The sequence below is a fragment of the Ammoniphilus soli genome, from assembly GCF_040813775.1.
In genome coordinates this window covers 1-57,671 of sequence record NZ_JBEGDL010000028.1, presented here as the reverse complement: position 1 = coordinate 57,671, position 57,671 = coordinate 1, and the positions used below count along the sequence as shown (strand labels likewise).

Here is a 57,671-nt window from a genome sequence, read left to right as displayed (position 1 = left end):
AGCTTGACCAAAACCAACCATCGTCATATTTATGGAAGGGGGGTTATTCATGAACATGTTTTGGTTCCTCTCCTTTGTTTTTATTTTGTTCGATCCGTTTCTTGATTTCAGCAGTGACTTCTTTACCTCGGATAGTTAAGTTGATGACCTTAGAAGGGGGAATAGATCGAAAATAACAAACGCTCATTCCTAGCAATTTATCCACGATGCGTTCAACATGCTTACGATCAATATTTGTATGAACCAATTTGAATGTACCGTCCTTATTTTGGACTTTCCGATCAATCTTAATAAGATCAGCGATTTGTTTGATTGTAATACCAAAACTGTCGGTATTCAGTGTTTGCTTTCCAATCGTTAAGAAAGTTTTTCTTGTTGCTTCATCAGACGTAATTATATCTGCAAATAGAGACCGCATTTCGGTCGAAAGAGAGACCTCTTCATATTTCTTATAGAGCTCATAATCCATAAAAGATCACCCCCCTTAACTTCTCTAATATTATGTAGTTACTACTTATGTGTCCAAATTATTCCTATAAATAGTTTCTTTGTTAATACTAAATGTAAAGTTAAATTTATGCAATAGGAAAAATCGTTATTCTGTATGTGTTTTTTATAGTTACTACACCACGATCTAAATTTGTATCGATAACATTTACTACCTATCAAAAAAAGGAGTAATTTTGTCTTCAAGAAAGTTTAAATTAGAAAGAAATACAGATTCCTATGAAGTTTTGGAGAAGATTTAGCATATTTTGGGGCAGTGAGCTTTTTTCATTGTTATAAATCATGCGAAGACGATTATACAAAAGTATTTTATCTTAATAGTTACACAAAACGATTCTGTATCAGTAACTAAATTAGTAACTATAAAAAAACCTTATTTATTAAATGATTTTCAACATACCTATTAGAAATAAATAATACATCACATATATAGTTACTTTTATAGCGATATATATAGTTTCTATAAAGCACACCATAAAAATTTTAAATCGGGTGAAAAAGATTATTTCTTGATTTGTATAGATGTAGAGTTTAGGGGGCTTTAATTCCTATTACTCGTACTTAACAGATCCTTGAGGTGAAGAAAAGAGTAGTTTTATCATCCGGCAGCTTCTCCACATTTTATCCATGAAAACGTCATAAAAAACGTATAAAGAGGTTTAAAACCTTTCTTTTCTGCCCAGAATGGTTCCTAACAAGAACTTGAAAGGGTGAAGATCATGGCAAAAATGACAAGTGAAGAAGCAAAAAAATTAGCAAAAGAAATTAATGATTACAAGAAAAAAAGCCCTCTCACCAGAAAGTGATAAACTAAGAGAGCTTTTTTAAACATGGTCCTTATATTGGTCAATCCATTCTTGTAAGTAGACTTGGACACGGATAGTTTGATCATATGCTTGCTGTGACAAGTAATCAAAGAGATCCGCCATGGTAATTGGTTCCGGTTCGCCATTTTGAAGATTAATAAATTGCACAATTTTATTGAAACGGTGGACTTGTAATGGGTTTAACATTTCTTGTTTTATGACCCTTTCAATGTATTTATGACCAATTCGGTGGTCAAAGGCTATTTCCAACAGTAACGCCGTTGCACTTGAAATTGTCATATCCAAAGCGTAAGCTAAGTCACCAATTTTATCATGGTTATGTTGATAGAACCTCATGGATACTCTAGCGCGATCCCCATCTCCACGGTTGACTTTATAAGGTAGTCGATGGTTTAAACCAGGAATTACATTAATGTCACCGTAGTCGTTGATATAATGATAGTCACGACGAAAAAACGGGGATAGTTCGTCAATAACATTTTTAGACTTTAAACCTTCTATACATAAGACTTCGCCAACATCCTTGATAGGGGTGGATGTGATATAAGAGATCCTCGAAAGGCAGTCGTAAAGTTCAACTGAAATGGTTGGATTAATGTGACGTTTCCGATCTGATCGTGGTTTCCTTTTCCTATTCCTATCCTCTGTTTCCTTCATTTCTACACCTAATTTCCTCACATTATCCCTGCCACACATTGGCTCTGTGGCAGATTTATTTTATATATATGGAAAAAGAGGGAGGAGTTATAACTCCTTATTACTCTTGGTAATGATGAAGCGAGAAGGAATGCCCGTAAGAATATAATACCCTCACAATAGAAATCTAATGAAATATGGAGACGGCAAAGGAATATGGTATGAAAATGAGAAAGAAGTCCATTATCAATAAAAAATTCGCTTTTGTCACGACCCAAAGAATTTGAGGTATGATCCTATAGTTAATAAATAACACGACCGTTTTCTATTTTAGGTTGCACATATAATGGATCATTGGGGTCCAATTGATGTTTTCGCTGAATATGTTTCACCCAATCAGGATGATTTAAAAATGTTTCCGCAATCTCTAGTAGAGTCTCAGCTGGACTCTTATCAATAGCCTTGGAAATACGCTTGAGTTTCTTTAACAATTCCTGCTCAAAGTATGGGCAGACTCTTGTTTTCTTTTCATTTTCTTTTGTTGACTGGTTTTTTTCTTGTTTTGTAATTTTCATTCCAGACCCCTCGAGTTGTTTTACCCTTTCCACCTTTTTTTCCTCCTCTTTCATTGTCTATCACTAAATCACTAAATCACTAAATCAACAAATCACCTTATCACTCTATCGATTTATCAACATAGATATGCTTGATAATGAACCAATATTCTTTGATTTCTTATCCTAACCTCAAAACGAAATTAGTTGTATACAAATAGTCGAGAGTACCCCCACTTTAGAGGGATAAGTAGGGGAGTATTCATCCTTTCTTACGACTTGCAGTCAATTTTTTTAAAACCAATTATAGATATGTCTATCTGCTCCTCATTTTTTTGTTGTCTAGAAAGGGGAGGTTTATGAAGGTATCAAAAAAAGTCGTGGCATTTCCTATGTTCTTGATTGTCATCACTTTTCTGGCTATCATTTTCATCACAAAAGGACTTATATAGGTTGAGAATACCTATAATCGAGAAGTAACAGTAGAGGGGATTGCTACGCTGATAGAAAAAGCGAAAAGATTGCTGCCAGGCATCGTTCATGCAGAATGGGAAAAAGCTTGGACAGGACTGCGTCCTCAAACGCCTGATGGGCTTCCTTATCTTGGGGAACATCATCAATGTAAAGGACTGTTTGTGGCTACGGGTCATTTTCGCAACGGGGTTTTATTAAGTCCAATTACGGGGGAGTTGATGGCTGACTTAATGGACGGCAAGAAACCGGTCAGTGCAGTTGGGTCCATTTCAAACTGACAGATTTACAGGCTAAAAGGAAGAAGGAATATCTATGAATTTTTATTAATGGTGATTATATGCAATTCCATTGGCTAGGTTAGTAGAGTACCCTTAATGCGCAATAATTTTATGATTTATAATACTTATATATTTGTTGACTTTATATCAATTATCAGATACTATATAAAACAAATACTGGTACGAATGTCATGATAACATAACTAGATACTCAGTGCTGCCATTACGGTGAAATAACTAAGAAGGAAACCAAACTTGAAAACGGAGCTTATCAGGTTGGATGTATGCAAGAGACAATAGAACGTCAAAGACTGGCCATTCCAACACTAAAAAGGATCCTGGATCAAAAATGGGTTGATCAAATACTTATACCGCTCTCCTGAAGCAGTTATTGCCGATGACAAAGGTACCCACTTTTTTTACGCGTTAACATCGTTGTTTGATTCGTTTTAAGATAGAACTTATTCCAATAACGGGAGCACCGGAAAAGACCATAGGGAAAGTCTACCCTTTTGGATCTTGTTTGGTGCTTTTTTATTTCTAATATTATGTCGGATGTTTTTTAAACATAGACACATCGAGGTGTCAGATTTAAAATAAAAAGGAGGTCTAGATAATGGAGGTAAGAACTATGAGTGTTAGTATTCAAGAGATTCCTAGATTTGTCTTTGATGAGCTATATGTACTCATAGGTGAAAAGACAAAAGAAAAGCTGATCAAATTTGTTCTTACAGATAGTACCGATTCAAGAGCCTCTATTGACGATTACATCCGCGATATTATGAATAACACATTTTTTAATGACAATGATGTGGTAGATTTGCTGGAAATTAAAACCGTTTATCATAGAAGGCGACAATTGACCAAGAAAAATTGGTTTAAACAGCTCAAAAAAGAAGTTGATACAAAGAAAAATACACCTATTCATACCGAACGAGAAGTGCTGGAAAAAATTCTTGATAGCAAGAATACAGCTGAAAATCTGAGGGATGCGCTTACGGACATTAAAGACCCACAAAAATATATTCGTACCCGGATAGAAGAAATCGAAGCGTGGGCTAATGATCGAGAAACACGATTAAGTGATTATCCCTATTTGGAGACAAAACAAAAGTACCAACTTGATAAAGCCTTCGAAAACGATATGGTGTGTATCATTTGTGATTTTCTAAAAAATGCTCCAAAAAATTGGATTTCTCACCGCTTCAAAGATTTAATTGATAATCCAGTTTTTGCGGATGGAAAAGCGAAAATGAAGGGCAATATCTTGTTTAATTCGGAGCAACAGGGGAAAATTGTTTACGATGATTATAAGCTAAGTGATAACCGTGTTATTCGTTCGTTTATTTCTTTGGATGAAAATGAAGAAGTTCATTTAGATAAAGTGTTTATGCTTGATGATACAGATTCCGAAATAATAGAGCACGTCATGGAACAGAGAGACAACCGTTTTTATACGGAAAAGAAGATTGTTTTTGACTTACGGCCTCTCTTATTACGTGTTTATGGAAACACCAGTAAAAAGGCTTATGACCTTGCGACAAAGCGTTTGACAAAAATTGGGCGGTTCAGTATTGAAGGAAGAACGACAGGACCAGAGACAAAAACTACTTTTCTCTATAATTTGTTTCAAGAAGTAAAAGTAACAAAAGAAGATGCTACAGGTCGTATTTATGGTGAAATCAAATTCTCTGATGCTTTACATCAACAGTTCATCACAAAGCAGACCGTCCAAATATATAGCCACTTTATTCATCGGTTAGAAAATAGATTGTCGAAAATATTGATTTACGCCTTCCAGAAAGAGCGTATAGATGCCCATTTGCAGGGCCGAAGTATGAAGCAACACTTTGAATACACATTCTTCTCTGATCGAATCCGCTTCCGCTCCAAACGAATAGACACGAATCTTAAACAAATCGAGTCCTCGCTTGGGGAGTTTAAAGAAGCTAATATCTTGATTGAGGATTACAAGAGGGTGGGAAACGGGTTTGAAATTATCTTGACACCTATTACTGAATCGGAAAAAGCTGACTTTTTCGCAGTATCCACTACAACACTCATTCAATAATAGAGTTTTTTACGAATTTCGCGTACTTTATAATGTAAAAAGTGGGGCTTGGCTCTTATAAAAAGAGCGTACCTCACTTTTTTTGTTTGTTTCATCCTGTCTTTTTACGTATCTCGCGTACTTTGCTATTACTTTTTATAATTTCCGCGTACTTTGATCTATACTTTTACAGATTACATGTAATTATCTATTGGTTTTTACAAAATCCGCGTACTCTGTCAAATTGCAACTAAAATCAATGATCAGATGCTTCCATTATTTAAGGATTTCAGGTGTACTTTTTACATTCTCCACGTACTTTACATTGCCTTTTTACAAAATCGGCGTACTTTACTATACCTTTTTACAGAATTGGCGTACTAAAGTAGCAAAAATTTTTTTTGTTTTTTTGCATAAGTTATGTAATCAGGCTGGATTAAGGGATTTTTAAGGTTTTTACGATAAACGCGTACCGTTGATTTGTCCAGTACCTATAGGTTTTTTACAAATTACGCGTACTTTACGACCCCTTACCCAAAAATTCCAATGTTGCTATAATAGGCAAAGATATATAAATGTCGAATATTGGGAGACGTTGATTACCGTCCCTCAAAAAAATACTTCCATTTCGTAGATGGAAGCGGCCAATGAACAGAGAGTTGGTAGCCCTCTGTCCAATATTTTTTTGTGCTTCTGAACACCGAGATCGTTGGTTGGTAGCCTTCGATTCTCAGCCTGTTCCTATTGTTGGTAGCAATAGGAACAAAGATAAAACCCACAATCGAACTAAAAACAAACATACCCGATTTTCAAAAAACTGAAAATCCAGGGTCTAGCTTTTTATTGTCAAAAATTTATTTTTATTTTTCAAGACTAATTATACTAACAGTTTTCAAGAGATTCAACGGTACTACGCTTTATTAAACCAACACAATCTGAAATATCTAATCAATTTTGTAGATCTATTAACCAAGGAGGTGAGTGGAATGATCCATCGGGACCTGTGTGATCCAGCTTATACGAAAAATTATAGCTCTCTACGTATGCAATTTCATTTTGTATTATCCCGTTTTGTATGTGTGGATGGATTGGTTCCACTCACCAAAGAAGAGATTGCTCAAGAAATGAAGTGCGACATTCAATCTGTGTATAAACATATGAGAGCAGCAGAAAAAGACGGAGTCATTCGTGTCGAAGGTGATCGTATCTATTTATTAAAGCATGTTCCGTCTAAAGATTATAAAGAAGGCTATGTTAAGCATTACCCTTTCATCGAATCAGACAAGTTTAAAGCCTTGAGCGTTCAAGCTCAACGGTTTATTCTCTATACTCTTTGGGTAGGGGTTTACAACCAGGGGCGTAAATTGGAAAGGGAAGTTTCCACCCTATATCACAAACCATCCCAGCATGATGGTGTCCTAAACATCTACAGCAAAAAGCCTGCTTTAGTTGTACTGGAAGAAGCTAAGACGTTCTTAAAGTTTGAGCCGGCTGCCAAAGGAGAGAATTGGTTCAAAGTTACGGGTGTATTAGAACAATTTGAAGTCCAACCATTGAAAAATCAAGGAGATATCAAATGGTTAGATGACCTGTTGGTTACAAGTACTTGTGATTTACTTTCCGATAAAACCAAAGGTGATATGATCGCCATAAAAAAACAGTATTTCTATGACCTTGGATCCATCGGATTGGAGTTATTTGCCCATGCTCTTGATAAAGTATTGCTTTCTTTCAAACTCTATCAATTAGAGTTAAAAAATGAGGTTATTCCTTATCTTCGAGGCACTTTGCTTGATTTAAAAGAAAAGATTTTACCTACCATCCAAAAGAACATTACTTATACCAAACAAGCCTTACAAACCAGCAAGGATTTACTCGTTAACGGCACTCGCAATTGGGTATCACGCTTTGAAAAGCAATTAGTACAATTACAATCTGTTCGTGATTACATACTTACAAACCTAAAAAAGAAAGAAGAGCCGAAAGAAAAAAGGCAGCAACAGTTTTTAGAACCATTCCCCTTCTACAATTGGTTGGAAAAGAACGATACAGACATTGCCCGTGCTCAGGAAAAACCGACAACGAATAAAATAACTAACCAAGTTAACCCGAGTCAACAAAAAGAGGCATTGGATCTGCTTCTACAGTTAGAAGAAATCGATCAAAAAGAATACCAGGAAAGTCTCAAGCATAATTCTAGGGCCTAATATCACCGGCGATCCCATTTTTTGAAAAAATGAAGGTTGGTCGGTTGTTGTCATGCCATTTTTTATTTCAACCCTTGTCAGGATGGACATGCAAAGCGAAGATAAAGTGGACATCCCACTCATCTTCGTTTTTTTAATACGCGTTATATCCATTATTTTACTTTGTAGTTATATATATACAACTCTGGAGATTAATTTTCTGTGGATATTAGATTTTTGAGTTGTTGATATTATTTTTTACAATGTGGATCATGAATAAGGGATTGTGAAAGTTCAAAGTGAATTTGTGAGAAATATATCTTTTTTTGGGGGTTATTTTTGATCTATTCTTTGAACCGTTGGTACTACTGGAATTAAAGCGGTTTAGAGAAGATGCTAATGGGTTTTATAAAGAGGTATTAATAAAAGATATTAAAAATTGTTTTTAACAATTATCTTTTAACCTACCTTAGCTGAATATTGTTACTTGAGTAATTTCTATGTTTTTAGAAGGTAAATATATCCTAATACCTATCATTGATTTTGGTTCTCAAGTTTAATGGAAAAATATGGAGACCTTGATATATTGGTGTTATGGAAAACATTGGATGAAAGATACCAATTAAGTTAGTTCAATTTTGTTTTTAGTTTAGGATAAGTGTGATTATTACCCTAAACTTTTTTGACCGAGGTTTTGAGGTTAAATGCAGTGGTCCTGAGCAAAACAGTCACGGCTCTTCGCACACTCCATTCCGTGACTGTTTTGCTCAGGACCGTAGATAGATAGCAACGTACGGTTAAAAAAGTCTAAGTTTGTTCTTTAGTGTAAGTTAGTAGTAGTTGTAGGGTGGGGGGTGTAGTGTAAAGTAGTTTGTTTGTAAGGGGTTGTGGAGAGGGAGAGAGTAGAGAGAAAAGGCAGGAAGAAGAGTGTGTAAGGTTATCAGAGAAGGTGAGGAAGTGGAAATGGAGGTGGGAGATTGAGCAGGTACCATTTGATTCCCTGGTTCATTCCTCGTGGAGTATGCTATCAATTGAGAACCGTAATCGATTCGAAAATCCATTATTTTAAGGATGAAACCGCAGCTTTGATTCAAGCTTGTCGTCGTTCCTTTGGCCAATTTTCTAGTGGAGAACTCAATCGCTTGGTTGGACGAGAGTGGTGGAGGATCATACGGCCACTGTTTCGATACGAATTTAAAAATCGGATCTTTCCCATGGAACGAATGAAAAATAGCGTCGTGTTAAGTGCGGAGGAACTGGCCATACTTCTGCGTTTGCCAAGTGGAAAGGTCAATTCTACAAAATTGGATCGAATGAAAATGCGGCGAACTCCCCTTCCTTTGGAAGTAAAACGGTTGAATGACAAAAAAGAGGGGATTCAAATTCCCATCGGCCTGCATGAGTATCATGGACAAGCTACACTGGTGAAGTTAGATCTGGCGGGTCTCAATCGACACATGGCGATTTGGGGCGGTACGATGATGGGCAAGTCGACCTTTATTTATAATTTCTTAGAAGATTTGATGAAAATTCGTACCGAAGAAAACAAAATCTGATTTACTGTTATTGACCCTCATGGAAGTTTAGCGGTCGATATTGCAAGCCGGATCCCTAAAGAACAACAGCATCTGGTTCGTTATGTTCGATTTAAAGATGGAAATTTCCCTTTCAATGTCTATGATGTGGATTTTGCTACCAGTGCCGATAAAATTGCTCAAAACGTAGCCGATGTTTGCAAACGGGTTTGGAAAGATTTTTTGGGCCCCAACGTGGATGATAATTTTTTAAATGGGGGAATTACTTTACAACGGGTAGGAGAAGCGTCTTTATATAATTTGCGGATGATATTAGAGGATGAAGTATATAGAACAAACATTCTAAGTCGATTGGATGATACGGATCCGATTGATCATCAGCTTAAACTTTTTCTCTCTAAGTATGATGATTTAGATGATCGCGTGAAAGAAGCGAAAATCAATTCTACATTAAACAAGTTACGAAAGATAACTTTATCTGAAACCATGTCGCGGATGCTTCGATCGGAATCCAATGGGATTCGGTGGAGAGAAGGAATGGATCAAGGGTATTACCATATTTTTGATTTATCCGGACTGACGATTGATGAGCGTCGGTTAGCGGGTTCGATGTGTCTGACCTTTACCCAATTAGCTATGTTAAGTCGGGAAGATCTCTTATCAGCCGGAAAACCTTTACCGTTACATCCGGTGGTTGTGGACGAAGCACCTACATTTATGGATCAGTCCGCTGACGCCATTCAATCCTTTGCGGATGAAGCAAGAAAATACAACGTTCCACTCATTTTAGGTATGCAAGGACTTGAAGGTCAAGTTCCAGATCAAGTGGCGAGCGCTATTTTTCGGAATTTTGGTACCTATGTGGCTTACCGTGTCGGGAATGCCAAAGATGCGGAAAATATTTGTGAAGGGATGAAGTCCCCTGAATTGTCACACGAAGATTTCCAACGGGTAGACCCAAACCATGCCTATGTTCGAATGGCTATTGGACGTGAAACGACCTTACCTTTTTTAGTCAACATGAAGCCCCCTGAGCCTCCTTTATTTACTGCAGACATTCCATCCATGATTCAAAACACCATAGATCAAGCTTTAACTGCTGAACATCGGCGATTGGCCATGAAGAAAGCAGTACAAGAAGAAATCAATACCAAACGAGAACAAATGGAATTGGCCGAGCAAGTGTATCAAGAAGAATGGGATAGCAATCAGCAAAAAAACAATCCTACAGAATCTTTGTTGGTTTCTCCAAACATGAAAAACATAAAGAGGAATCATCGACCAAGTGAAATGGATGAAAAGGAAAATAGCAAGGAGGTGGTTCACAGTGTATTGATTTATATATTGTAATATAGTTAAATTGGTAATAAAATAGGAATACTTCGATAAAAGGCAAATCCATGGAAATATGGAGACGCAAAGCCACGGACCTAAGGTGTTTTTTACTATGGTAGCCGGGTTGCCGAATAGAGGTTAGTCATTCTTTTATTGTGGATGGTTATTTTTTGTTAAAAACAGTAAGTCTTGTCAGTGACTCGTTGTTTACTTTACAAAAATGTTATCCTCCTAATTAAGACAAATCCTTAAGTGATCTTGGTAACCCGGCTCCATACAATTTCTTAACTGCCAATCCTTAAGGAGGGAATCAGCATGGATTTAACGAAAAGTATTTTGTCACTTTTAGCTGAAAACGGTTGCTTAGACCGTGATTCTTTATGTAGTGAAATAATTGATTCGAGAACAATTGACCGTGCAAGCTTCCTATGTCAAAAAGGGTATTTAGAAACAGTCGGTGATCAGTTTAGTATTACTAATCGTGGGAAAGAAATGCTTAAAAAAATGCCATGACCCCCTATACTTTACTAAAGGGGGTATTTTTTATTTAGTTAAACGGGGGTAGAAGGCTGCTTGGTAAAACAGGCTATTTATATGTATAAATTATAAGTATAGCTGATTATATATATCGAATAATTAAGAAAAAGGCACCTCAATGACTTTTTGTCAAATGAGATGCTTTTTCCAGAAGATTGGACTTTTTAATATTTTTAGTCCTCTTGTCAGTCTCCTAAAAATGAAAATAGATGCAATAACTTTAAAAAAATGAAAGAAAGATACCTCTAGAGTTAAAAATGTTGGTATTTACATTAACTTAGGTAACTCGGCTTTTTCTAACATCTATTGTTTTACTACTAGTAAAAGTCCTAGTTGAGTGATAATGAAAACCTATTAAGCTGAAGAAGTGTCTTCTAACGATGCACAATACTTTCGAATCAATTTAGAAGCTTTGGATTGACTGATGTTTAGGTCGGACGCTACTTTTCGCGATGTTTTGTATTTCTTAAATGAAGCTATGACCATATCCCTTTCGAGTAACTCCAAGGCTGCATCCAAGGAAGACGGATAGGTTAATTTTATTACAGGTTTCGTATTTTTTATGATAATGTCTGGAAGGTCTCTTAATTGAATCATCCCGTCGCTTGTAATAACCAATCGTTCCATGACATTTTCCAGCTGCCGGACGTTCCCAGGCCAATCGTATGCTTGAAGAACGTCGAGTGCATCTTGTGTAATAATGTGGCTTGTTTGGTATTTGTTATTTAATTTATTAAGAAAATAATAAATGAGAGGTATAATATCCTCTTTTCGATCCCTCAGTGGAGGAAGTTTTAAATCAATGACATTTAATCGGTAGAAAAGGTCCTCCCTAAATTGCTTGTTTATCACCATTTGGTTTAAATCTTGGTTCGTGGCCGCAATAATTCGAATATCTACGGTTTTTAGCTCTCTTCCCCCGACAGGCAAGAATTGCCGTTCCTGAATGACCTGAAGCAGCTTGGCTTGTATTTTTAGAGAGATTTCCCCAATTTCATCTAAGAAAATCGTTCCGTGGTTAGCCGCCTCAAGCAAGCCTATTTTTCCGCCCTTGTTCGCTCCTGTAAAGGCTCCTTGAGCGTAACCAAATAATTCAGATTCGAGCAACTCCTCTGGTATGGCTGCACAGTTGAGAGCGAGGAAGGGGCCATTTCTACGTTGACTCATTTTATGAAGATAGCTGGCAAGAACACTTTTACCCGTACCTGATTCCCCTTGAATGAGGATAGTCGTATCGGCCTTGGCGATTTTTTGACAGAACTTAATCAGGGCCTTCATATCCTCATTATTTGTAATGATAGTATCCTCTTGTAAGTGAGTGTTTTTTGACTCAGTATTGGTTTCATCGTCCGGACTATACAAGGTCTTGTAATTTTGTTCATGTGAAGTGGTTACGATGAGTTCGATTTCGCCTTCCGTATTAAAAATCGGAACAGCCGTTGTAATAAGTTCCCCGCCGATATAAGTGGTTTGTTTAATTGTGACGGGCTTTTTTTCCTTATGGATATAGGGGATGACGGATGGTCCCCAAAGGCCTTTTTCAATAAATTCACTGTTTAATTTTCCGATTACTTCAGCAGGTTTCAACCCATAATGCCTTTCGCATGTTCGATTTACATAAACAATGCGCCCATCCCTATCTAAAACAAAGATCTCATCGGAAGAGTGGTCGAGAATATTCATCAAGATTTCCGTTGTAATTTCGGCTGTAGGATGTTCAGGGATTCCGTTATGCATGTCTATACTCCTTATTTGAGTCAAAATAAATTCAAGTGAGTTTATTTTAACTCATATTCTGAAGAAAAAGAAGCATTAAACAGTTATTTATATTAGAAATAGGGCTTTTTCTATTGGCACTATTCTTGCAATTGGATATTACCGAAGGATTACCTTTCCTAACAGGTATATGAAAGGGGTTTAAACGATGGATGTTGATGTGAAACAAAGGCAAAGTACTTTACGAAACGATGCCGTATCGCTCGTATACGGATCCTAAAGTATTAAAAGAGGAACAGGAGAAGATCTTCTCCAAAACCTGGCAGTATGTGGGGCATGTGAGTCAGGTACAAAAGGTAAGGGATTATTTTACGTGTGAAGTGGCAGGAGAATCATTGGTCATTATGAGGGGAAAAGATGAACAAATCCGTGCCTTCTATAATGTGTGTCCTCATCGGGCGACAAAATTGGAAAAGAATAGAGAAGGGAATAAGAAAATCCTGCAATGTAGCTATCATGGTTGGACGTTCAACCTGGATGGGTCGTTGCATAAAGCCCCGAACATGAGGGAAGTGGAATCGTTTTGTGAAGAGAGGCCTGATTTCGTTCGGTTCGTCTAGAGATCCAGTCTTCTATGATTTTTGCCAATTTAGATGAGGATGCACCTCCTTTGGAGGAAGGCTATGGTGATTTCTTTGAATGCCTTAAGGTTGCTCCCTTTCTAGGCGAATTGAAGCGAGTATGGACCAAACAGCGTATGATTAAAGGGAACTGGAAAGCGTTTGTGGACAATTATCTTGAATGCGATCACTGCCCGATTGCCCATCCGAGTTTCGTAGCAACATTGGATATGAGTTAATACAAAGTGGTTGCCTATGAAAATTACTCGGTTCAAGGGACCGTGATCAAGCCGGATAAAAAAGTGGGGAGTCTCGAATTGGATAAGGCGGAATTCCAAGGCGGGCGGTTCTACTGGCTGTGGCCAAATCTCATGGTGACGATTTACTCGGGTTTCGGTAACCTATCCATCATCCAGATGATTCCCATAAATTATGAAACGACGTTTAGTATTTATCATGTCTTTTTCCGCGATGAAAACTTGACACAGGAAGTGCAAGATTTATTGAAGTTTATGGAGCAAGTGCGGGATGATGATATTGAACTGGTAGAATTAGCCCAAATCGGGTTTAGATCCAAAGCGTTTGGTAAAGGTGTTCTATCACCTACAGAAAATTTCGCTTTGCAGTATCATGAAATGGTTCAGGAAGTTCTTAGGATTGGAAAAGATAACTCTTGAAGTCGCCTCAAACTCAGTCAATAGAAAACGATTACAATAACTGGATTTTATTACTGTTTAATATGAATTGGGAACGTAGGTAACGCTAAACTCGAGGATAACTAACAAAATATTTTTCTGAGTCGGCATTTTTCATGCAATTCTTCGATTCTTCTCTTTAGATGCGATTTTTGTTGTTAGTTCGAATTTACGATAACCCTTGATTTGCCTGAAAACTAGATGGCTTTTACAAAGATTACTTCCCGAATTTAAGTTAAAATTTTATATTCAGCCTTATTAAATGAGGAGTGATTAGATGAATAGCAAGAAAGTTGTTTTTTACACATCATTAGCTATCAGCTTAGGTTTAATAAGCATTGGTGTATTTATGCCAAAACAGTTAGAAAGCTTTTCTAATTCATCGCTTAATTTAATTTATAATAATTTAGGTTGGTTTATACTTGGAAGTGTTTTTGTTTTCTTTGCCTTCAGTATGTATATTGGACTATCCAAATTTGGTCATATCCGTTTAGGGGACGATAATGATCGTCCTGAATATAAAACTGCTACATGGATTGGTATGCTTTTTAGTGCTTCTATTGGAATCAGTCTTGTATTTTGGGGTGTGGCAGAACCTGTTTCCTACTATATTGATCCTCCGTTTGGTAAAGCATCCTCTGTAGAATCGGCGAAGCTCGCCATGCAATTCGTTTATCTGCACTGGGGGGTTTCCGCCTGGGCTTGTTATGCACTTGTGGGAGTTTCCTTAGCCTTCTTCCAGTTCAGGAGGAAACTTCCATCTTCATTGAGTTCAGTTTTCTATCCGTTAATAGGGGACAAAATTAAAGGACCCTTTGGCAAAGCTATCGATGTCATTGTTATTCTCTCGATAGTTATTGGAATTGCCACATCACTCGGCTTTGGTACTCTGCAGGTCAACAGTGGGATGAATTTTCTTTGGGGTCTGCCCGTGAATATAAGCATCCAAGCCATTATAATCGTGGCGGTAACATTCATTTATATCGGATCTACCGTTTCAGGCCTACAAGGAGCGATGAAACATTTATCCAACTTAAACATGCTGCTCGCTTTTGCTTTATTGGGCTTTGTTCTTTTTCTCGGGCCGACACAAACGATTTTTAAAATCTTTTTCCAGGGAGTGGGCGATTATGTTCAAAACTTCGTTAGTATGTCGCTTAGAACAGAGCCATATAGTGATGGTTCATGGATTGCCAGCTGGACATTGTTTTATTTTGGTTGGTGGATTGCCTGGGCGCCGCTCGTCGGTAGTTTCGTAGCTAGAATATCAAAAGGAAGAACGATTAAAGAATTTATGATGGGGGCCGTATTTATCCCTGTCCTAGGATCTTTCTTCTGGTTTGCTGTTATGGGGGGCTCAGCCATTCATTTAATTCAAAATATGGGTGAAACAGCGCTTGCTACTGCTGTATCACACGATGTGACATCTTCTTTGTTTAAATTTTTTGAGTATTTTCCGATGGCTTCGTTTCTAAGTATTTTAGCTATGGCTCTCGTACTCATTTTCTTTATCACTTCAGCCAACTCAGCTGTTTTTGTATTAGGAATGATTAGTGAAAATGGCAATCCAAATCCTTCTCATCCGACGAAAATCATTTGGGGAATTGTCATTGCCGCAATCTCGGTTGTCCTTATTATGACTGGAGGTCTGGCAGGCTTGCAATCCGCACTCGTGGCAACAGCCGTACCTTTAGCGGTGTTAATGTTGGTTATGTGTTATTCAACGTATAAAGGTCTTAAAGAGGATCTGGGTCTTTCTCAAAGTAGAAAAAATAAACATGTTAAAGAAAAAAATGGAGTTGCCTAAAAACGCGGTAATAAATTAAAAATGTAACGATTCAGGTACCCTCATACTTATTAAAACTAATTGGACTCAGTGGGATTTTTTGTACACTTGAATTATGAAGATACCTGCAATCAGAATAATATAGCTAGAGCCAGCCAGATATATTTCTCTCTCCTAGAGGGAGTGATATATCTGGCTTTTTTATACTCAAAACAATGGAAGCCTGACATGTTGTACGCTTAAGCAAAAAAAGTGATGTATGACCTCTGCGATAAATCTCGGCATGAGAATTGCATATATTTAGTTAGTTTATTAACCGCATGCCCGAGCACAGAGGAGAATGTAGGAATGTTATATTATAAAGCTTTAGTACTGAAAAGGGAAATACAGGAACAGAGGAAAAAATTAAATGATTTGGTCACCCTGAAGGGGATAGGTCACTCGGACGTATTAAGGATGAGTCAAAAATTAGACGAGAAAGTAGTTCAACTTCAAAAGTTAATATTGAAAAATAAACTACGAATTATACAAGGTGAACGATTATGTGGTGAAAGCATTGCTTTAGATAAAAAATACGTAAGGTTTACTATAGTTATTGAATTTAATGACCGTAGCCGCTAGATAGGATAACGTAGTTTCTATTTTTTATGCGTCTGTGTTATTGTTTATTTTGCTCTCATAATGTAATGCTGTGTTTTTCTTCTCAATTTGTTTTCTTTCCTCCATAAAAAACTCGACAATTCCTTGATTATTAAATTTTGTACATAACCTGGATACATGACGGCTTCTATTCGAAACCATATTTTTTTCTGTTTAATAAAGTTTGAGTTTATTTTGATTTATTTCGAGTTAAAAATGACTCGAAATTAAACGAGGATTAGATCGCCAAATTTCACTGTATTCCATTGGAATTACGTTTATTTCCTGCTTTATTTAGCACTTGCGTTCTGAAATGAGTCTGGATCAACTCAAATCACAACAGATAAAACGATAAAAACACGTTATTTTCGATAAATAAGTGGTAAAACGGGGTTGGCACGGATGTTGCAATATAAGAAATTGAGTCTACCCCCTTAGATAGACTATATCAAAGTAAGGATAACAAGAGGAGTGAATTGTATGGCATTAGCAGAGAAAAGCGTAGGGCAAGGATATCAAACGATGCCTTATCGTCTATATACGGATCCGGCTATTTTAGTGGAGGAGAAAGAGAAAATTTTCTCTAGGACATGGCAATACGTAGGACATATCAGTCAAGTTCAGAAAGTAGGGGATTATTTCACGTGTGAAGTAGCGGGAGAGCCACTTGTCATTATTCGAGGAAAGGATGAGCAAATCCGAGCCTTATACAACGTTTGTACCCATCGGGCAACCAAATTGGAAAAAAAGGACGAAGGAAACAAGAAGATTCTCCAATGCGGGTATCACGGATGGACGTTTAATTTAGATGGCTCGCTGAACAAAGCGCCAAACTTTAAGGATGTGGAGCATTTTTGTGAGGGGGAGGCTTGCCTTCGTTCCGTGCGGCTGGAGATTCAAGCTTCCATGATTTTTGTCAATTTGGATGATCAGGCTTTACCTCTCTCTGAAAGTTATGGTGACTTTTTCAAATCTCTAGACGACGTGCCGTTTCTTGGTGAACTAAAAAGAGTCTGGACTAAACAGCGAATCATCAAAGGGAATTGGAAGGCGTTTGTGGATAATTACTTGGAATGTGATCACTGCCCGATTGCTCATCCAGGTTTTGTAGCGACACTGGATATGAGCCAGTATAAAGTGGTTGCCTGTGAAAACTACTCCGTGCAAGGGACCGTCATCAAGCCGGATAAAAAAGTGGGAAGTATCGAGCTGAATAAAGCAGAGTTTCAAGGCGGACGTTTTTATTGGCTGTGGCCGAACTTGATGGTTACCATTTATCCCGGTTCTGGAAACCTTTCTGTTATCCAAATGATCCCTGTTGATCATGAGACAACGATGGGCGTTTACCATGTGTTCTTCCGGGAAGAAAATCTGTCGCAAGAAGAGCAAGACTTGCTGAAGTTTATGGAACAAGTACGGGATGAGGATATTGAGCTGGTGGAATTGGCTCAAATCGGCTTTAGATCCAAGGCATTTGGCAAGGGGGTTCTGTCCCCTACGGAAAACGGGGTGCTGCAGTTCCATGAAATGGTTCAGGATGTCCTTGGGATCAGGGAATAAATAGAGAAGCTGCAAAGATGTATGGGGAGGGGAGCAGCGAAGTGAAACGAGATGAAAAAGTGTATGACATCACGGTTGTAGGTGGAGGTCCGGTTGGACTATTCACAGCGTTTTATTGCGGGATGAGGCAATTCTGTCAAGGTGTTGGAAAGCATGCCGCAACTGGGCGGGCAGCTATCTGCGTTGTACCCGGATAAGTATATTTATGATGTGGCTGGATTCGGTGAGGGACCGACCGCTGTGAACAACGCCAAAGCGTACATGGATCCGGAATCAAAATTGCAGCCAGCCCATAGTTCCAGTATGAAATTTTAGTAAAGACATTAAATAGTAAAGGGGATATAAAGATGAAGAAAAAGTTATTTATTAACGGGGAATGGATGGAATCAAAAAACTATAGTGCCCTACTCTCTCCTTATACACAGGACGTGATTGCGGAGATTCCGCAGGGAACAGAAGAAGAAACCGAAAGGGCTATTGAGTCGGCTTATCAGGCCCGGGTTACCATGGCTAAGATGCCAGCTCATCAACGGGCAGCCATCTTGGAAAGGTTGGCGGCCCTTCTAGATGAACGTTCAGAAGAAGCGGCTCACCTTATTGCTTTAGAAGCAGCAAAGCCGATTACGATAGCCAGGGTGGAAGTTTCCCGTACCGTACAAACCTATAAATTCGCAGCGGAAGAAGCGAAGAGAATTCACGGTGAAACGATTCCTATGGATGCGGCACCTGGTGGAGAAAGGAGATTCGCGTATACGTATAGAGAACCTATTGGGGTTATCGGGGCGATTACACCTTTTAATTTTCCTATGAATCTAGTTGCACATAAGGTTGGGCCGGCCCTTGCTGCAGGAAATTCGGTTGTCCTGAAGCCTGCCAGTCAAACCCCGCTCTCTTCGCTGTTCATTGCTGAACTCTTGCAAGAAGCAGGATTGCCTGCTGGAGCCCTCAATGTGGTTACGGGAGGCGGAAGAGTGGTGGGAGACAAACTCGTAACTGATCCGAGAGTTCATATGATTACCTTTACGGGAAGCCCTGGAGTAGGGATCGGAATCCGTAATAAGGCCGGTTTAAAACGAGTAACCCTGGAGTTAGGATCGAACGCATCCGTCATTATCGATAAGGGCGTGGACATCGACAGGATTATTCAACGTTGTGTCACAGGTGCTTTTTCAAACCAAGGGCAAGTTTGCATCTCCTTACAACGGATTTATGCCCATGAAGAAGTGTATGATCGTTTTGTTGAGAAGTTTATTCAGGCAACAAATCAGTTGAAATTGGGAGATCCACTAGATCCTCAAACCGACGTATCCGCTTTAATATCGCCTAGTGACGTACAAAGAACCTTGAACTGGATAGAAGAAGCCAAACAGGGCGGGGCGAAAATTGCAGCAGGAGGTAAAGCAGAGGGAAATATCCTCTATCCGACGGTCATTTTGGATGCAGATACCGCTCTGAAGGTATCCTGCCAAGAAGTATTTGCTCCCGTAGTTCTGATCAATCAGATTAAATCGGTGGAAGAGGGAATTGAGAGGGTGAATGACTCCCGTTTTGGGTTACAAGCAGGGATTTATACAGAAAACGTGCACACGGCGCTGGATGCAGCCGAAAAGCTACATGTTGGAGGAGTTCTGATCAATGACATTCCTACGTTCCGCGTAGATCACATGCCGTATGGCGGGGTAAAGGAAAGCGGAACTGGACGGGAAGGACTGAAGTATGCCGTGGAAGAGATGACCGAAATGAAGCTCGTTATCTGGAACCGGAATTTAAACCGGGGCTAAGGAGAAAAAAGGAAATGGAAAAAATTTATAAAATCGGCGTCATTGCTGGAGACGGCATTGGTCCAGAGGTTATTCATGAAGGAGTCAAAGTACTCAATACCATTGCCGAAGTGGATGGAAGCTTTCGGTTTGAGTTTAACTACTTCCCTTGGGGATGCGAGTACTATGCTAAACATGGGGAAATGATGCCAGAAGATGGTTTAGAGCAACTCCGGTATTTTGATGCAATCTATTTGGGGGCTGTGGGTTATCCAGGAGTTCCCGACCACATCTCTTTATGGGACCTGCTGCTCAAAATTCGCAAGGGATTCGATCAATATATCAATATCCGTCCGATCACGCTATTGGAGGGAGCGCCTTGCCCTTTGAAGGATGCCAATAAAGAAGACATAAACATGCTATTTATTCGGGAAAACAGCGAAGGGGAGTACGCTGGAGCGGGGGATTGGCTGTTTGCCGGAAAGCCTGAAGAGGTGGTATTGCAAACCGGTGTTTTCTCAAGAAAGGGAACAGAACGAGTCATCCGTTATGCATTTGAAGAAGCTCGCCGGTTAGGAAAATCCCTTACGAGCATCAGCAAAGGAAATGCCTTGAATTATTCCATGGTGTTTTGGGATAGGGTCTTTGAAGAAGTGAGCAAGGAATATCCGGATGTTCCGACGTATTCGTATCTGGTTGATGCTGCAGCTATGTTTATGGTCAAGCAGCCGGAACGATTTGAGGTCGTTGTCACCTCCAATTTGTTCGGGGACATTTTAACGGATCTAGGAGCGGCGATTGCGGGAGGTTTGGGGCTTGCAGCCGGTGCCAATATTAATCCGGAGAGAGCCTATCCTTCCATGTTTGAACCCATTCACGGCTCTGCACCAGATATTGCAGGAAGAGGATTAGCCAACCCCTTGGCCGCGATCTGGTCGGCCAGTCAGCTCCTGGATTTCTTTGGACATGAGGATTTAGGAGCAAAAGTACTAGAAACGGTAGAGAGTTTACTCATTGAAAAGTCAGTACTTACTCCGGATATGGGAGGCACAGCCAAGACGTCAGAGGTAGGCAATCGAGTGGTTCAAATCTTAACTGAAAAGATGAGTATCGTTTAGTTGTAAATATAGAGAGCCAAAAAGGGTATTGGCTCTCTCTTTTCTATTTAACAGTTTATTAGAATGGGAGACCAGGTTCTATGGGGTATGAAATTCTACTTACTATCATTGTGATAAACGTCTTATATGTATCCTTTTTCACCTTGAGAATGATCCTTGTAATTAAAGGGTATCGATTATTTGCTTCCCTTTTGTCTATGATTGAGGTTTTTGTTTATTTGAAAGGTCTTGCCATTGTTCTTGATAATTTAAATAATCCTATCAATTTAGCAGCTTATTGTATCGGCTGGGGAATGGGAGTTTATTTGGGAAGTCGGATTGAAGAATACATGGCATTGGGGCATGTGACCATTCAAGTAGTGGTTGACTCGATAGAACTCGACCTGCCTGATTATCTTCGCCAACAAGGCTTCGGTGTGACTTCTTGGCTAGGCGATGGAAAAGATGGAAAGCGTCTTGTCATGCAAGTGTTGGCCAAAAGAAGCAATGAACGGAAGCTCTTAGAGTTCATTCAAAACCGTGTGCCTAAAGCGTTTGTGATCTCATACGAGCCCAAGCAGTTAAAGGGGGGATTTTGGGTTAAGCATTTGAAAGGATAGGCTCTTTGTCCTCCTCCTTGGGGGCGCAGAGGGAGCAAACATAAATTGTAACTATCCAGTAGTTAAGGGCGTTTTTGCAAATCAATACATCATAAGAGTAGTAAACATAATAAAAAAAAGTGTAAAAATATTAAAAAAAGTTAATCGGAATATTCCTTATAATTTAGATAGGTAGAGTTGGCGAGTCATAACGGGAACGCTTTAGGACGATGATCCTCATTCTAGGCCATTTGCTAACGAAGCAGCTATTCTTTTACCACAGGTACATAATTTCCAACAAGGAGGATTTCCAGATGGTTCAGGAAAACAAAGGTTTGGCCCGCAGGCAGTTTCTAGGTAAAGTCGGAAAAATCGGGGTCGCTTCCGCTGTTCTCGGTGCCCCTGGCACCATGGGTTTCATCCTACCTGATACGGTAAGTGCGGAAGCCGAGAAGAAGAAAGATGACCATAACACCAAAAAACCAGGAAAAAACAGTTCCTACATGCTGTTGAATGTCCGGTTGGAAAGCGGATATAAGTATGACAATGGCCAGGTCGTCGGAACCGAGACCGTCATGCGCAACCTCCAGATCGAAAAAGGTATCATTACCAAAATACTAGATACTAAGGCCCCCTATAAAAAAGGCATCGATTGCTATGATGCGAAAGGCTTGCTCCTCTTACCTTCTTTTAAAGATATGCATATTCATTTGGATAAAACGTATTATGGCGGTCCTTGGAGAGCGGCATATCCGAGGAAAAATGTTTTTGACATAATTAACCTAGAGCAAACACTGCTGCTGGAGCTGCTACCAACGGCTCAAGAACGTGCGGAGAAATTAATTGAGTTAATCCTTAGCTTTGGATCGACTTATATCAGAAACCATTGTAACATCGACCAGGTCGTAGGTCTGAAAAATCTCGAGAAACTGAAGCTCGCCTTAGCAAACTATTCAGATAAAATATCACATGAAATCGTGGCCTTCCCTCAACATGGCTTGCTTCGTTCAAATGTAGAAGGGCTGATGCGCGAAGCCATGCAGCTCGGAGTTACTCATGTTGGCGGACTAGATCCAACCTTGGTTGACGGGGATATAGAAAAATCGTTGCAAACGATGGTACAAATCGCGGTGGACTATAAAGCAGGCATCGATATTCACCTTCATGAAGGAGGAGAAATGGGCTTGAAGGTAATTCGTCGCTTGGCTGATCTGACAGAGGAAGCCAAGCTGCAGGGCAAAGTGACAATTAGCCATGCATTTTCACTTGCCTCGTTACCGGATGGCGCCGACGTCGAAATGGCCAACCGCCTTGCGTCCCTAGATATCTCTATTGCATCATCTGTTCCAATTATGAAACAAAACGTTATGCCGATTTCGCTGCTTCAGAAGCAGAAGGTGAATGTCCTGCTCGGCACTGATAATATTATGGATCATTGGTTACCGTTCGGGATCGGCGATACACTGCAGAAGGCACATCTTGTGGCACAGCAGAGTGGAAGAATCGACGAATATAACCTTTCCCGCACACTTTCCCTTGCTACCGGTGGGATTACGCCTTTAGACGACTCTGGCAAGCAAATATGGCCGCAAGTAGGCGACGCGGCGACTGCCGTACTTGTTCCGGCAAGCTGCTCGGCTGAAGCGGTTGCTCGATTGCCGAAGCGTACTGCGGTGCTGCATAAGGGTACCTTATGCTCAGGCTCTCTTGATAGCGTGTAACTTTAAACATCAATGGCTGCTATATCTCATTTGTAGGGCTCGTTATTGGTGATAACGCTGGTAAAAAATAAAGATGAATACTTAGGAGGAAATGATGCTTCAAAATATTGGCATACCAGGACTAATACTCATTTTAATTATTGCCCTTATTATTTTCGGTCCTTCCAAGTTACCGGAAATTGGACGAGCATTTGGTTCGACCTTAAGAGAGTTTAAAAAATCTACTAGAGATCTGGTAATTGATGACGCCAAATCAGAAACAACAAAGTATAAAAATTAGCCACTTTAATGATGGAGATGGAAAACATGGAGGTTATTCAAAATCGCTGGCGTGAGGGGCTGGGGGCGATGCAATGGTTCGTATTTTTACTGGCAAATGCGGTCGCCTTACCCGTTGTACTTGGTCAAATCTTTTATTTGACAGTAGATGAAGTAGCTGGATTGATGCAACGTACGTTTTTCGTCGTCGGGCTCACTTCTTTCATACAGGGCTTTTGGGGCCACCGCTTACCCATTGCGGACGGTCCGGCAGGATCATGGCTAGGGGTATTTGTAATTCTAGGCAATGCAGCCATCCAGCAAGGCCAAGATTTGCTGGAGACTTTGAAAATTTTGCAAGGAGGGATGCTTGTCGCGGGACTGCTGCTCTTTGTCTTTGGGATCACAGGCATGATCCAACGGATGCTGTCTTTTTTTACTCCTCTTGTAACAGGTTCCTTTCTTTTATTGCTTGCCATACAGTTGAGTGGTGTGTTTCTGAAAGGGATGATGGGAGTTCATGGAGAATCTCCGCAGGTAGATGAGGTCACTGCGCTGATTGCTTTTGGTGTTTTCTTGCTTGTTATTGGTTTATCCGTACGCGGGAGAGGCTGGATCAAAAGCTATGCGGTATTAATCGGGATCTTAGCCGGTTGGATTGCTTTTTATGCTGTTGGAAAAGGAGCAGTTCCGATTATAGCCGATAGCGGGATCCAAATGCCGGAAATATTGGCGTGGGGATGGCCTCAATGGAACCAGGGCATGGCCATGTCCGCTGTCCTGCTATCGCTCATCCTAGTTTCCAATACCGTCGCAGCCGTATCGGCAGTTGGGCAAGCCGTTAACCATCATGATGAGCCGGATAAAAAAGCACTCAACCGTGGAGGGTGGGCAGGGGGGATCGCTCACATGATATGCTCAGCCTTCTCTACCGTTGGTATCGTACCGCTCCCTGTGAGTGCTGGTTTTATTCGCCTAACTGGCCAATACCGGATGCGACCTTTCCTCATTGCTTGTGTAGTACTTGCCTGTATGGCTCTAATCCCTAGTGTGATCAGTTATCTGGCTTTATTGCCTGGACCAGTTGCCTATGCTGCACTCATGGCTTCATTTGTCCAGCTAATTGGGATCGGACTCCAAGCGGTCTTGCGCGATTCGCTTGACCAGCGTAAGCTAACAATCTTGGGTAGTGCTCTTTTACTCGGGGTGGGCGTTATGTTTTTGCCAACGACGATTTTACAAGATTTCCCCTCCGTAATCCAATATGTTTTTGGCAATGGCTTACTCGTCGGAACCGTGATTGTTATGGTTCTAGAAATGGTTTGGCCTGTACAAAAAGAACAAAGTAGCGAACTGCTGGACGTGAATTCGAGTCAGCAAAGGGTGAAGCTGTTATTTAGGAGATAAAAATGGTGCCCGGTGTCATAATACCGGGTTCTTTTTATTTACAAATACTTGAGATTTCTTACCAAACATTGCTAAGAGATTCAGATTCTCTTAGCGATGTTTCTTTGGAGGATCATCTTCCCTGCAGTATAAACAACGACAAAAGTGAGGGAAACCATTGCACTCAACCAAATACTATATAAATTTCCAAGATACATACGACTTCCGAATCCAGCTGTTAACCCGATCACTGTACAGAATGGAATGAAATTATCCACTTTCCCTTTACTCATCATGATCACAACCAGAGGAGCAATGAGAGATGCGTGGATATTGCCAAAGAAAAATAAAAGACCTAAAAGTGAGGGAGTGAAATAATAGGTGAGAACAAGGAAAAAAAGGCCGATCAATATTGCGAGCTTGTATCCCATTTGAATCTTTTGGGGCTCACCTAAGCTCGGCTTTAAAGCCTGATAGACATTACGAACCAACAAACTAATGACAGAATGGAGTCCGGCTCCAAACGTAGAAGTGGTTGCACTCAAGCAGCAAATAACAAAGATAGCCAATATCAAAGGAGTATCGAGTCGACTCATAAGATCGGTAAATAAAGACTGGATATCATCAAATCCGCCTGTATAAATCAAAATCATAAACAAAGTCGAAAAGGCCATTGGAAAGGCCAACCATACAAATCCGGATATCAGGAATGTCGGAAAAATTTTTTGTTCTTCCATAGTATAGATTCTTTGCCAGGTTGCTAGATCTGCAAATACTTGCCCCAACCCAATAAAAATCCCTGTGGCCATAAAGAATAAACCATCATAATTATTGATAACAAGTAAGTAAGGATGATATAACCGAATTCCTTCATAGACAGGCTGTACCCCTTCCTGAACAAAAAAATAGAGAGGGATCAGGATGGCACCCGCAAATAGGAAGACAACCTGGAAAATAGCAAAGCGATGAACTAGAATGATGCCTCCTGTACCCGCAAACAGTATGCAAAAAGTAATAAAATAAAATATTCCCATAAATGCGGGCACGTTAAAGACCATCTGCAATAATTTTCCTGAAATCATTGCTTGGACAAACATAAAATCCATACTTGTGATTAGTAAAATTAGTATCAGTAGCCAATAACCGGAGGAGTGGAGTTTTTGTTGTAAATAATCTCCGATCGTTAGATTTTCTCTAGATTCGTTTCGGACTTTTTTCCCAAACCACCCCATGACCATTAAGGCGAATGCCTGCATCAAGGCATACCCGATTCCGCCAAAAACACCGTATTTCACAATGGATTCAGGTGATGCAAGGATCGTATTACCAGTTACCCATCTGGCCAAGAGGGAGATTACTCCTAAACCGATTCCCAGTTTGGCTACTCCCGAGACATAATCATGAAACGTGCGGTAGAACAATTTATTTCTCCTTCTCTCGAAAATCTTTTGGTGTTATGCCGACTAGTTTCCGGAACACTGAACTAAAGTAATGCTGGCTATTGAATCCTGTTTTTTCTGCAACATCCGAAATGCTCCAATTCAAATGCGAAGTTAAATATTTTTTGGACATTTGAATTCTGTATTGCATTAAATAATCGGAAAAAGAAATGCCCACCTCCTCATGAAACCGACGGCTTAAGTAGGTTGGGTTGATATGAATGGCGGATGCAAGATCGCCAAGATTCAGTTTCTCTGAATATTTATCATGGATCATTTGCAACGCGTCAAGTATGACACGGGAATACTTGGACATAGTAGGATTTTCTTTGTATTTTCCAAGAATCTTTGCTAGTTCACTTTCAATCACCGGTTTCGTGATATAATCGAACACGCCAAGTCGTATTGATTGTTTCGCATATTGAAAGTCCTGGTAAGCCGTTACGATAATCAGTTCCATGTCTTGATTATGTTTCCGCATGGTTTCGCCAATTTCTAATCCTGATCGCCCGGGGAGATGGATATCAAGAAAGGCAAGATGAATTTTGATCTTCTGACTAATATCTAAAGCTTGGCAACCGTCTGATGCCTTATGGATCTTCCACAAGGGAAACAAGGGCTGAATTAAAAATTCAAGCTGATCTAATTCAAGAGGTTCATCATCCACTAACAGGACATTCATTTCATCATCTCCTTTAAATCCGGTAGATACATGGCAGGCCAACATACTTCCACCTCCGTTCCATTCCCCAGAGAGGTAAAAATATTCAAGCTGGCTCGTTCCGAAAAATAGTAGAACAAACGTCGGCGGATATTGTCTAACCCATGGCCGCTTTCTTCCTCAACCTTTTCTCCTGCACCGGTCATCGAGCCATTGTCGATCACTTGAAGAATGATTTGACCATTCTTGGAAAAGAGACGGAGGCGCAAGATGGCCTCCCCTAATTTCCTTTCCAGACCGTGCTTAAAAGCATTTTCCACGAGAGTTTGCATAATAAAAGGGGGAATATAAGCTTTTAAAATATCTTCCTGAAAATCCATATGCACCGTTAATCGAGAGCCGAAACGAAGCTTTTGAATCTCAATATAGTGCTCGGTATACTGAATTTCTTCATCCAAGGGAATCAGAGGCTCATTGGTCTTATATTTGAACTTCAAGAATAAGGAAAGAACCTCTAAAGCTCTGACCAGCTCATCAGATCTCCTTAAGCGCGCTAAGCTCAAGATGACATTCAGCGTGTTAAATAAAAAATGAGGCTGAATCTGTTGATTCAATTGATTGTAAAGGGCTTGCTGCAGCTCCTTTTCTAGCTTGATCTTTCTATTATTGTATTCAAGCAAATCAATGCGCTTTTCAAAAATAAAAAGAAATAGTAGCGTAATAGCTCCTGCAATAGGAGCTAAAATAAATAGCAGAATAAGCATCGTAAAGCTTTCATAGCTGAACATGGGATACCTTCCAGAAAATAATATTCATTCTGTCTATTTTTATTTTATTATATTATCAGCTTATTAACTAGAATGAGTTTGACCCTTGATCAGTTTACTAGATGGCAGGCAACCTGATGCTTGCCTGAAATGATACGAAGCTCGGGGGTAGTTACTTTGCATTCCTCGATGGCGAAAGGGCACCGGGTATGGAATCGACAACCAAGTGGCGGATTGAGAGGGGAGGGGACATCTCCTTTTAATAAAATCCTCTCTTTCTTTTCTTTTTGATTAGGAACAGGTATGGAAGACAATAATGCTCTTGTATAAGGATGCTGCGGATTATCGAAAAGAGATCTCTTATCGGCGATCTCCACGATTTTTCCAAGATACATCACCATAATCCGATCTGAAATGTGGCGAACTACACCCAGATCATGGGAGATAAAGAGAAAGGTTAGACCTAACTTATGTTGAAGGGATTTGAGTAGGTTTAACACCTGGGCTTGTACGGATACATCAAGAGCTGAGACCGCTTCATCACAAATAATCAGCTTGGGCTCTACGGCGATGGCCCGTGCAATGCCAATTCGCTGCCTCTGTCCGCCGCTGAATTCATGTGGGTATCGATCCATGGTATCAGGTCTCAGCCCGACATTCTCCAATAGCTCCAGGATGCGCTCTAAACGTTTTTCTTTGGGAAGGACTTGTTGAATAGCTAACGCCTCATAAAGGATTTGGCCTACCGTTTGCCTAGGATTGAGGGAAGCAAACGGATCCTGGAAAATCACCTGCAGATCTTTACGCATTTTTCTCATATCCTGTTTATTTAGGCGAAGCAGATCTTGATCTTGAAATTGAATCTGACCATCAGTTGGCTGATCCAGGCGCAAAATCGCCCGCCCGGTGGTAGACTTTCCGCAACCCGATTCACCCACGATACTCAAGGTTTCTCCTTCATAAACAACAAAACTAATGTCATCAACAGCTTTTACGTGATTCACGGTTCGTCCCAGAATTCCACCTTTAATGGGGAAGTATTGTTTTAAATTTTTAATTTTTAATAATACCTTTTTGCGGTCATAGAATTGAGGGTTAGTTACCATGAACATTGACCTCCGTTTTTCTTTCTATTTCTTCTAGCCTGCTGTCCCATTCTGGGGCATAGATCCAGCAGCGAACTTTGCTACCATTCCCAACATCCTGCAGCTCCGGGAGCGAGTGGTTACATAATTCTGTGGCATGCGGGCAACGTGGAGCAAAACGGCAACCCGAAGGCAAGTGAAAGGGACTTGGAACGCTTCCTTTGATGGCCTGGAGTTCCTCTTGATCCTGGTCCATACGGGGCAAAGAATTCAATAATCCTAGTGTATAGGGATGCTTAGGATTTTCAAATAATTGTTTGGTATCGGTGTATTCTACGATTTTTCCGGCATACATGACGGCTACGCGATCACATGTTTCCGAAACGACTCCCAAATCATGGGTGATCATGATGATTCCCATTCCCAGGTCTTTTTGCAGTGATTTCATTAGCTCCAGTATTTGGGCTTGTATCGTTACATCAAGAGCCGTCGTAGGTTCATCAGCAATCAGGATTTCGGGATGACAGGCCAGAGCCATCGCAATCATCACCCGCTGTCTCATGCCTCCACTTAACTCGTGCGGTTCTTGTTTGACTCGTTTTTCAGGAGATGGAATGCCTACCAACTGTAGCATCTCAACTGCTTTCTCCCAAGCTTCCTTTTTTCCGAGTTGTTGGTGTAGGCGAAACACTTCAGCAATTTGCTCCCCAACCGAGTAAACTGGATTCAAGGAGGTCATCGGTTCTTGGAAAATCATCGAGATCTCATTCCCGCGGATGGATCGCATCTCTGCTTCTGTTTTTTTCAGCAGATCTTGCCCTTTAAACAGGATTTCTCCGCCAACAATCTTCCCTGGAGGACTAGCGATGAGACGCAGAATCGAAAGGGAGGTCATGCTTTTTCCGCAGCCTGATTCCCCTACGATCCCGAGAGTTTCCCCCTTGTGAATCGTGAAATCAACGCCATCCACAGGTTTGCTGATACCTTCGTCGGTAAAAAAATACGTCTGTAAGTTGCGGACTTCTAAAATTTTCTCCTTTGGCTTTTGCATGTGAATTCCTCCTAGTCCAATTCAATCCGTTTATTAAAAAATCGATATAATACATCCACGATCAAATTCACGATGACAAAGATCATCGAAGCGACAAGGACGCCACCTTGAACCATTGGCAGATCTCTCATTCGAATAGCTTCTACGATCATCCTACCAAGCCCGTTGATGGCGAATACGGATTCAACTAATACAGCTCCACCGAGCAAGGCTCCGAATTGTAAACCAACAACAGTGATCACGGGAATGAGTGCATTTTTTAGGGCATGCTTGTAAATGATGACTCTTTCCTTGAGTCCTTTGGCTCTGGCGGTTCGGATGTAATCCTGGCGGATCACATCCAGCATGCTCGAACGAGTCATACGGGCTACAATAGCGGCACCTGATGTTCCTAAAGTGATCGCCGGGAGCCATACATGCATGAAGGTTCCCCATCCGGCGACAGGAAAAATATGCAATTTGACTGAGAAACAGAAAATTAGGATAAGTCCCAACCAGAAACTGGGCAGGGATACCCCGAGCAGGGCGATAATCATTAATGTAGTGTCAGCCCAGGAATACTGCTTGGTTGCTGAGATAATCCCAGCAATCATCCCCAACACTATGGTTATGATGATGCTTACAGCTGCCAATTGAATCGTTATCGGCAACCGGGCCATAATTTCATCAAATACAGGAAGGTTTGTTTTCATAGATACTCCGAGGTCCCCTCGCAAGACGTTCATAACATAATCAAAGTATTGAACAAGTAATGGCTTATCCAATCCTAATTGTTTATGAATTCTCTCAATGATTTCGGGTGTTGCGCCCTCACCCGCAATTAGCAGCGCTGGATCACCGGGAACTAATTTCATGATCAAAAAAACGACCAGTATGACGCCTAATAACACAGGTACCATCTGCAGCATGCGGCGAATGATATAAATGAACATGGATATCCCCCTTTATTTCTTCATTCTTGGATCTAGCGCGTCTCGAAGACCATCTCCGAACACATTTAACCCTATCACTAATGTGGAGATCGCAAGTCCTGGAAATATGGCAAGATATGGGGCAGAATACAAGAAATCTCGTCCATTACTGAGCATAGCTCCCCACTCCGGCAGCGGCGGCTGCGCCCCGAGTCCCAAGAAAGATAAACCTGCTGCGGTTAAAATAGCAGTCGCTAACCGCAGGGTTGCTTGAATAATAATAGGAGACAATATATTAGGGAAGATGTGTTTGAAGATGATGGTTCCATCGCTTGCACCTAGTGAACGGATCGCATCAACATATTCCATTTTTTTGGCGGATAATGTGGAGCCTCTAGCAATCCGTGCAAACATAGGTACGGAAAATAAACCCACGGCTATGATGACATTAATCAAACTCGGTCCTAAAGCGCTTACAATAGCTAGGGTAAGCAGAATTCCTGGAAAAGCGAGAAGAACATCGATAATCCGCATAATGATCGTATCTACCCATTTTCCGTAATAGCCAGAAATCAAACCGAGGAAAATGCCAATAAAAGCACCGATAAACACAGATAGAAAGCCGACTGTTAAAGAAAGGCGCGTCCCATATAATAATCTGCTGAAAATATCCCGCCCTTTATCATCCGTTCCCATCCAATGGTCCATTGAGGGTGGTTTCAATCTATTCATCAGATCAATTTGATAAGGATCATGTGTAGAGAGGAGGGGAGCCATTACCGCGATCAGAATATAGAAGAGAACCACGCCCCCTCCAACCAAGGCCAGTTTATTTTTTCTTAGCTTCTTATAAACCTCCCTCCATTTGTCCATTCGGACAAAAAATACTTTTGTCGGATACACCTGATTTTTTTCAAGCAACTCTGTTTTCATGAGATAACCCTCCTTTTCTATTTTTAAAGTTATCAGAAAATTAACTAAAGTAAATATGATTTGGACAATACGTAAAAATAGCTAAAATAGAGGTAAAAATCTTTAAAAATATCAGATGGTCTGCTGTGATTGGTGATAAGGATTATATAAAAAGTAAAAATAATATAAAAATAGACGAAAATACTTAAAAGACTATGTAGTGAATTTTGTTATAATTCGAACAAGAAAGAAATTAACTCAATATAGAAAAGGACAGGAGGAGATAAAATCTCGTAAAAGGAAAGAGAATTCATATCAAATCGTATGTAATTTCTAAAACAAGAAGAAGGATAAAAGGGGGCTATTCTTTGAAAAAAATACGCATTTTTAACGCGATTTTTGCTATCTCTCTTGTTTTTAGTGCAGTCCTTACCGGTTGTTCTTCCAGCTCAGTGTCAAATGAAGAAAAGAAAGAGACGGCTGAAACAACTCCAAAGGAGGGCGGAATTTTAACCATCGCTAGACTAGCGGATGCAGAAAACCTGGATCCTCAATTTATGTCAACGATTAACGCGGCAAGTGTTACTCAGCATAAAATTTATGAAGGACTTGTTCAGCGGGATAAAAACTCGGAGATTAAACCGATGCTGGCAACCGAATGGAAGCAGGTGGATGACCTGACGTGGGAATTCAACCTTCGCCAAGGAGTCACCTTCCATGACGGAACCCCTTTTACGGCCGAAGCTGTCAAAAAGACCTTTGATCGCATTTTAGATAAAGAAGTCGCATCTCCTCGAGCCAATTTATTCGAGAAGGTTAAGGAAATTAAAATTATAAATGAACATACGGTTCAATTCATACTTACGGAACCGTTTTCTCCACTTCTTTCCATTCTATCTAATCATGAAGGCAGTATTTTTAGTCCAAAAGCGATTGAAAAGTATGGAAAGCAGTTATCCCAACATCCGGTCGGAACAGGTCCTTTTACCTTTCAAACCTGGACACCCGGACAAGAAATTATACTCGTAAAAAATGAAGCCTATTGGGGAGAAAAACCGAAGGTGGATAAGGTAGTCTTCAAAGTTATACCCGAGGATGCGACGAGGATTGCTATGGTGGAAACCGGAGAAGCACATATCGCCGAACCGGTACCGGTGACAGAAGTCGAACGGGTACAATCTTCATCCGTTATGAGTCTTTATCGAAGCGAAGCATTTGGAACGGAATTTATTGGATTTAATACGAAGAAGAAACCGTTTGATGACGTTCGAGTTCGCCAGGCCATAAGCCATGCCATTGAAACGGACGCCATTATAAAAGGCGTCTTCAACGGTGTTGGAACGAAATCAAATTCCACGATGGGCCCGAAGGTATTAGGATATAACCCGGATTTAAAAGGGTATGAATACGATATTAACAAAGCGAAAGCCCTTTTGTCTGAAGCGGGCTATCCAAATGGATTTAAAACGACGATTCTGACTAATGATCTGAAGGAGCGGATGAATTTAGCCGAAGTTGTCCAATCTCAATTAAAGGGAATCGGGATTGATGTGGAAGTGAAAGTATTGGAGTTTGGGACTTTCTTCGCAACGGCTGCGAAAGGGGAAACCGATTTATTCATTACCAGCTGGAGAAACGCAACTGGTGACGGAGATTACAACCAGTACAACCAATTCCATTCCAAGTCCCAAGGAAGTGCCGGAAACTATTTCTTCTATAAAAATCCGGAAGTAGACAAGCTGATCGAAGAGGGGCGCAAAGAAAAAGATCTTTCGCAACGAGAGAAAATTTATGCCCAAATTCAAGAGATAGAAATGAAGGAAACTCCATTCGTCCCGATCCGTAATCTGGAGAATATTGCTGCAGTGAGCAAGAACGTAAAAGGGGTTTGGATGAGTCCATCCGGGTACTTGATGATTAACGAAGTGACCATCCAATAGTAGTGGCAGGAGGGAGGACTCCTCCCTTCTTAATACAAGTAGAAAAATAGCATTTATTCAAAGACGAAGGAAAGGATGGTCGTACTGATGTCCTATGCATATTGGATTACCGACGTTCGGCTAGAGAGAGGCTTTCAATATGAAAATAACGCTGTTTCCGGCACGGAAACAGAGGTTTGCCACCTTTTAATAGAAGAAGGTAAGATTGCAGAGATCGTATCAGCCAAAACCCCACTCCTAAGCGATTTTCCCAAATTAAAGGCGAACGGACTTCTTATGCTGCCTTCTTTTGAAGAAATGCATATTCACATCGATAAAACCTATTACAGCGGACCGTGGAAGGCTTGCACTCCGTTCATAAATATTTTTACCCGTATAGAAGAAGAACAAAAATTACTTCCCCGCTTACTACCTACAGCAAGACAGAGAGCTGAAAACATGCTAGAGCTTCTCCTGCAGTCGGGTGTCACACGCGTGCGTACCCATTGTAACGTAGATCAGGTGATAGGCCTAAAAAATTTGGAAGCTACACTTCAAGCGATTGAAACTTTTGCCGGAAAGCTGTCCTGCGAAGTTGTAGCTTTTCCTCAACATGGCTTACTTCGCAGCCAATCTGTTCAGCTAATTAGGGAAGCCTTGCGGTCAGGAGCGCAATTGGTTGGCGGGGTAGACCCGGCAACTGTCGATAACAACATCGAAAAGTCACTGCAAACGATCATGGAACTAGCTGTAGAAGCCAACGCTGATGTAGATGTCCATTTACACGATCCCGGTCATTTAGGGCTTTTCACCATGAAAAGGCTGTCTGAACTTACGGAAGAAGCGGGCTGGCAGGGCAGAGTGACGGTTAGTCATGCGTTCGGATTGGGAGGGGTACCATTTGAAGAAGCAGCTGAAATGGCAGAGATTTTTGCCCGACTAGGCATTTCCATCACCTCTACGGTTCCAATTAGAGTCTCTACTCCCATTCCTCCGATTCCTTTGCTACATGAAAAAGGGGTAAACGTATACTTAGGCACCGATAGTATTACCGATCATTGGTCTCCTTTCGGAACAGGGGATATGCTGGGGAAGGCCTGCTGTTTGGCGGAACGTTTTCGCTGGATTGATGAGGGATCTCTAGCGCAAGCTCTTGGATTCATCACAGGCGGGACGACTCCGTTGAATGAAAAAGGAAACCGTGTTTGGCCGATGGTTGGGGATGAAGTGAATGCCATTTTCATTGATGCCAGCTGTTCAGCGGAAGCGGTAGCAAGGCGAGGCAAACAACAGGCAGTGTTGTATAGGGGAAAAGTTGTATCGGGTTCACTTGAATCTGTAGAAGAAGACATGGTGTAAATGAATTTCCAACTCAAATGAAAGGATGAAATCATTGTGAATTCTCCTTACTGGTTGACAAATGTTCGCTTGGAGAGCGGCTACCGTTACGAGGAAGGGCTCGTCGCAGGGACAGAGACTGAGATCTGCCATCTCCTTATTGAAGACGGAAAAATTTCTGAGATTATGTCTGCTGTCACCACGATAGACAGTGATCTCCCGAAACAAGACGCTCGAAATCTACTAGCTCTCCCATCCTTTACAGAAAAACACTTTCATTTGGATAAAACTTATTTGGGAGGACCGTGGAAAGCGAGTAAACCTGCCAAGAACTTGATCGAACGTTTAGAATGGGAGGCAAATGAACTTCCCGCATTATCTAAGACAACGAGGGAGAGAGCCGAACAATTACTGGACCTGATTTTGCAGTCCGGCTCTACCCACATTCGTACCCATGTGAATATTGACCCATATATCGGACTTAAGAATTTGGAAGCGATTCGCATGGCGCTGGAATCTTTTAAAGGAAAATTATCCTATGAGATTGTGGCATTTCCTCAGCATGGTTTGTTGCGGACCCAGGTGGGTGATTTAATGAGACAAGCGCTGCGCGAGGGGGCTACTTTGGTCGGAGGAGTGGACCCTGCTGGAGTTGACGGCAACGTTGAGGCATCTCTGCAGCAGATGATGGAAATTGCTGTTGAAGCCAATGCCGATATAGATTTGCATCTGCACGACCCAGATTATTTGGGTGCCTACACCATGAACAGATTGGCAGGATTGACGGAAGAAGCAGGCTGGCAGGGCAGAGTAGCGGTCAGTCATGCCTTTGGATTAGGAGGGGTCCCAATCGAGCAAGCCGAAGAGATGGCGGACGTATTTGCGGAATTAGGGATCTCGGTCATTTCCGCTGTGCCGATCCGATTTGATGTGCAGATCCCTCCGATACCCATGCTGCAGAAAAAAGGGGTAGAGGTGGCTATTGGATGCGACAGTATGTTCGACTGTTGGGCTCCTTTTGGGAATGCGGACATTCTAGAACGTGCAAGCCGTTTGGCGGAACGTTTTCGCTGGTTGGATGAATATTCCTTAGCTCAGTCGCTTGGATTTATAACAGGTGGCAAGACCCCGCTGAATCAAGAAGGAAAACGCCTCTGGCCTAAGCTTGGGGATGAGGCCAATATCGTCTTCACCGAGGCCAGTTGTTCAGCAGAAGCCGTCGCAAGAAAAGTGAAACGATCGGCCGTCATGTATAGAGGCAAGCTGGTTGCCGGTACGCTTGAAGCAGTCGAAGACCGTTTAGCTGACTTTTAAGTATCTGAAAAGCAGGTGTGCAATGAAAATTAAAATCATTAACCCTAATACAACGTGGGAGTTAACGACAGAGTTGAAAGAACATGTTCAAAAATACGTTCGTAACAACACAGAAATTATGGCAGTCAGTCCGCAGATGGGGCCAGTCTCCATTGAATCCTTCTATGATGATTACCTGTCGATTCCTGGAATCCTCGAAGAAGTCAGGAGAGGGGAATTGGAGGGAGGAATTGATGCTTACGTCATTGCTTGCTTTGGAGATCCCGGCTTATGGGGAGCGAGAGAACTTGTCACGGTTCCGGTATTAGGTATCGCTGAGGCGGCCATGCACATGGCATCGATGATTGCTCCAGCCTTTACCATCGTAACCACGCTGCCTCGAACAAGACTTATGACGGAACACTTACTTTATCATTATGGAATGAAAAATAAATGCAGAAGCATTCGAACAACCCCTTTGCATGTTCTTGATGTCCAAAACAATAAAGAGGCTTCCGTAAATCTGATTATCCAAGAATGCCGGAAAGCAGTCAAAGAAGATCAAGCTGAGGCCATTGTTCTTGGGTGTGCAGCTATGTCGATACATAGGCAAAGAATTGAACAAGAAGCGAAGGTGCCTGTCATCGATGGAACTATAGCGGCTGTCAAATTTTGTGAAGCATTGGTAGATTTGGGGGTTAAAACCAGCAAGATCCTGACTTTTTCTAAACCCGAAGGGAAGCCTTATTCCGGAATTCTTCAGCATTTTGGACGCTAGGAAATTCTCGGATAACAAGGGGGGAGAACAAGTATGGCAGGAATAAGTGAAAATGTGAAAGTAGAGCGTATGATTCAACGCATTGAAGCATTGGCCACATGTAGTTCGTCCGTTCACGGTGTCACCCGTTTGGCTTTTACTGATGAAAGCGAACAGGCGAATTCTCTTGTTAGTCAGTGGATGTGCGAGGCAGGTATGTCCGTAAGGAGAGACGAGATGGACAATGTCATCGGAAGATACGAAGGGAGAAGGCCTGATGCACCGATTTTACTTATCGGTTCCCATCTCGATTCCGTTGCTAAAGCCGGAAAATTTGATGGAATTCTTGGTGTGATTACTGGTATTGAGGTCGTGCAAACGTTATTTGAACATGACATCAGACTCGAACATCCGATTGAGATCATTGGTTTTTGCGATGAGGAAGGCACTCGCTTTCATACTACATTTCTTGGGAGCAGGGCTATGACGGGGAGTCTAACAGAGAGCGATTTTCAGTGCTGCGACCAGAACGGAATGACCCTTTCAGATGCAATGAAGAAAGTGGGATTGGAACCGATGCAATACAAATTAGCGGCCCGTGACCCCAAAACCATTCTGGGTTACATTGAACTGCATATTGAGCAAGGGCCTGTACTGGAAGAGATGGATCAGTCTTGCGGGGTGGTAAGTGGAATTGTAAGCCAATCTCGATATACGTTCCAAATAGAAGGTCTAGCCGGACACGCCGGGACGGTTCCATTGCCGATGAGAAAGGATGCTTTGGCTGGAGCGGCCGAGATCATACAGGCAATTGAGACGATTGCTCTTCAAAATCCAAATTTAGTTGCTACCGTAGGAAAGTTGTCTGTGCATCCTGGCGCGAGCAATGTAATTCCTGGAGAAGTAGAAGGAACGTTGGACATTCGCTGTATGGATGAAAGGAAAAAGCTAGAAGTCCTCCAAGTGATGATTGAGGCATCCCATCAAATAGCTGATCGCCGAGGGTTGAATTGTACATTCACCAAAGTCATGGACTCATCACCTGTGAATTGTTGCACCCAATTGACCCGAACGATCCAATCAGTACTTGAAGATTATCAGATGAATTCAGTACCACTGGTAAGCGGTGCGGGTCATGATGCTATGGCAATGTCTTCAATTACTGATGTCGGGATGATTTTTGTTAGATGCAAGGGTGGTTTAAGCCATCACCCCGATGAATATGTCTCGGTTGAGGATATCCAAATGGGGGCAAGGGTATTATTAGATGTCATTTTTCGATTAAACCAACCATCTCGGTAAAGGAGTATGAAGGACATGAACGAAAGCAAACAAAAAATCCTTCAATGGATAGATTTAGAGAAAGAAAAGGTAATCCAATTTCTGCAAGAATTGGTTACGATCCCATCAGATAATCCTCCTGGAGACTGTTCTGCGATTGCAGAACACATTTATAAGCGGCTTGGTCACTTTGACTTTTCGCAAACAGATCTATTGGAGATTGAACCCGAGGAAGTCCGGTCAAATGGGATGATTAGGGTAGCGAATATAGTATCAAGAACCATCTTTGGGAACGGGGAGGGTCCCGAAATTGCCCTCAACGCCCACGGAGATGTAGTAGCTCCAGGACTAGGTTGGACTCAAGACCCTTACGGCGGGAATATAGTCGATGGCAAGCTATACGGCCGTGGCGCGGCTGTATCCAAGTCGGATATTGCAGTCTACACTTTTGCGGTTATGGCTCTACGTCAAGTTGCCGCTGAATTGTCGGGAAAAGCCGTCCTGGCCTTTAATTTTGATGAAGAGACAGGAGGTAATATTGGCGTCAAATGGATGATCGAAAAGGGGCATATCCGTCCAGACCTGGCTATTTCCGCTGGATTCAGCTATTCCATCGTCAATTCACATAACGGGTGTCTCCATTTAGAAGTTCAGTTAAAAGGCAAATCGGCTCACGCCGCAGCCCCCTATACGGGATATGACGCGCTTGAAGCGATGACCGGAGTGCTTCAATCGATTTATACTTATCGTCGTTCCTTGGATAACATTCATTCGAATGTTCCGGGAATTGATTCGCCTACCTTAGTGGTTGGATTGGTTTCAGGTGGTATCAATACGAATGTGGTACCAGACCAATGCACTATTCGCATTGATCGTCGTTTGATTCCCGAAGAAGACGGTGAAAAGGTAGAGCGGGAGCTCCGTAAATTGATAGAACAGACCGTACGGGACTATGAAGGAATTCAAGTGGAGATCAGGCGCATTCTTTTGGCAAAAAGCTTTAAACCGACACCGGAAAATTCGCCACTCATCCAGACGCTTGCTGCAAACTGGAAGAAAGTGATGGGAGGAGATCCGGAAATCCATGGCATCCCGCTCTATACGGATGCCAGACATTTTGCTGAAGCAGGCATACCGGTTATCTTGTTCGGCGCTGGTCCGCGAACGTTGCTGGAAGCCAATGGACATCGGGCAGATGAACATGTCCGAATCGACGACTTGATCCAGGCCACAAAAATCATCGCCCTTACCTTGTATGATTTGTTGAGGGAGGGTAAGGATTGAATCCACAAGAATATGATCTCATCTTACGAAACGGCTGGATTGTGACAGAAAGTGAAGTGATCCAAGGGGATATCGCTGTACGGGATGAAAAAATAGTAGAAATAGTTTCGAAGCTTAATCCTTCATTAAACGCAAGATTAGAGATCGACGCTACAGGCCTGCATGTCCTTCCCGGGCTGATTGACACGCATGTTCACTTAAACGAACCGGGAAGGACCGAATGGGAAGGTTTCGCTTCCGGAACACGAAGTTTAGCCGCCGGTGGTGTAACCACATTTTTTGATATGCCCCTTAACAGTAATCCTCCGGTTACAACGATTCATGGTCTATCCCTTAAAAAAGAGGCAGCTGAAAAGCATTCTATCCTTGACTACGGTTTTTGGGGCGGACTTGTTCCAGGAAATTTGGATTCTTTGGAATCCCTAAAGGAATCGGGAGTGGTTGGGTTCAAAGGTTTTATGTCTAAAAGTGGCATGGATGAGTTCCAGCATGTCGATGACCATACGTTATTCCATGGTATGAAAAAAATAGCCAACCTGGGATCCATTCTTGCTCTGCATGCGGAGAGTGATGTTATCACTGAAGGTCTTGCAGCCATCGCCATCACACAAGGTCATCGTTCGGTTCGTGATTATTGTGCATCTCGCCCGATACTGTCAGAAGTAGAGGCTGTTGGGCGGGCAACGGCTTTTGCGGAAGCGACAGAGTGTAAACTCCACATTCTTCATGTTACCAGTGGTGAGGTAATCAAGCAGATAAACCTGGCCAAACGAAAAGGAGTGGATGTTACTGTTGAGACATGTCCTCATTACTTATCCCTAAACGTTAGAGACTTTGAACGGCTGGGCGGATTAGCCAAGTGTGCCCCTCCCCTTCGTGATCAGGAGCACATCGAAACGCTTTGGGCTGCCTTAGCAAGTGGTGAAATCGACATCGTCGGGTCAGATCATTCACCGGCTCCTCCTGACTTGAAAATCGATTCAAATGGCGATATTTTTAGGGTCTGGGGAGGAATTTCAGGGGCACAATCTACTTTACATGTAATGCTGGAAGAGGGGTATTGGCGTCGAAATATCTCTTTGGAAACGATATCCAGGGTAACATCCACCAATCCAGCCAAGCGCTTTGGCTTATATCCTAGAAAGGGTGTTATCGCGATAGGGAGTGATGCGGATCTCACATTAGTTGATCTTCATTCAACTTTTCAGCTGAAAACGAGCGATCTCTATTATCGTCACCCGCAAAGTCCTTATGTCGGAAAAACATTTCGAGGAACAATATTGTTTACTCTCCTTAGAGGCCGTTTAGTGTTTGAGAAAGGGGAGATTGTGCATAGCGGTATTCATCCTCGAAGGATTTCAGTAGATTGTAAAATATAAATAAAGCTCTTTAGAGACGAAGAGCCCGTGCATTGAATGGTTTTGTAAGCCCAGCTTCTCCTTTTTCAAATCAAACTTTGGGGATAGTACGTTTGTCAAAGGTGCGGTCTAGCAGTGAGGAAAAAAGAAGAACCGGGATAGCCGGTTCTTCTCCGTTTTATTTTTATTTCATCAAAGGTCTCCAGCCGATATTTTTAGTGTGGCCAGAAGAATATATTTCTAAGTGAAAGTCCTGAACGCTCCGTCCGGGGCTGAAGTTGTACTTTTAACCTGTTCCCTAAAATACCTGTTCCCATCTATCTTTCAACCTGTTCCCCATTCAATTCGACTCCCAAACCAAGGGAACAGGAACTTTTTATCAATCCTTTAATTTCAAAGTCATTTCTTCCTGACTTAATAAAATCCGATAGCCTCGGCCATTTCCCTCTGGTTCTTGAAGCCAACCTTCTTTCACAAGTTTCTTCATCAGTTCTGAGACTTTTTGTCTGCGTATTCTTAACTTCTTTTGAAAAAATGTACTGCTGCACTCGCCTGTTTCAGCAATCAGTTGCTTCATTCTTTGTAGATCATCTTCCTTTTTTTCTTCATCTGTAAGGGGAAGTTCCCATTTTTTCGCTTGGCCCCAATAGTCGTTTAAAGATTCAATAATCCTCTCCAGATCTTCTTCTTGAAAGGTCACGACAGCTCCTTGAAAGCGAATGAGTTCCTGCATCCCTTCTAATTGAGCTACTCCATCCCCTTTTCCTAATAGTTTTGGGGGTTTGACATCGAGAGCAGTTTTATAATCATGCTGGCTGCTGCAGGCAAAAACAATACGGGAGGGGAGGTTCGCCTTAATTAAACCAGTGACTACGTTCACAGAAGGGCGCTGGGTAGCCAGAATAACATGAATACCCGAAGCTCTGGCTAACTGTCCTAGACGTACAACCGGTTCTTCTACGGACGAATCAAGTAAAATCAAATCCGCAAATTCATCAATGACTACGATCAGGCGTGGAAGGGGAGATGAGGCTTTTTGATTATACGAATCGATATGACGAACTCTAAGCTCTGAAAAGAGCTCGTATCTTCTTTCCATCTCTTTCACGAGGGCTTGAAGAAGATGAATGGCTTTTGTCGGGTCCGTCTCCACGGTCTCGGTATGGACACTCTTTTGATATAAACTGAACTCTACTCGTTTGGGATCAATGAGGTAAAAACGGATTTCCTCTGGGGAACAAAGCATCATTAACAGAATGATTAACCCATTTAAGAAAAAAGACTTTCCAGAACCTGTCGTTCCACAGATCAGGAGATGTTTGAGCCTGTCTAAGCAATCCATGAAGGGCTCTCCGATCTCATTTTTTCCAATAATGAGAGGTAATTTGGTCTCTTGAACTAATTCTGCAAATTGAGGATGTTTGAGGATATCTTTTAACCATACAATACTCCGTTCTTCCTTCATCACACTGAAATAGACCGTACCAGGAATGGCTCCACGAGCGATTTGCATTCCTGAAGTTCCTAATTCGGCTTCCAAGTTTTTTTGTTCTCTCTCTAAATCGTTCAATTTTATTCCGGCAGGAATCTTCAAGGTTACTTTCTCTAGAGAAGGACCTGATTGCATGTTGACTAATTCAAAAGGCTGATGGGGCCGAATCCCTACTTTATGTAAAGCTAAAACTAATCGTTCAAACAAGTTATAATTAATTCCATCATTCCTAGTAGGCTCACTAGGCAACAGATCAAAAGCAGCAGGAAAGACATAAGATGAAAAAGCGTCTTCCTGATTTATAGATTCCTGACAAGTTAGTAAGCGGGGGAGTGATGAGGTTTCAACCTTGTCAGGTGAATCTTTTTCTTTAAAAAAGGGAACAAGTTCAGAAACCGAAAGGATTTGATATCGATTAAGCCATATCGGGAAGCGATGGAGTTGCATATCTCGTATGAAATTCGTTGGTGACTGATTGGCTTTCTTTAGGTAAAATCCATTTTCTGCAGAAAGAACAGACAAAACATTCCGGATATGAACCAAGACTTTCTGCATAATAGAAGGTTGTTGGGTTTGAATAGCCATCCGTAAACACCATAAAAACCCTGTTTCTGTTACTCTCTGATTATAGTTAGGAATGGGTTCATTCGCATGTTCTCCAAAACGGTCTTGTAACCAGTGATTCCATTTTTGTTGAATTTGATGAACCCAAGACAAGGAAGAAGGATTCGCAATCCCGTTCAAGTAATCTTCATACAAGTTGTTGGCTTTTTCTTTCCATTGGTCATCCTGCTTTTGCAATAAAAGCTGAAGATAAAGGCTACACGGATAACCCTGTAACCTTTGACTCAATAGTTGGATCACATTAAGATTTTTATCCATCTGAAAAGGAAAACAAACGGCTTTACGCGCCTCAGCTATAAAGCAGGAGGTTGGTATGTCCTTCATATAAGGGTAAACCACGGGAAAGGAAGTATTCCGAAAAAATTGTTGACGACGTGGTTGTTGTATGCCCACATAAGCTACGACGTTCCCCTGATGAACGTGAAGATTTAAACCGATCCTTCCTTCTTGTTGCTCAAGAAAAGCTTTTACAGATTGTGAATGTAAAGGTTGGTAATAAAACGGAGTGATTTCCACTTGTTCATAAAATCTCTTGATCATGTCTTGCCTCCTCGATTTTGGAACCATTTTTTCACTTGTGTAAAAGCATGAGAAGAAGAACGAAGTGGTTCCGTTACCTTCTTCCATTTTCGTGCTGTCCTTTGAACCATGCTCCCTACGTCTCGGCCTCGATCCACTTTAGTAGAAACAATAGAAGGAACATCAAGCATACTCAAGGCACCGCCAATCATCACAAGTAGTTTGGTCCAATAGCCTTCCATGGTAGTGGGATGGGGAGTAGAAAATAGAATTAACCCTAAGATAATCACGTACAGTGCATAATACACTTGGGTCAAGAATAATTGCTTTAATTTATTCCACCACTGGTTATGATACGATTTCGTTTCAGGAAAGACCCAGGCTGCCATCGCAAGGGGGGTGAGGGATCCCAAGGTAATCATTTCGAAAAATCGGCGACCACTTTGAAGGATGATAGGGATACAGAAAACTCCAAATGTGCAAACCAGCAATGCGGTCACGAGGGTCAGGGAAAAGTCTGGGGAGGCAGCAAACATCTCCATACCGGTTGTGCCATGAACCGAATTGAAAAAAGAGTGGCCAATCGAAAGAATGGTTTTCGATAAGGTATTGACACCTTCAACACTATGACGTAGAAGAGTAGGCGAGAAGGACGATACCGATAGGGCCACCAGAAATCTTCGGGCGATTCCCCAATCATCTATATCTTTTCCTTGCAGCATATAACGAATAATTTGGACGAGACTCATTACGGAGACGATGAGTACCGAAAGGACTGAGAAGATTTGAGTGATTGAGGAGAACCATTCATTGGTAAAAAGCCATAACGGAGTATGAAGGACAACTGAGGAAAGAAGACCATAAATAAGGTTCATCCCCTCTACAATGATGGTGTGTAGAATATCCACGGGTGAGGGATAACTATCTAGAAAGGTATCAACAGCCTGATAAAATATCCCTAACCCTGGCTGATCCCCGTATAACCAGCTCCAGGGATCGGTCAAGCTCTGAGCATATACCTTCTTACTTAGTGCAGAAGTAGCTAGTACCCCAAAGGGAAGGATTATGGCTGGCTTTTGAAGATGGGAATATATCCTTCTCGTCCTTGGAGCATGTAGTGGACAACAAATGCCAGAAGCAAAATGATAAAGGGGGCGAGAAGGGCTTGCATGACGCCTTTTCGGATGCTTTTCTGCCACTTTTCCGCTTCTATGCCCCGATTCAGGAGATGAAACCCGGATACCAGAATTGACATGATTATGCCTAAGAGGACGGTGAGAACGAGCAACCCTGCGATGATCTGATACGCTAGACTCACCACTTCTTTCGGTAGGGCAGAGGTGTCCAGTAACGGCAGGCTGGATGCATACAACCGATGGCTTCGATAAAGCTGAGGATTTATCATCCATTGGACTAAAGTTGATTCGAATGTTTGTTTCACTTGCTGGAGTTCGAATTGAATTCTTTTTCGGTTTTTCTTTGAAAGAGAGAGGACTTGTATCACCTCCTTTGCAGGTATCTGTTCTAAAAAATCCGTATTGATCCATTCTTTTGAGGAGATTGCAACCGAAGCATTTCTAGGTTGTAAGGTCACTCGCATGTTAATCCGCCTCCTGAGATCGTTGTTCTTTTCTTTTTCGATCTAAAGCCCAATAATCCATGAGGGAATCCAATCCCTTGGAAAATCCGATAATTAACATCAAACTCATCACTCCTTTGGCAATAACGGAGAAGGTAATCAATGGAATTCACTCCTTTATGTGTGGTATACAACGAATCAATTGGGGAAAAATATTAGATAATAGAATAGTGCCTGTTTTATGTAAGAAATTTTGGATGCTTGATCTGATACTAGAAGGAATATGTGCTAAGAATGTTGTCCTATTCCGAAAACAGAAAAAAAAAGTGCCCCGACATCGGAGCATGGTAAACAAAAAAAACTATTACGCGTCTCGATATAGAATTTCGTCGAGATCAGGAAAATCTAAATAGTAAAAGATCCGTAAAAACACATCTAATGAAGGCTGGTTCTTGTTATTTAGGATGTCCGATAACCTGCCTGTGCTGATATTGACAGCCTTGGCCAAGGTAGACGGTTTTATCCCTTTTTCTTCTAGAAATGCTTTTAATTTATTCTTCAAAGGAAATTGGGTAGAACCTAAGTGATGCAAGTTAGAGGGACTTAGATTGGGGTTTCTCATCTTTTTAGGCAAGTATTTCGGGATAAAGTTATTTATAGAAGCTAAGACGACATCCTCAGGCTTAATATGAGATTCAATGGACAAACGCTGGTTAGCTAAATGGACCACTTTCAAAAGTTCTTCCATTTGTTCAACCGTTAACGAGATCGTTAAGGTGTATTTTTGATCGTTATTCACCTTACCACCTACTTGGACAAGTAATAAAAACTTTTAAAATTATTATATGAAAAGGAGGAATTACTATGACAAAAGATCAAGCGGAAACATTACGGAGAGAAGTAGAGGAAGCGACAAAAAAAGGAAAGTAATGAATATAGGCTAGGTTACAGGAAGAGACAATAACTGTAAAATCCGGCATACGTAAGAGATAGGAAGCAGAGTATTTCTCTTGCATCCTATCTCTTTATAGTGTTACTTGTAGCCTCTAAATTTGTTAAATATTGGAGGAATGTAATCGTTAAATTTATTGAAATTAAATAATTCCCTGTACCATCATGGCGTCAGCCACTTTTAAAAATCCCGCAATATTGGATCCTACGACTAGGTTACCTGTGTGCCCATATTCTTCTGCAGCTTTCATACTGTTACGATATATGTCTTTCATGATTAAGTGCAATTTATTATCCACTTCTTCAAATGTCCAACCCAGTCTAGAGCTGTTTTGAGCCATTTCAAGAGCGGAAACAGATACCCCACCGGCATTAGCTGCTTTCGCGGGTGCGAAGAGAACGTTGTTGTTTAGGAAAATATCAATTCCTTTCAAAGTGGAAGGCATGTTGGCACCTTCACCTACGGCTTTAACTCCGTTATAAACGAGAATCTGGGCTGATTTTTCGTCAATTTCATTCTGTGTTGCGCAGGGTAGAGCGATATCACAAGGGATAGACCATATCCCTTCATATCCTTCAACGTATAGCGCTTCTGGATGTTCCTTCAAGTATTCACTGATTCTTTTTCTCTCAATTTCTTTTAACTTTTTTACTGTTTCTAAATTAATGCCATTTTTGTCATAAATATAGCCGTTTGAATCACTGCAAGCCACTATTTTTGCACCAAGTTGGGCTGCTTTTTCCATCGCATAGATGGAAACATTACCGGATCCTGATACGATAACAGTGCTTCCTTCAAAGGAGAGCCCATTGTCTTTAAGTATCTCTTCTACAAAATAGACAACACCATATCCTGTCGCTTCCTTTCGGGCTAAACTGCCGCCGTATCCAATCCCTTTTCCTGTTAAAACGCCAGCTTCAAATCCACCACGAATTTTTTTATACTGACCAAACATGTATCCAATTTCACGTGCACCAACCCCTATATCTCCTGCGGGTACATCGATGTCAGGACCGATATGTCTATAGAGTTCAGTCATGAAGCTTTGTGAAAAACGCATGATTTCAGCATCTGATTTTCCTTTTGGATCGAAATCAGCCCCTCCTTTTCCTCCGCCAATTGGTTGTCCTGTTAAGGAATTCTTGAACACCTGTTCAAAACCTAAGAATTTAATAATGCTTGCATTTACAGAGGGGTGAAGGCGTAAAACGCCTTTATAAGGACCTATTGCACTGTTGAATTGAACACGGAATCCACGATTTACTTGCACTTTTCCTCGATCATTTACCCAGGGTACCCTGAAGATAATAAATCGTTCCGGTTCAATAATTCTTTCAAGTATGCCAGACTCTAGGTAAATAGGATGTTTAGTAAAAACAGGTAAAAGAGAATACAAAATTTCCTTAACCGCTTGATGAAATTCGCTCTCATATGGATTTCGCTTTTTTACTATTTCGTAGACTTTATTTACATACTCCTTGGTAAAATCCGTTTCTTGGTCTGCAACTTCTAGTAAAGTATTCATGTTTTCCTCATGTCTCCTCGCCTAAGTATGTATATTCTTTATCAAAAGGTTTTCTGGCAGATAATCTGATATTTGTTAGAATTATTCAGATTGATCATTTTTATATTATACTATATAATTTCATTACTGGTACGGACGTTATGATTAATTTAGTTGGGAGGGATATTGGCGAATGGGATATGAATGTTGATTATTCCTTGGACAATAAATGTTTTTTAGTCGGCTTAAGGAGCGACGGGCGGATTTTCTCTATCTGTCAAACCAATAGATACTTAAAAGATAGGGAAGGGAATATATGAAATTTAAAACGAGAATATACCTAGGATTTTGTTGTAGTTTTGTTCTATTTATACTAATTCAATTAATCCTCATGATAATGCTCTATCAATTAAATCATAATATGAAATACCTGGTTAAAGAATACGAAATGTTGAAACTAGCAAATACGATTCAAAATGAATTGAATATTTTCAGTAGGGAGTCAAGAGGGATATTGGCTAATCCTCCTTCTGAACTTAAAATCAAATTTAAAGACACACGGGATAAAGCCCTACTAAACGCTAATGTTGCTATAGAGACTCTTCAACAATTGGATACCCGTGAAGAATCACAAGAATTAATCCAGAAATTTAAAAACCTGAGTCAAATCTTGAGTGATATGGAATCGAAGAGCGATGAATTAATAAAAGCAGGAATGACTCAAGAAGTAACCCAGTTGTTCTGGTACGATAGTCGACGAACCCGAGAGCAGATGGTCGAAGTCGTTGATGAATTACAAATGATTCAAGAAAAAGCGATGGATAACCAACTTAAGCAATATAGCAGTACTTATAATTTGTCTTTTAAATTAATTTACGTCTATGTAATACTCGGTTTTTTCATTGGGATGGGAGTGACCTTCTGGATTATCCGAAATATAACAGACAATCTCAATCGTGTAACCTCCGTAATGACGAGCGTTGCTCTTGATGCTACTGATAAGTTACCACGTATCGATATAACTTCAAAGGATGAAATCGGGGCCATTGCGATTGCATTCAATGATATGGCTCAAACCTTAGAAGAACATGCTAAGAAAGAGAGAGAGCTAAAACATGCGGCAGAAGAACATAGTTGGTTAAAATCGAGCATTGCTGAAATTGCTACTATGTATCCAGGAGTAGAAAACTTGCAGAATTTTGCACATCTGTTTATAACGAAGGTTACTCCTATGGTATGCGCGAGCTATGGTGTTTTTTATATGAAGCAGGAAGTAGGGAATCAACAAAAGTTTAATAAGCTTGCCGCCTATGCTTATAACTCTCAAGATAGGACTGCAGAAAGCTTTCGACTTGGGGAGGGGCTTGTAGGACAGTGTGCAGTAGAAAAACGAATGATCCAGCTCACTGAGGTGCCTAATAATTATATAAAAATTACTTCCGGTATAGGAAATTCATCACCAGCTAGTATCCTGATTATTCCCATAATTTATGAAGAGGAGGTACTATCCGTTATTGAATTAGCATCATTTGAAAAATTTACTCCCCTTCATTTCATGTTGCTTCAAGACTTGATGAGTAGTGTTGGGATGGCTATAAAAAGTATTTTAAGACATATGCAGATTAAAACGTTGCTCCAGGAATCACAGACTTTAACCGCTGAACTACAGAGTCAATCCGAAGAACTTCAACTGCAACAGGAGGAATTAAGAACGATAAATGAGCAACTCGAAGAACAATATGCAAGTGCTGAACAGAAGACGGAAGAATTAGAAAAGACCAGACGAATTTTAGAAAATAAAGCGCAAGAGTTGACACTTAGTTCTCAATATAAATCAGAGTTTCTTGCTAATATGTCCCATGAGTTGCGAACACCACTTAACAGTTTGTTAATTCTAGCTCAAATGTTGGCTGAGAATGCAGATGGTAACCTTACAACGAAACAAGTGGAATTTGCTCAAACGATCTTTTCTTCAGGAAGCGAGCTCGTGCATCTGATAAACGACATCTTGGACTTATCTAAAGTGGAATCTGGTAAAATGGAGGTCATTTATGAAGAGGTGAGGCTAAGTGACGTACAAGAGTTTGTGGAAAGTAAATTTATTCATTTTGGTAGACAGAAGGAAATTCACTTTAGCGTTCAAATTGATAATGATGTACCGATGACGATCAATACCGACAAACAACGATTACAGCAAATTTTAAACAATTTATTATCCAATGCGTTTAAATTTACAGAACGTGGTACTGTTTCTTTGAATATTAAAATGGCAGGGAATGGCTCGTCGGAAACACAACAAGTTGATCATCATGATTTGATACTTGCCTTTTCAGTTAGGGATACAGGTATTGGGATTGCCAAAGAAAAACAAGATCTCATTTTTGAAGCTTTTAAACAAGCAGATGGGACGACTAGCCGAAAATATGGAGGTACAGGATTAGGGCTTTCAATTAGTCGAGAGATTGCCCATTTATTAGGTGGATATCTTGAAGTAAATAGTCAAGAAGGAGAGGGAAGCACATTTACCTTATATTTACCTAGTCATGGCAAAAGCATGTCACCATCATTATTCTCTCCTATCAAAACAGAGGTAGCTGCAGGGCAGTTTGAAGATCCGGGGTGCGTTTCTTTAGAAACATCGGATACTCCGGTACAATCGGATGAAACGTGGACCCATATCCAACATGGAAACGCTTTACTAAAAGGTAAGAAAATACTAGTGGTGGATGACGATATGCGCAATGTCTTTGCGTTAACAACAGCCTTAGAAAGTCATGACATGGAGATCATCTTTGCGGAAAATGGTCGTGAAGGTCTTGATGTATTGAAAAATAATCCTGACACAGATTTGATTCTTATGGATATTATGATGCCTGAGATGGACGGTTTCGAGGCTATTCGGGCCATTCGTCAAATCATTGAATTCAAAACACTGCCTATTATCGCACTGACAGCTTTGGCTATGAAACATGATAGGACGCAATGTATTGAAGCAGGTGCATCCGATTATATCTCTAAACCAGTAAATGTGGAACAGCTCCTTTCGTTAATATCAGTATGGCTATACAAATAGGTGGGAGTCATAATGACTATATCTGAACAAGTAACCCAAATAAATAAGAACACACGTCAGGATCCTTATGAATTGGAAAAAATTGAAATTCAATTATTGCTTGAAGGGATTTATCGCTTTTATGGTTTTGATTTTAGAAACTATGCCTTCTCGTTTGTCAAACGTAGAATTTGGAATCGAATTTATGAAGAGAGATTAACTAGCATATCGGGGTTACAGGAAAAGATTCTACATGATCCCCGTGTTATGAAAAGATTGTTTTCGGATTTCTCCATTAATGTTACCGAGATGTTCCGTGATCCGGGCTTTTTCTTGTCATTTCGAACGAGGATTGTACCTTTTCTTAAAGAACTTCCTTATATTCGGATTTGGCACGTAGGCTGCTCTACGGGAGAAGAGGTATACTCTATGGCCATTCTGTTATACGAAGAAGGATTATATGAAAAAACGATAATTTATGGGACTGATATGAATAGAAACAGTCTAGAAAATGCAAAAAAGGGGGTGTTCCCGTTAAGCAAAATGCAGACATATACTAAAAATTACCTAGCTTCAGGAGGGACAAGGGCTTTTTCAGAATACTATACCACCCTACATGACGATGTAACTTTTCATCCTTTTTTAACCAAAAACGTCGTTTTTGCACAACACAATTTAGCTACAGACCGTTCATTTAATGAATTCCATGTGATCATTTGTAGAAATGTAATGATTTATTTTAATAAAATTATGCAAGATGGTGTACACAATCTCCTTTATGAAAGTTTAAGTATATCAGGAATTCTAGGATTGGGTAGTAGAGAAGGGATTCGATTTGCTCATCTTAATAACTATTATGAGGAAGTTGATGCAGTTGAAAAAATATATCGGAAAATCAAATAGAGATGGAACCAATAAAATGGAGCTTTTAAATGTTGGTAAAAAGGAAAACAATAAATTGGATACAAAAAATACTCGAAAAACAAATATTTTATTAGTCGATGATCACCCTGAAAACCTTTTGGCTTTAGAATCAGTCCTTATGTCCCCCAATTATAATTTAGTAAGAGCAAATTCTGGTGAGGAAGCATTAAGATGTTTGCTTAAACAAAACTTTGCTGTTATTTTATTGGATGTACAAATGCCCGGTTTAAATGGATTTGAAACGGCTAAACTCATTAAGGAAAGAGAAAAATCGAAGCTTATACCTATTATTTTTATTACGGCTATTAGCCAATCTGTTGAACATGTCTATCACGGTTACAGTGTTGGTGCTGTTGACTATATTTTCAAGCCCTTTTACCCTGCAACTTTAAAATTGAAGGTACAAGAGTTCGTAAAAATATACCAGAATCAAGAACAGATAAAGGTTGATAGTGAATTTGAGCTTAAGGAAGTAAATGAAAAATTGAATCGAACAAGCTTTCACTTACGTAAGCATGAAGAACTAGCGAGAGTAATTGGGGAGACTCTCATGGATTCGATCATTACTTGCAATGTAGCAGGTGATATTTTGTCGGTTAATCCTTCAACAATGGATATGTTTGGATATTCGCTAACAGAGTTATTAAGTCAACATATCAGTCAACTGCTTCCTCAAATCAATTATCAAAGTACCCAACATCACCCATCGATGGTGGAATCCCTAAGAAAAAATTCAGGAAGGGTGCTGGAAACAAACGCTATTCATAAAAACGGCGTGAATTTTCCAGTTGATATTCAAATTGGTGAAGCCTCTATAGAAGAGGAACATTTCTTTGTCTGTTCTATCCGGGATATTAGCGAAAGGAAAAAAATTGAGGAAGAACGAAAACAACAATACAAAGTTCTAGAAAAACTAGTTGAAGAACGGACAAGGGAACTACAATTGACGAATCAGAGGCTCCGGAAAGAAATCGATGAACGGAAAAAAGTTACTGAAGATCTTCGTCTTTCACAGGAACGTTTTCATAAAATTTTTGAGTCTAGCCCTTGTTTGATTGCGATGCGTTCATTAAAGGACGGAAGATACATGGATATGAATGCAAGTTGGCTAAATTATACTGGTTATTCCTATGAAGAGGTAAGAAATCAAATATCTGACCTATTAAATGTGACAGTAAACTCGGATAAAGAAAAGCACACGTGTATTCGGGAAAAAGAAGAGTCCATTCGTAATGTCAGAATTCACTACCAATCTAAAGCGGGTGAGGTACGCGATGGTTTGCTGTCTACAGAAGTGATTGAAATTCATGGGGAGAAATGCATCCTCAATGTGATTACAGATATTACGGAACGTGTACGTCTGGAGAGAGAACTGACACGTTTAGATCGTCTGCATTTAATTGGAGAAATGGCTGCGGGAATTGCTCATGAAATTAGAAATCCCATGACTACAGTCCGAGGATTTTTGGAATTGTCCAAGCTCCGCAGGGAACAAATATCGTACGAACATATTGATTTAATGTTAGAAGAGGTGAATAGAGCCAATTCTATTATTACCGAATTTCTTAATTTGGCAAGAAATAAGGTAAATAATATGAGGGTACAACATCTTAATCCTATCGTTGAGGCACTATTTCCTTTAATACAGGCAGAAGCTTTACTTTCGGATAAGTGGGTTGTATTAGAGCTAGGGGAATGTCCTGAGCTTTATCTAGATGAAAAGGAAATTCGCCAATTGATTTTGAATCTAGCATTAAACGGCCTGGAGTCGATGTCTTCAGGCGGGTCATTGACGATAAAAACATATACCAAGGCCCAAGCCGTTGTTTTGGAAGTACAGGATCAAGGAAGTGGAATAAAATCGGAATTAATTGAAAAGATTGGCACGCCTTTCTTCACAACGAAAGATATAGGAACAGGATTGGGTTTAGCTATATGTTATAGTGTCGTTAATCGACATAATGCTTTGATAGATTTCAAAACCAGTGATCAAGGAACGATCTTTAGTATAATTTTTAATATATAACCGAACAGTTTACTATGGGTTATGTCAGATATTTTTTTCTTAGATTAGATATAAAGGAAAATCTTAAAGAGTTGTTCAGGTCATACGGTTTCGAACGAAATAGGTATTATTCATGCTTCTCAAGATTTAATTAAAAATTGATTATTTTCCTCCTATAATGTATACTTTTATTAAAGTGGTACGTACGTCATGATGTGTATAAAATATGAGAATGAATTAATACTGAAGAGCTTTAACCCCTGAAAAGATAAACAATGTAAAATGTTTGATGAAAAGCCGTATCACAATAAGTGATCTATTGTTTTAATTAAACTGGTACGAACATCAGAATATCTTAAGAGCGAATACTAAGATAATGAAGTTTGAAAATGAGTATTGGGGGAATGAGGTAAATGGTTAATACTGGAACCGTTAATGTTAAGCGAGGAATGGCAGAAATGCAAAAAGGGGGGGTGATCATGGATGTTGTGAACGCAGAACAAGCAAAAGTTGCCGAAGCGGCCGGAGCCGTTGCTGTCATGGCTTTAGAACGTGTTCCTGCAGATATTCGTGCGGCGGGAGGAGTGGCTCGGATGGCTGAACGAGGTTGGTAATAGAAAGAAGCACAATGGTATTGCCATTATAGGTGGGAGGGGTGATAGGAAGCTCAACTGTCTAACAACTCGTCAAGTGCAGGGAAAGAAGCTTGTATTGCTCTGAAGGACGTTCATGGTGAGGGCCTTACTAGGATAGACTTACATCCCTTTCAAACTTCCCAAAACTACACACTAAAAAGGAGGAAGACATATCCATGAATTTGGTGATTAATGGTGATCAAATGGAAGTTCCGGGTACGATATCGACCATTAGTGATTTGCTTCATCATTTTGGATTAGGTAATAAGGTTATCATGATCGAACTCAATACTAAAATCATAGACAAAGCTTTTCATGCGGAAACTAGCCTTTCAGATGGGATGCGAGTTGAAATAGTACATTTTGTAGGAGGAGGATAATATGTTGAAGATTGGACCTTATGAGTTTCGTTCTCGATTATTGCTTGGAACAGGGAAATTTCCTGATTTAGAAACACAAAAAGAAGCGGTAGACGTTTCGGAGACGCAGATTCTTACGTTTGCGGTCCGTCGAATGAATATATTTGATCCTACCCAACCGAACTTTCTGGAAATGTTGGATGTAAAGAAGTACTTCCTTCTTCCAAATACAGCTGGAGCAAAAACAGCGGGAGAAGCGGTCCGCATAGCTAGATTAGCCAAGGCTTCAGGACTCTGTGACATGATTAAGGTAGAAGTGATAGGAGATGATCGGACCCTGCTTCCTGATCCGATAGAGACACTTAGAGCTTCCGAGATACTATTAAAAGAAGGATTTATTGTCCTCCCTTATACTTCAGATGATGTTATGTTGGCTAAGAGGTTACAAGATTTAGGGGTCCATGCCATTATGCCAGGGGCATCGCCGATTGGATCAGGTCAAGGAATTGTCAATCCGTTAAATCTTAGTTTTATAATCGAACAAGCAAAGGTACCGGTCATTGTGGATGCGGGTATTGGATCTCCTTCTGATGCTGCCATAGCTATGGAAATGGGAGCGGAAGGGGTGTTGCTCAATACGGCTGTTTCCGGAGCGAAAGATCCAGTGAGGATGGCCCTAGCCATGAAGCTTGCGATCGAAGCAGGCCGTTTGGGCTATGAAGCTGGTCGAATTCCCAAAAAACGTTATGCAACAGCCAGCAGCCCGATGGAAAGAATCAGTACCTGAATCCAGCATTGTGGAAGGAGGAAATAACGGTTATCTCATTTATACGAGAGTATCCAATCAAGGACAGAAAGATGATTTGGCCAATCAAATTGAATTCCTACGAACCTTTACACCCACGATGGAATTGGAGTCGATCTAGGGATTAAAGATCTTGCAGTATGCAGCCGTCATCAGGTCTTTAAAAATATCAACTATTCCTCCAAAATCAAGAAGCTAGAGCTTAAACGACAACAACGAAAGTTAAGTCGGAAGTACGAAAATCAAAAAAGAAAGGTAGGTGAATCCTGCTATAAAAACATTCAGAAGCAAATATTGATCATTCAAAAACTTCATGTTAGATTAGCCCGTATTCGTGAAGAATATGTGCGTTCCGTGGTCAATGCTTTAGTGAAAGCCAAACCGAAGTATATTACGGTAGAAGACTTGAACGTGAAAGGAATGATGAAAAATCATCATTTAGCTGATGCGGTTCGTAGGTAGAAATTCTATCGGTTCAAGCAATGGTTAGTCGCCAAGTGTAATGAACAGGGAATTGAGCTACGCATGGTTCCCCGATTTTATCCAAGTTCCAAACTCTGTTCTTGCTGTGGGTTTAAAAAAGTAAATCTGAGCTTAACAGAACGGATTTTTAAATGTGATCATTGTCAGATGGGATTGGATCGGGACTTTAACGCTAGTCTGAACCTGAAATACGCAACTGAATATACCGTTATCACCACTCGATAAGGTATATATACGGTGGGCTTACACCGGAATTAACGCCTGTGGAGAGCCAAACCAACGATAGTAGCGATCATGTGGCGAGGTCGGGTTCGTTGAAGCAGGAAAACTCTAGCATAAATGAATGATAGCATTTGTTTATGTTTTTAGTAGCAGATTCCTATGATTAAGCACAAATCAACGTTTAAAGTGACATGGCGAGATGAAGATGATGGAGGCATTACCTTTTATCCCTATTTTTACAAATGGATGAATCAAGCTAGTCAAGATTTATTTCATTTTTTGAAAGCGCATAACAATCAGTTGAACAACGTTCAAGTTGAATTCCCTATTGAGGAAGCAAAATGTGATTTTAAATCATCAGTGTTTTATGGAGATGTCATCCATCTAATTACGACAATAGTGGAGATTCGTGAGAAGGGTGTTAAGCTTGAACATGTGTTTTATAAAGAGGAAACCTTAATTGCAGTTGGATATGAAAGGAGATCATGGGCTGTTTTAAGTGAACGAAAGTTAAAGCCGATTCCGATTCCTAATATAATTTACGAAGTGATGGTAAGTATGAAAATGCTCGGCAATTGATGTTGTATGGTGCAATTATTTCACATGTATCGCTAGGACGAGATGACAATTACGGGTATCTTTTCCTACGGGAACCTTGAGCAGCCCTAGAGTTGTTAACTCTCTAGGGCATATCATTCTTGTGTGTTGACATAAGTTTCTCCACTTCTTTGATAGGGACCTATTCCTCACATTGTTATGTTCCTTAAATTAAGGGAATGTTTCTTCTGCTAGATAACTCTTATTCCCAAGCGTACGAGAAGATGGAGTTCAACAGATAGGGAAAAAGAAAAAAGCTGACTTTTCCACCACTAAAATGGAATTATCAGCCTTGTCTCTATTTTTCTTTTTATTCTATTTTATTTATGCACTAGGAAGCATCTGTAACTTTCTTTTCGATCTGCATGTTGTTCCAATCTTTCGTATTAATCCGATGCTTCACCTTCACCTGATAATAAACCAATAGAATAACTAACCACCCGATTCCCCCAAATACGGAGATCCTCGTTAAAGGGGAGGTGGCAATGGCTATAAAGGCAATGACCAGCATGATTAAACCGATGATGGGTAAAGCCGGCCAAAGCGGCATGGCGTACTGCAGCTGTTGCTGTTGTTTACGGGCCCGTTGTCTGAAAACCAATTCGCTTACCAATATCGTTCCCCACGTCCATAGGGAAGCAAAGGCCGAGGCACTGGTGATCCATACATAGACATTATCCGGTGCCAAGTACGTAATGACCACGCCGAGGGAGATCATCGCTGCCGTCACCCAGACCGCCACATGGGGCACTTTGTTACGATTTAATTTCGTAAATTGAGGGGAGTACAGCCCTTTCTCGGCCATACCATAGAGCATTCGGCTGCCCCCATATACCCCCGTGTTGCACGAAGAGAGCGCAGATAGAATAATAATTAAATTAACAAGCCCTGCGGCCACGGGAATACCGATCTTGGCAAACATCAAAACATAAGGACTGACATTGCTTTCGATGATATAAGTCCATGAGAATGCACTCAGCATGATGAGAATGGACCCGATATAAAAGAAGGAAATCCGAATCGTAACGGAACGGAACGCTTTACGCATGGTGGTTCCCGGATTATGAGATTCACCCGCTTCGACAGCGAGGGTTTCAATGCCGCTAT

The 57,671-nt window shown here is 40.8% G+C and carries 50 protein-coding genes, 4 pseudogenes and 1 riboswitch (1 of these 55 running past the window's edge); of the genes and pseudogenes, 35 read left to right on the top strand and 19 right to left on the bottom strand.

Annotated elements, in window-relative coordinates; translation table 11 throughout:
• From ABLT31_RS29990 to ABLT31_RS29975, 4 genes are all read right to left on the bottom strand, one after another.
• Positions 1–57, bottom strand: the beginning of a protein-coding gene (locus tag ABLT31_RS29990) for an FtsZ/tubulin family protein (RefSeq protein ID WP_367758605.1). 1,377 nt of this gene lie to the left of the window's left edge; the window shows 57 of its 1,434 coding nt (coding positions 1–57); its start codon is at positions 55–57; the stop codon falls past the left edge of the window.
• Positions 44–469, bottom strand: coding sequence for a hypothetical protein (locus ABLT31_RS29985; RefSeq protein WP_367758603.1), 426 nt, complete (start codon positions 467–469; stop codon positions 44–46). The genes ABLT31_RS29990 and ABLT31_RS29985 overlap by 14 nt, the downstream gene beginning before the upstream one ends.
• 862 nt (positions 470–1,331) lie before the next feature.
• Positions 1,332–1,991, bottom strand: coding sequence for a hypothetical protein (locus ABLT31_RS29980; protein WP_367758601.1), 660 nt, complete (start codon positions 1,989–1,991; stop codon positions 1,332–1,334).
• Between the two features lie 281 nt (positions 1,992–2,272).
• A complete protein-coding gene (locus ABLT31_RS29975) occupies positions 2,273–2,578 on the bottom strand; it encodes a hypothetical protein (protein WP_367758599.1) in 306 nt (101 codons plus the stop codon).
• Positions 2,579–3,045: 467 nt separating this feature from the next.
• Between ABLT31_RS29975 and ABLT31_RS29970 the strand changes: the two genes are divergently transcribed.
• The 6 genes from ABLT31_RS29970 (at position 3,046) to ABLT31_RS29945 (ending at position 10,895) form a co-directional block, all read left to right on the top strand.
• Complete coding sequence (locus ABLT31_RS29970; protein WP_367758597.1) at positions 3,046–3,276, top strand: FAD-dependent oxidoreductase; 231 nt, start codon at positions 3,046–3,048, stop codon at positions 3,274–3,276.
• 616 nt (positions 3,277–3,892) lie between these two features.
• Complete coding sequence (locus ABLT31_RS29965; protein WP_367758595.1) at positions 3,893–5,347, top strand: hypothetical protein; 1,455 nt, start codon at positions 3,893–3,895, stop codon at positions 5,345–5,347.
• 965 nt (positions 5,348–6,312) lie between these two features.
• Positions 6,313–7,533 carry a hypothetical protein gene (locus tag ABLT31_RS29960; protein WP_367758593.1) on the top strand — a complete coding sequence of 407 codons (1,221 nt, stop codon included), beginning with the start codon at positions 6,313–6,315 and terminating at the stop codon, positions 7,531–7,533.
• A 956-nt stretch (positions 7,534–8,489) separates the two neighbouring features.
• The gene (locus ABLT31_RS29955) at positions 8,490–9,068 is read left to right on the top strand and encodes a hypothetical protein (RefSeq protein WP_367758591.1); all 579 of its coding nucleotides are present in this window, start codon (positions 8,490–8,492) and stop codon (positions 9,066–9,068) included.
• A gap of 126 nt (positions 9,069–9,194) precedes the next feature.
• Positions 9,195–10,397: an ATP-binding protein gene (locus tag ABLT31_RS29950; RefSeq protein WP_367758589.1), complete on the top strand. Its 1,203-nt coding sequence runs from the start codon at positions 9,195–9,197 to the stop codon at positions 10,395–10,397.
• Between the two features lie 31 nt (positions 10,398–10,428).
• Positions 10,429–10,514: riboswitch (cyclic di-GMP riboswitch) on the top strand.
• A 183-nt stretch (positions 10,515–10,697) separates the two neighbouring features.
• Positions 10,698–10,895: a hypothetical protein gene (locus ABLT31_RS29945; RefSeq protein ID WP_367758587.1), complete on the top strand. Its 198-nt coding sequence runs from the start codon at positions 10,698–10,700 to the stop codon at positions 10,893–10,895.
• 378 nt (positions 10,896–11,273) lie between these two features.
• Here ABLT31_RS29945 and ABLT31_RS29940 read toward each other — a convergent pair whose 3' ends face one another.
• Positions 11,274–12,656 carry a sigma-54 interaction domain-containing protein gene (locus ABLT31_RS29940; protein ID WP_367758584.1) on the bottom strand — a complete coding sequence of 461 codons (1,383 nt, stop codon included), beginning with the start codon at positions 12,654–12,656 and terminating at the stop codon, positions 11,274–11,276.
• A gap of 230 nt (positions 12,657–12,886) precedes the next feature.
• Here ABLT31_RS29940 and ABLT31_RS29935 point away from each other — a divergent pair, with 230 nt between their 5' ends.
• From ABLT31_RS29935 to ABLT31_RS29880, 12 genes and pseudogenes are all read left to right on the top strand, one after another.
• Positions 12,887–13,255 carry an aromatic ring-hydroxylating oxygenase subunit alpha gene (locus ABLT31_RS29935; RefSeq protein ID WP_367758582.1) on the top strand — a complete coding sequence of 123 codons (369 nt, stop codon included), beginning with the start codon at positions 12,887–12,889 and terminating at the stop codon, positions 13,253–13,255.
• Positions 13,256–13,269: 14 nt separating this feature from the next.
• Positions 13,270–13,932, top strand: a pseudogene (locus ABLT31_RS29930) (SRPBCC family protein).
• A gap of 295 nt (positions 13,933–14,227) precedes the next feature.
• Positions 14,228–15,757 carry a BCCT family transporter gene (locus ABLT31_RS29925; protein WP_367758580.1) on the top strand — a complete coding sequence of 510 codons (1,530 nt, stop codon included), beginning with the start codon at positions 14,228–14,230 and terminating at the stop codon, positions 15,755–15,757.
• A 327-nt stretch (positions 15,758–16,084) separates the two neighbouring features.
• A complete protein-coding gene (locus ABLT31_RS29920; protein ID WP_367758578.1) occupies positions 16,085–16,357 on the top strand; it encodes an aspartyl-phosphate phosphatase Spo0E family protein in 273 nt (90 codons plus the stop codon).
• 498 nt (positions 16,358–16,855) lie between these two features.
• A complete protein-coding gene (locus ABLT31_RS29915; protein ID WP_367758576.1) occupies positions 16,856–17,935 on the top strand; it encodes an aromatic ring-hydroxylating oxygenase subunit alpha in 1,080 nt (359 codons plus the stop codon).
• 41 nt (positions 17,936–17,976) lie between these two features.
• A pseudogene (locus ABLT31_RS29910) lies at positions 17,977–18,199 on the top strand (NAD(P)-binding protein); the annotation flags it as partial.
• 83 nt (positions 18,200–18,282) lie between these two features.
• Positions 18,283–19,716, top strand: a complete 1,434-nt coding sequence (locus ABLT31_RS29905; RefSeq protein ID WP_367758574.1) for an aldehyde dehydrogenase family protein — start codon at positions 18,283–18,285, stop codon at positions 19,714–19,716.
• Positions 19,717–19,730: 14 nt separating this feature from the next.
• A complete protein-coding gene (locus tag ABLT31_RS29900; RefSeq protein ID WP_367758572.1) occupies positions 19,731–20,813 on the top strand; it encodes a tartrate dehydrogenase in 1,083 nt (360 codons plus the stop codon).
• A gap of 80 nt (positions 20,814–20,893) precedes the next feature.
• Positions 20,894–21,412 (top strand): DUF2179 domain-containing protein, encoded by a 519-nt coding sequence (locus ABLT31_RS29895; protein WP_367758570.1) that lies wholly within the window; start codon positions 20,894–20,896, stop codon positions 21,410–21,412.
• Between the two features lie 293 nt (positions 21,413–21,705).
• Complete coding sequence (locus tag ABLT31_RS29890; protein ID WP_367758568.1) at positions 21,706–23,112, top strand: amidohydrolase; 1,407 nt, start codon at positions 21,706–21,708, stop codon at positions 23,110–23,112.
• 94 nt (positions 23,113–23,206) lie between these two features.
• Entirely contained in the window at positions 23,207–23,392 is a 186-nt protein-coding gene (gene tatA, locus ABLT31_RS29885; RefSeq protein WP_367758566.1) for a twin-arginine translocase TatA/TatE family subunit, read from the top strand.
• 17 nt (positions 23,393–23,409) lie between these two features.
• Positions 23,410–24,777, top strand: a complete 1,368-nt coding sequence (locus tag ABLT31_RS29880) for a purine/pyrimidine permease (RefSeq protein ID WP_367758633.1) — start codon at positions 23,410–23,412, stop codon at positions 24,775–24,777.
• 80 nt (positions 24,778–24,857) lie between these two features.
• On the opposite strand, the gene ABLT31_RS29875 is transcribed toward ABLT31_RS29880, so the two are convergent.
• The 7 genes from ABLT31_RS29875 to nikC all read right to left on the bottom strand — a co-directional run bounded on the left by ABLT31_RS29875 (position 24,858) and on the right by nikC (position 31,543).
• Positions 24,858–26,177, bottom strand: coding sequence for a sodium:solute symporter family transporter (locus ABLT31_RS29875; RefSeq protein ID WP_367758564.1), 1,320 nt, complete (start codon positions 26,175–26,177; stop codon positions 24,858–24,860).
• Between the two features lies 1 nt (position 26,178).
• Complete coding sequence (locus ABLT31_RS29870) at positions 26,179–26,877, bottom strand: response regulator transcription factor (protein ID WP_367758562.1); 699 nt, start codon at positions 26,875–26,877, stop codon at positions 26,179–26,181.
• On the bottom strand, positions 26,874–27,644 hold the full coding sequence (locus ABLT31_RS29865; protein ID WP_367758560.1) for a sensor histidine kinase: 771 nt from the start codon (positions 27,642–27,644) through the stop codon (positions 26,874–26,876). The genes ABLT31_RS29870 and ABLT31_RS29865 overlap by 4 nt, the downstream gene beginning before the upstream one ends.
• A gap of 89 nt (positions 27,645–27,733) precedes the next feature.
• Positions 27,734–28,729 (bottom strand): ABC transporter ATP-binding protein, encoded by a 996-nt coding sequence (locus tag ABLT31_RS29860; protein WP_367758558.1) that lies wholly within the window; start codon positions 28,727–28,729, stop codon positions 27,734–27,736.
• Positions 28,719–29,759: an ABC transporter ATP-binding protein gene (locus tag ABLT31_RS29855; protein WP_367758556.1), complete on the bottom strand. Its 1,041-nt coding sequence runs from the start codon at positions 29,757–29,759 to the stop codon at positions 28,719–28,721. Before ABLT31_RS29855 ends, ABLT31_RS29860 begins: the two co-directional genes overlap by 11 nt.
• A gap of 11 nt (positions 29,760–29,770) precedes the next feature.
• A complete protein-coding gene (nikB, locus tag ABLT31_RS29850) occupies positions 29,771–30,691 on the bottom strand; it encodes a nickel ABC transporter permease (protein ID WP_367758554.1) in 921 nt (306 codons plus the stop codon).
• Between the two features lie 12 nt (positions 30,692–30,703).
• Positions 30,704–31,543 (bottom strand): nickel transporter permease, encoded by an 840-nt coding sequence (gene nikC / locus ABLT31_RS29845; protein WP_367758631.1) that lies wholly within the window; start codon positions 31,541–31,543, stop codon positions 30,704–30,706.
• Positions 31,544–31,950: 407 nt separating this feature from the next.
• Between nikC and ABLT31_RS29840 the strand changes: the two genes are divergently transcribed.
• The 7 genes from ABLT31_RS29840 (at position 31,951) to ABLT31_RS29810 (ending at position 40,833) form a co-directional block, all read left to right on the top strand.
• Positions 31,951–33,522 carry a glutathione ABC transporter substrate-binding protein gene (locus ABLT31_RS29840; protein WP_367758552.1) on the top strand — a complete coding sequence of 524 codons (1,572 nt, stop codon included), beginning with the start codon at positions 31,951–31,953 and terminating at the stop codon, positions 33,520–33,522.
• An 87-nt stretch (positions 33,523–33,609) separates the two neighbouring features.
• A complete protein-coding gene (locus ABLT31_RS29835) occupies positions 33,610–34,860 on the top strand; it encodes an amidohydrolase family protein (protein ID WP_367758550.1) in 1,251 nt (416 codons plus the stop codon).
• A 36-nt stretch (positions 34,861–34,896) separates the two neighbouring features.
• Positions 34,897–36,153 (top strand): amidohydrolase family protein, encoded by a 1,257-nt coding sequence (locus ABLT31_RS29830; protein WP_367758548.1) that lies wholly within the window; start codon positions 34,897–34,899, stop codon positions 36,151–36,153.
• A 22-nt stretch (positions 36,154–36,175) separates the two neighbouring features.
• Positions 36,176–36,910 (top strand): aspartate/glutamate racemase family protein, encoded by a 735-nt coding sequence (locus tag ABLT31_RS29825; RefSeq protein ID WP_367758547.1) that lies wholly within the window; start codon positions 36,176–36,178, stop codon positions 36,908–36,910.
• Between the two features lie 33 nt (positions 36,911–36,943).
• Entirely contained in the window at positions 36,944–38,191 is a 1,248-nt protein-coding gene (locus tag ABLT31_RS29820) for an allantoate amidohydrolase (RefSeq protein ID WP_367758545.1), read from the top strand.
• Between the two features lie 15 nt (positions 38,192–38,206).
• Complete coding sequence (locus ABLT31_RS29815) at positions 38,207–39,454, top strand: ArgE/DapE family deacylase (protein ID WP_367758543.1); 1,248 nt, start codon at positions 38,207–38,209, stop codon at positions 39,452–39,454.
• Positions 39,451–40,833: an allantoinase gene (locus ABLT31_RS29810; protein WP_367758541.1), complete on the top strand. Its 1,383-nt coding sequence runs from the start codon at positions 39,451–39,453 to the stop codon at positions 40,831–40,833. Before ABLT31_RS29815 ends, ABLT31_RS29810 begins: the two co-directional genes overlap by 4 nt.
• A gap of 358 nt (positions 40,834–41,191) precedes the next feature.
• On the opposite strand, the gene ABLT31_RS29805 is transcribed toward ABLT31_RS29810, so the two are convergent.
• The 6 genes from ABLT31_RS29805 to gdhA form a co-directional block, all read right to left on the bottom strand.
• Positions 41,192–43,468, bottom strand: coding sequence for an FtsK/SpoIIIE domain-containing protein (locus ABLT31_RS29805; RefSeq protein WP_367758539.1), 2,277 nt, complete (start codon positions 43,466–43,468; stop codon positions 41,192–41,194).
• Positions 43,465–44,451: a hypothetical protein gene (locus ABLT31_RS29800; protein WP_367758537.1), complete on the bottom strand. Its 987-nt coding sequence runs from the start codon at positions 44,449–44,451 to the stop codon at positions 43,465–43,467. Before ABLT31_RS29800 ends, ABLT31_RS29805 begins: the two co-directional genes overlap by 4 nt.
• Before the next feature lie 59 nt (positions 44,452–44,510).
• Positions 44,511–45,047, bottom strand: a complete 537-nt coding sequence (locus ABLT31_RS29795) for a hypothetical protein (protein WP_367758535.1) — start codon at positions 45,045–45,047, stop codon at positions 44,511–44,513.
• A 1-nt stretch (position 45,048) separates the two neighbouring features.
• Positions 45,049–45,189 carry a hypothetical protein gene (locus tag ABLT31_RS29790; protein ID WP_367758533.1) on the bottom strand — a complete coding sequence of 47 codons (141 nt, stop codon included), beginning with the start codon at positions 45,187–45,189 and terminating at the stop codon, positions 45,049–45,051.
• A gap of 201 nt (positions 45,190–45,390) precedes the next feature.
• Complete coding sequence (locus tag ABLT31_RS29785) at positions 45,391–45,825, bottom strand: helix-turn-helix transcriptional regulator (RefSeq protein ID WP_367758531.1); 435 nt, start codon at positions 45,823–45,825, stop codon at positions 45,391–45,393.
• A 295-nt stretch (positions 45,826–46,120) separates the two neighbouring features.
• On the bottom strand, positions 46,121–47,503 hold the full coding sequence (gene gdhA, locus ABLT31_RS29780) for an NADP-specific glutamate dehydrogenase (RefSeq protein ID WP_367758530.1): 1,383 nt from the start codon (positions 47,501–47,503) through the stop codon (positions 46,121–46,123).
• A gap of 295 nt (positions 47,504–47,798) precedes the next feature.
• Here gdhA and ABLT31_RS29775 point away from each other — a divergent pair, with 295 nt between their 5' ends.
• The 10 genes and pseudogenes from ABLT31_RS29775 to ABLT31_RS29735 all read left to right on the top strand — a co-directional run bounded on the left by ABLT31_RS29775 (position 47,799) and on the right by ABLT31_RS29735 (position 56,546).
• Positions 47,799–50,555, top strand: coding sequence for a response regulator (locus ABLT31_RS29775; protein WP_367758528.1), 2,757 nt, complete (start codon positions 47,799–47,801; stop codon positions 50,553–50,555).
• Between the two features lie 12 nt (positions 50,556–50,567).
• Positions 50,568–51,437, top strand: coding sequence for a CheR family methyltransferase (locus ABLT31_RS29770; protein WP_367758526.1), 870 nt, complete (start codon positions 50,568–50,570; stop codon positions 51,435–51,437).
• A complete protein-coding gene (locus tag ABLT31_RS29765; protein ID WP_367758524.1) occupies positions 51,403–53,484 on the top strand; it encodes a PAS domain S-box protein in 2,082 nt (693 codons plus the stop codon). Before ABLT31_RS29770 ends, ABLT31_RS29765 begins: the two co-directional genes overlap by 35 nt.
• Positions 53,485–53,876: 392 nt before the next feature.
• Positions 53,877–54,065, top strand: a pseudogene (locus ABLT31_RS29760) (pyridoxal 5'-phosphate synthase lyase subunit PdxS); the annotation flags it as partial.
• 209 nt (positions 54,066–54,274) lie between these two features.
• A complete protein-coding gene (gene thiS, locus ABLT31_RS29755; RefSeq protein ID WP_367758522.1) occupies positions 54,275–54,478 on the top strand; it encodes a sulfur carrier protein ThiS in 204 nt (67 codons plus the stop codon).
• A 1-nt stretch (position 54,479) separates the two neighbouring features.
• Positions 54,480–55,244, top strand: a complete 765-nt coding sequence (locus ABLT31_RS29750) for a thiazole synthase (protein WP_367758520.1) — start codon at positions 54,480–54,482, stop codon at positions 55,242–55,244.
• Positions 55,204–55,383: a hypothetical protein gene (locus tag ABLT31_RS29745; protein WP_367758637.1), complete on the top strand. Its 180-nt coding sequence runs from the start codon at positions 55,204–55,206 to the stop codon at positions 55,381–55,383. The genes ABLT31_RS29750 and ABLT31_RS29745 overlap by 41 nt, the downstream gene beginning before the upstream one ends.
• Positions 55,338–55,724, top strand: coding sequence for a transposase (locus ABLT31_RS39070; protein ID WP_462976551.1), 387 nt, complete (start codon positions 55,338–55,340; stop codon positions 55,722–55,724). Before ABLT31_RS29745 ends, ABLT31_RS39070 begins: the two co-directional genes overlap by 46 nt.
• 15 nt (positions 55,725–55,739) lie before the next feature.
• Positions 55,740–55,970: pseudogene (locus ABLT31_RS39065) on the top strand (zinc ribbon domain-containing protein); the annotation flags it as partial.
• A gap of 156 nt (positions 55,971–56,126) precedes the next feature.
• Entirely contained in the window at positions 56,127–56,546 is a 420-nt protein-coding gene (locus ABLT31_RS29735; RefSeq protein WP_367758518.1) for an acyl-CoA thioesterase, read from the top strand.
• 349 nt (positions 56,547–56,895) lie between these two features.
• On the opposite strand, the gene ABLT31_RS29730 is transcribed toward ABLT31_RS29735, so the two are convergent.
• Positions 56,896–57,671, bottom strand: a 776-nt coding sequence (locus ABLT31_RS29730; protein ID WP_367758516.1) for an amino acid permease, incomplete at its 5' end; no start/stop codon positions are given.

Coding starts and splice junctions, on each gene's coding strand:
- ABLT31_RS29745 (WP_367758637.1), top strand. CDS start 55,204: ATGCAACAGCCAGCAGCCCGATGGAAAGAATCAGTACCTGAATCCAGC.
- gdhA (WP_367758530.1), bottom strand. CDS start 47,503: ATGAATACTTTACTAGAAGTTGCAGACCAAGAAACGGATTTTACCAAG.
- ABLT31_RS29735 (WP_367758518.1), top strand. CDS start 56,127: ATGATTAAGCACAAATCAACGTTTAAAGTGACATGGCGAGATGAAGAT.
- ABLT31_RS29870 (WP_367758562.1), bottom strand. CDS start 26,877: ATGAATGTCCTGTTAGTGGATGATGAACCTCTTGAATTAGATCAGCTT.
- ABLT31_RS29980 (WP_367758601.1), bottom strand. CDS start 1,991: ATGAAGGAAACAGAGGATAGGAATAGGAAAAGGAAACCACGATCAGAT.
- ABLT31_RS29960 (WP_367758593.1), top strand. CDS start 6,313: ATGATCCATCGGGACCTGTGTGATCCAGCTTATACGAAAAATTATAGC.
- ABLT31_RS29965 (WP_367758595.1), top strand. CDS start 3,893: ATGGAGGTAAGAACTATGAGTGTTAGTATTCAAGAGATTCCTAGATTT.
- ABLT31_RS29765 (WP_367758524.1), top strand. CDS start 51,403: ATGCAGTTGAAAAAATATATCGGAAAATCAAATAGAGATGGAACCAAT.
- nikB (WP_367758554.1), bottom strand. CDS start 30,691: ATGTTCATTTATATCATTCGCCGCATGCTGCAGATGGTACCTGTGTTA.
- ABLT31_RS29900 (WP_367758572.1), top strand. CDS start 19,731: ATGGAAAAAATTTATAAAATCGGCGTCATTGCTGGAGACGGCATTGGT.
- thiS (WP_367758522.1), top strand. CDS start 54,275: ATGAATTTGGTGATTAATGGTGATCAAATGGAAGTTCCGGGTACGATA.
- ABLT31_RS29985 (WP_367758603.1), bottom strand. CDS start 469: ATGGATTATGAGCTCTATAAGAAATATGAAGAGGTCTCTCTTTCGACC.
- ABLT31_RS29775 (WP_367758528.1), top strand. CDS start 47,799: ATGAAATTTAAAACGAGAATATACCTAGGATTTTGTTGTAGTTTTGTT.
- ABLT31_RS29820 (WP_367758545.1), top strand. CDS start 36,944: ATGGCAGGAATAAGTGAAAATGTGAAAGTAGAGCGTATGATTCAACGC.
- ABLT31_RS29880 (WP_367758633.1), top strand. CDS start 23,410: ATGGAAAACATGGAGGTTATTCAAAATCGCTGGCGTGAGGGGCTGGGG.
- ABLT31_RS29835 (WP_367758550.1), top strand. CDS start 33,610: ATGTCCTATGCATATTGGATTACCGACGTTCGGCTAGAGAGAGGCTTT.
- ABLT31_RS29945 (WP_367758587.1), top strand. CDS start 10,698: ATGGATTTAACGAAAAGTATTTTGTCACTTTTAGCTGAAAACGGTTGC.
- ABLT31_RS29795 (WP_367758535.1), bottom strand. CDS start 45,047: ATGCGAGTGACCTTACAACCTAGAAATGCTTCGGTTGCAATCTCCTCA.
- ABLT31_RS29925 (WP_367758580.1), top strand. CDS start 14,228: ATGAATAGCAAGAAAGTTGTTTTTTACACATCATTAGCTATCAGCTTA.
- ABLT31_RS29815 (WP_367758543.1), top strand. CDS start 38,207: ATGAACGAAAGCAAACAAAAAATCCTTCAATGGATAGATTTAGAGAAA.
- ABLT31_RS29855 (WP_367758556.1), bottom strand. CDS start 29,759: ATGCAAAAGCCAAAGGAGAAAATTTTAGAAGTCCGCAACTTACAGACG.
- ABLT31_RS29915 (WP_367758576.1), top strand. CDS start 16,856: ATGGCATTAGCAGAGAAAAGCGTAGGGCAAGGATATCAAACGATGCCT.
- ABLT31_RS29905 (WP_367758574.1), top strand. CDS start 18,283: ATGAAGAAAAAGTTATTTATTAACGGGGAATGGATGGAATCAAAAAAC.
- ABLT31_RS29865 (WP_367758560.1), bottom strand. CDS start 27,644: ATGTTCAGCTATGAAAGCTTTACGATGCTTATTCTGCTATTTATTTTA.
- ABLT31_RS29860 (WP_367758558.1), bottom strand. CDS start 28,729: ATGGTAACTAACCCTCAATTCTATGACCGCAAAAAGGTATTATTAAAA.
- ABLT31_RS29895 (WP_367758570.1), top strand. CDS start 20,894: ATGGGGTATGAAATTCTACTTACTATCATTGTGATAAACGTCTTATAT.
- tatA (WP_367758566.1), top strand. CDS start 23,207: ATGCTTCAAAATATTGGCATACCAGGACTAATACTCATTTTAATTATT.
- ABLT31_RS29770 (WP_367758526.1), top strand. CDS start 50,568: ATGACTATATCTGAACAAGTAACCCAAATAAATAAGAACACACGTCAG.
- ABLT31_RS29750 (WP_367758520.1), top strand. CDS start 54,480: ATGTTGAAGATTGGACCTTATGAGTTTCGTTCTCGATTATTGCTTGGA.
- ABLT31_RS29920 (WP_367758578.1), top strand. CDS start 16,085: ATGTTATATTATAAAGCTTTAGTACTGAAAAGGGAAATACAGGAACAG.
- ABLT31_RS29825 (WP_367758547.1), top strand. CDS start 36,176: ATGAAAATTAAAATCATTAACCCTAATACAACGTGGGAGTTAACGACA.
- ABLT31_RS29805 (WP_367758539.1), bottom strand. CDS start 43,468: ATGATCAAGAGATTTTATGAACAAGTGGAAATCACTCCGTTTTATTAC.
- nikC (WP_367758631.1), bottom strand. CDS start 31,543: ATGGACAAATGGAGGGAGGTTTATAAGAAGCTAAGAAAAAATAAACTG.
- ABLT31_RS29890 (WP_367758568.1), top strand. CDS start 21,706: ATGGTTCAGGAAAACAAAGGTTTGGCCCGCAGGCAGTTTCTAGGTAAA.
- ABLT31_RS29935 (WP_367758582.1), top strand. CDS start 12,887: ATGCCGTATCGCTCGTATACGGATCCTAAAGTATTAAAAGAGGAACAG.
- ABLT31_RS29940 (WP_367758584.1), bottom strand. CDS start 12,656: ATGCATAACGGAATCCCTGAACATCCTACAGCCGAAATTACAACGGAA.